Origin of the sequence: Streptomyces sp. NPDC048192, assembly GCF_043202415.1 — a bacterium.
In the GTDB taxonomy this organism is placed as follows: domain Bacteria; phylum Actinomycetota; class Actinomycetes; order Streptomycetales; family Streptomycetaceae; genus Streptomyces.
In genome coordinates this window covers 112,917-169,127 of record NZ_JBIDAL010000016.1, presented here as the reverse complement: position 1 = coordinate 169,127, position 56,211 = coordinate 112,917, and the positions used below count along the sequence as shown (strand labels likewise).

Annotated in this window: 51 protein-coding genes (1 of these 51 cut by a window edge); 27 read left to right on the top strand and 24 right to left on the bottom strand. The window is 72.6% G+C overall.

Annotated elements, in window-relative coordinates:
* The first annotated feature begins 31 nt into the window (after positions 1-31).
* The 6 genes from ACGFZN_RS30905 (at position 32) to ACGFZN_RS30880 (ending at position 6,249) form a co-directional block, all read left to right on the top strand.
* On the top strand, positions 32-1,264 hold the full coding sequence (locus ACGFZN_RS30905; protein ID WP_393861751.1) for a PucR family transcriptional regulator: 1,233 nt from the start codon (positions 32-34) through the stop codon (positions 1,262-1,264).
* A gap of 615 nt (positions 1,265-1,879) precedes the next feature.
* Positions 1,880-2,977, top strand: coding sequence for an IS110 family transposase (locus ACGFZN_RS30900; RefSeq protein ID WP_393861750.1), 1,098 nt, complete (start codon positions 1,880-1,882; stop codon positions 2,975-2,977).
* Between the two features lie 32 nt (positions 2,978-3,009).
* Positions 3,010-4,299, top strand: a complete 1,290-nt coding sequence (pcaC, locus tag ACGFZN_RS30895; protein ID WP_393861749.1) for a 4-carboxymuconolactone decarboxylase — start codon at positions 3,010-3,012, stop codon at positions 4,297-4,299.
* A 63-nt stretch (positions 4,300-4,362) separates the two neighbouring features.
* A complete protein-coding gene (locus ACGFZN_RS30890; RefSeq protein ID WP_393861748.1) occupies positions 4,363-4,998 on the top strand; it encodes an MBL fold metallo-hydrolase in 636 nt (211 codons plus the stop codon).
* Positions 4,999-5,033: 35 nt separating this feature from the next.
* Positions 5,034-5,813, top strand: coding sequence for an exodeoxyribonuclease III (locus ACGFZN_RS30885; RefSeq protein ID WP_393861747.1), 780 nt, complete (start codon positions 5,034-5,036; stop codon positions 5,811-5,813).
* A 16-nt stretch (positions 5,814-5,829) separates the two neighbouring features.
* The gene (locus tag ACGFZN_RS30880) at positions 5,830-6,249 is read left to right on the top strand and encodes a DUF6278 family protein (RefSeq protein WP_393861746.1); all 420 of its coding nucleotides are present in this window, start codon (positions 5,830-5,832) and stop codon (positions 6,247-6,249) included.
* A 197-nt stretch (positions 6,250-6,446) separates the two neighbouring features.
* Here the strand turns inward: ACGFZN_RS30880 and ACGFZN_RS30875 are convergent, their stop codons facing one another.
* Positions 6,447-8,012, bottom strand: coding sequence for a CocE/NonD family hydrolase (locus ACGFZN_RS30875; protein ID WP_393861745.1), 1,566 nt, complete (start codon positions 8,010-8,012; stop codon positions 6,447-6,449).
* Between the two features lie 110 nt (positions 8,013-8,122).
* Positions 8,123-8,872 carry a hypothetical protein gene (locus ACGFZN_RS30870; protein WP_393861744.1) on the bottom strand — a complete coding sequence of 250 codons (750 nt, stop codon included), beginning with the start codon at positions 8,870-8,872 and terminating at the stop codon, positions 8,123-8,125.
* Positions 8,873-9,016: 144 nt separating this feature from the next.
* Here ACGFZN_RS30870 and ggt point away from each other — a divergent pair, with 144 nt between their 5' ends.
* Complete coding sequence (gene ggt, locus ACGFZN_RS30865; protein WP_393861743.1) at positions 9,017-10,819, top strand: gamma-glutamyltransferase; 1,803 nt, start codon at positions 9,017-9,019, stop codon at positions 10,817-10,819.
* Positions 10,820-10,874: 55 nt separating this feature from the next.
* Here the strand turns inward: ggt and ACGFZN_RS30860 are convergent, their stop codons facing one another.
* Both ACGFZN_RS30860 and map read right to left on the bottom strand, forming a co-directional pair.
* Positions 10,875-13,424: an ATP-dependent Clp protease ATP-binding subunit gene (locus tag ACGFZN_RS30860; RefSeq protein ID WP_393861742.1), complete on the bottom strand. Its 2,550-nt coding sequence runs from the start codon at positions 13,422-13,424 to the stop codon at positions 10,875-10,877.
* Positions 13,425-13,631: 207 nt separating this feature from the next.
* The gene (map, locus tag ACGFZN_RS30855) at positions 13,632-14,408 is read right to left on the bottom strand and encodes a type I methionyl aminopeptidase (protein ID WP_393861741.1); all 777 of its coding nucleotides are present in this window, start codon (positions 14,406-14,408) and stop codon (positions 13,632-13,634) included.
* 63 nt (positions 14,409-14,471) lie between these two features.
* Here map and ACGFZN_RS30850 point away from each other — a divergent pair, with 63 nt between their 5' ends.
* From ACGFZN_RS30850 to ACGFZN_RS30810, 9 genes are all read left to right on the top strand, one after another.
* Complete coding sequence (locus ACGFZN_RS30850) at positions 14,472-14,723, top strand: helix-turn-helix domain-containing protein (protein ID WP_393861740.1); 252 nt, start codon at positions 14,472-14,474, stop codon at positions 14,721-14,723.
* A 143-nt stretch (positions 14,724-14,866) separates the two neighbouring features.
* On the top strand, positions 14,867-17,068 hold the full coding sequence (locus ACGFZN_RS30845) for a hypothetical protein (protein WP_393861739.1): 2,202 nt from the start codon (positions 14,867-14,869) through the stop codon (positions 17,066-17,068).
* A gap of 205 nt (positions 17,069-17,273) precedes the next feature.
* On the top strand, positions 17,274-18,116 hold the full coding sequence (locus ACGFZN_RS30840) for a nitrilase-related carbon-nitrogen hydrolase (protein WP_393861738.1): 843 nt from the start codon (positions 17,274-17,276) through the stop codon (positions 18,114-18,116).
* Complete coding sequence (locus ACGFZN_RS30835; protein ID WP_393861737.1) at positions 18,113-19,396, top strand: aspartate aminotransferase family protein; 1,284 nt, start codon at positions 18,113-18,115, stop codon at positions 19,394-19,396. The genes ACGFZN_RS30840 and ACGFZN_RS30835 overlap by 4 nt, the downstream gene beginning before the upstream one ends.
* A 17-nt stretch (positions 19,397-19,413) precedes the next feature.
* Complete coding sequence (locus ACGFZN_RS30830) at positions 19,414-20,979, top strand: PucR family transcriptional regulator (protein WP_393861736.1); 1,566 nt, start codon at positions 19,414-19,416, stop codon at positions 20,977-20,979.
* Positions 20,980-21,311: 332 nt separating this feature from the next.
* Positions 21,312-22,154 (top strand): nitrilase-related carbon-nitrogen hydrolase, encoded by an 843-nt coding sequence (locus tag ACGFZN_RS30825; protein ID WP_393861735.1) that lies wholly within the window; start codon positions 21,312-21,314, stop codon positions 22,152-22,154.
* Between the two features lie 28 nt (positions 22,155-22,182).
* Positions 22,183-23,586, top strand: a complete 1,404-nt coding sequence (gene hydA / locus ACGFZN_RS30820; protein ID WP_393861734.1) for a dihydropyrimidinase — start codon at positions 22,183-22,185, stop codon at positions 23,584-23,586.
* Positions 23,587-23,597: 11 nt separating this feature from the next.
* Positions 23,598-24,620 (top strand): TIGR03842 family LLM class F420-dependent oxidoreductase, encoded by a 1,023-nt coding sequence (locus ACGFZN_RS30815; RefSeq protein WP_393861733.1) that lies wholly within the window; start codon positions 23,598-23,600, stop codon positions 24,618-24,620.
* A gap of 121 nt (positions 24,621-24,741) precedes the next feature.
* Entirely contained in the window at positions 24,742-26,268 is a 1,527-nt protein-coding gene (locus tag ACGFZN_RS30810) for an NCS1 family nucleobase:cation symporter-1 (RefSeq protein ID WP_393861732.1), read from the top strand.
* An 18-nt stretch (positions 26,269-26,286) separates the two neighbouring features.
* Here ACGFZN_RS30810 and ACGFZN_RS30805 read toward each other — a convergent pair whose 3' ends face one another.
* The 6 genes from ACGFZN_RS30805 to ACGFZN_RS30780 form a co-directional block, all read right to left on the bottom strand.
* Complete coding sequence (locus ACGFZN_RS30805) at positions 26,287-26,976, bottom strand: hypothetical protein (RefSeq protein WP_393861731.1); 690 nt, start codon at positions 26,974-26,976, stop codon at positions 26,287-26,289.
* Positions 26,977-27,106: 130 nt separating this feature from the next.
* Positions 27,107-27,652: a hypothetical protein gene (locus tag ACGFZN_RS30800; protein WP_393861730.1), complete on the bottom strand. Its 546-nt coding sequence runs from the start codon at positions 27,650-27,652 to the stop codon at positions 27,107-27,109.
* On the bottom strand, positions 27,630-28,925 hold the full coding sequence (locus ACGFZN_RS30795) for a WXG100 family type VII secretion target (RefSeq protein ID WP_393861729.1): 1,296 nt from the start codon (positions 28,923-28,925) through the stop codon (positions 27,630-27,632). The genes ACGFZN_RS30800 and ACGFZN_RS30795 overlap by 23 nt, the downstream gene beginning before the upstream one ends.
* 6 nt (positions 28,926-28,931) lie before the next feature.
* The gene (locus tag ACGFZN_RS30790) at positions 28,932-29,222 is read right to left on the bottom strand and encodes a DUF6317 family protein (RefSeq protein WP_393861728.1); all 291 of its coding nucleotides are present in this window, start codon (positions 29,220-29,222) and stop codon (positions 28,932-28,934) included.
* A complete protein-coding gene (locus tag ACGFZN_RS30785) occupies positions 29,219-29,722 on the bottom strand; it encodes an SAV_915 family protein (RefSeq protein ID WP_393861727.1) in 504 nt (167 codons plus the stop codon). Before ACGFZN_RS30785 ends, ACGFZN_RS30790 begins: the two co-directional genes overlap by 4 nt.
* 183 nt (positions 29,723-29,905) lie before the next feature.
* Complete coding sequence (locus ACGFZN_RS30780; protein ID WP_393861726.1) at positions 29,906-30,490, bottom strand: helix-turn-helix domain-containing protein; 585 nt, start codon at positions 30,488-30,490, stop codon at positions 29,906-29,908.
* A 129-nt stretch (positions 30,491-30,619) separates the two neighbouring features.
* On the opposite strand from ACGFZN_RS30780, the gene ACGFZN_RS30775 reads away from it, so the two are divergent.
* The 7 genes from ACGFZN_RS30775 (at position 30,620) to ACGFZN_RS30745 (ending at position 37,818) form a co-directional block, all read left to right on the top strand.
* Entirely contained in the window at positions 30,620-31,456 is an 837-nt protein-coding gene (locus ACGFZN_RS30775; protein WP_393861725.1) for an EamA family transporter, read from the top strand.
* 27 nt (positions 31,457-31,483) lie between these two features.
* Positions 31,484-32,131 (top strand): FMN-binding negative transcriptional regulator, encoded by a 648-nt coding sequence (locus ACGFZN_RS30770; protein ID WP_393861724.1) that lies wholly within the window; start codon positions 31,484-31,486, stop codon positions 32,129-32,131.
* A gap of 31 nt (positions 32,132-32,162) precedes the next feature.
* On the top strand, positions 32,163-32,870 hold the full coding sequence (locus tag ACGFZN_RS30765) for a B3/4 domain-containing protein (RefSeq protein ID WP_393861723.1): 708 nt from the start codon (positions 32,163-32,165) through the stop codon (positions 32,868-32,870).
* A gap of 125 nt (positions 32,871-32,995) precedes the next feature.
* The gene (locus ACGFZN_RS30760; protein WP_393861722.1) at positions 32,996-34,813 is read left to right on the top strand and encodes a gamma-glutamyltransferase family protein; all 1,818 of its coding nucleotides are present in this window, start codon (positions 32,996-32,998) and stop codon (positions 34,811-34,813) included.
* 90 nt (positions 34,814-34,903) lie between these two features.
* Positions 34,904-35,752: an inositol monophosphatase family protein gene (locus tag ACGFZN_RS30755; protein ID WP_393861721.1), complete on the top strand. Its 849-nt coding sequence runs from the start codon at positions 34,904-34,906 to the stop codon at positions 35,750-35,752.
* Positions 35,753-35,887: 135 nt separating this feature from the next.
* Positions 35,888-37,306, top strand: coding sequence for a phytoene desaturase family protein (locus tag ACGFZN_RS30750; protein WP_393861720.1), 1,419 nt, complete (start codon positions 35,888-35,890; stop codon positions 37,304-37,306).
* Entirely contained in the window at positions 37,303-37,818 is a 516-nt protein-coding gene (locus ACGFZN_RS30745) for an O-acetyl-ADP-ribose deacetylase (protein ID WP_393861719.1), read from the top strand. The genes ACGFZN_RS30750 and ACGFZN_RS30745 overlap by 4 nt, the downstream gene beginning before the upstream one ends.
* Before the next feature lie 449 nt (positions 37,819-38,267).
* Here the strand turns inward: ACGFZN_RS30745 and ACGFZN_RS30740 are convergent, their stop codons facing one another.
* Together ACGFZN_RS30740 and ACGFZN_RS30735 are read right to left on the bottom strand one after the other, a co-directional pair.
* The gene (locus ACGFZN_RS30740; protein ID WP_393861718.1) at positions 38,268-40,109 is read right to left on the bottom strand and encodes a chloride channel protein; all 1,842 of its coding nucleotides are present in this window, start codon (positions 40,107-40,109) and stop codon (positions 38,268-38,270) included.
* A gap of 209 nt (positions 40,110-40,318) precedes the next feature.
* Positions 40,319-40,567, bottom strand: coding sequence for a hypothetical protein (locus ACGFZN_RS30735; RefSeq protein WP_393861717.1), 249 nt, complete (start codon positions 40,565-40,567; stop codon positions 40,319-40,321).
* Positions 40,568-40,758: 191 nt separating this feature from the next.
* On the opposite strand from ACGFZN_RS30735, the gene ACGFZN_RS30730 reads away from it, so the two are divergent.
* The 3 genes from ACGFZN_RS30730 to ACGFZN_RS30720 all read left to right on the top strand — a co-directional run bounded on the left by ACGFZN_RS30730 (position 40,759) and on the right by ACGFZN_RS30720 (position 43,738).
* Positions 40,759-41,391 carry a MarR family winged helix-turn-helix transcriptional regulator gene (locus ACGFZN_RS30730; RefSeq protein ID WP_393861716.1) on the top strand — a complete coding sequence of 211 codons (633 nt, stop codon included), beginning with the start codon at positions 40,759-40,761 and terminating at the stop codon, positions 41,389-41,391.
* Between the two features lie 292 nt (positions 41,392-41,683).
* Positions 41,684-43,162, top strand: a complete 1,479-nt coding sequence (locus tag ACGFZN_RS30725) for an AlkA N-terminal domain-containing protein (RefSeq protein ID WP_393861715.1) — start codon at positions 41,684-41,686, stop codon at positions 43,160-43,162.
* Positions 43,163-43,240: 78 nt separating this feature from the next.
* On the top strand, positions 43,241-43,738 hold the full coding sequence (locus ACGFZN_RS30720) for a methylated-DNA--[protein]-cysteine S-methyltransferase (RefSeq protein ID WP_393861779.1): 498 nt from the start codon (positions 43,241-43,243) through the stop codon (positions 43,736-43,738).
* 43 nt (positions 43,739-43,781) lie between these two features.
* On the opposite strand, the gene ACGFZN_RS30715 is transcribed toward ACGFZN_RS30720, so the two are convergent.
* The 5 genes from ACGFZN_RS30715 to ACGFZN_RS30695 form a co-directional block, all read right to left on the bottom strand.
* Positions 43,782-44,921 (bottom strand): WD40 repeat domain-containing protein, encoded by a 1,140-nt coding sequence (locus ACGFZN_RS30715; protein ID WP_393861714.1) that lies wholly within the window; start codon positions 44,919-44,921, stop codon positions 43,782-43,784.
* Between the two features lie 80 nt (positions 44,922-45,001).
* A complete protein-coding gene (locus ACGFZN_RS30710; protein WP_393861713.1) occupies positions 45,002-45,487 on the bottom strand; it encodes a hypothetical protein in 486 nt (161 codons plus the stop codon).
* Between the two features lie 157 nt (positions 45,488-45,644).
* Positions 45,645-46,391, bottom strand: coding sequence for an NAD-dependent deacetylase (locus ACGFZN_RS30705; RefSeq protein WP_393861712.1), 747 nt, complete (start codon positions 46,389-46,391; stop codon positions 45,645-45,647).
* Between the two features lie 72 nt (positions 46,392-46,463).
* The gene (locus ACGFZN_RS30700) at positions 46,464-46,958 is read right to left on the bottom strand and encodes an NUDIX domain-containing protein (RefSeq protein WP_393861711.1); all 495 of its coding nucleotides are present in this window, start codon (positions 46,956-46,958) and stop codon (positions 46,464-46,466) included.
* Positions 46,959-46,993: 35 nt separating this feature from the next.
* The gene (locus ACGFZN_RS30695; protein ID WP_393861710.1) at positions 46,994-48,055 is read right to left on the bottom strand and encodes an ADP-ribosylglycohydrolase family protein; all 1,062 of its coding nucleotides are present in this window, start codon (positions 48,053-48,055) and stop codon (positions 46,994-46,996) included.
* A 182-nt stretch (positions 48,056-48,237) separates the two neighbouring features.
* Here ACGFZN_RS30695 and ACGFZN_RS30690 point away from each other — a divergent pair, with 182 nt between their 5' ends.
* Positions 48,238-49,356 carry a glycerate kinase gene (locus ACGFZN_RS30690; RefSeq protein ID WP_393861778.1) on the top strand — a complete coding sequence of 373 codons (1,119 nt, stop codon included), beginning with the start codon at positions 48,238-48,240 and terminating at the stop codon, positions 49,354-49,356.
* A 74-nt stretch (positions 49,357-49,430) separates the two neighbouring features.
* On the opposite strand, the gene ACGFZN_RS30685 is transcribed toward ACGFZN_RS30690, so the two are convergent.
* The 7 genes from ACGFZN_RS30685 to ACGFZN_RS30655 form a co-directional block, all read right to left on the bottom strand.
* A complete protein-coding gene (locus ACGFZN_RS30685; protein ID WP_393861709.1) occupies positions 49,431-50,666 on the bottom strand; it encodes an alpha/beta fold hydrolase in 1,236 nt (411 codons plus the stop codon).
* Between the two features lie 232 nt (positions 50,667-50,898).
* Entirely contained in the window at positions 50,899-51,720 is an 822-nt protein-coding gene (gene pssA, locus ACGFZN_RS30680) for a CDP-diacylglycerol--serine O-phosphatidyltransferase (protein ID WP_330342756.1), read from the bottom strand.
* A 22-nt stretch (positions 51,721-51,742) separates the two neighbouring features.
* A complete protein-coding gene (locus tag ACGFZN_RS30675; RefSeq protein ID WP_063750615.1) occupies positions 51,743-52,399 on the bottom strand; it encodes a phosphatidylserine decarboxylase in 657 nt (218 codons plus the stop codon).
* Between the two features lie 179 nt (positions 52,400-52,578).
* On the bottom strand, positions 52,579-53,784 hold the full coding sequence (locus ACGFZN_RS30670) for an acyl-CoA dehydrogenase family protein (RefSeq protein ID WP_393861708.1): 1,206 nt from the start codon (positions 53,782-53,784) through the stop codon (positions 52,579-52,581).
* Positions 53,785-53,787: 3 nt separating this feature from the next.
* Positions 53,788-54,300 carry a MaoC family dehydratase gene (locus tag ACGFZN_RS30665; RefSeq protein WP_393861707.1) on the bottom strand — a complete coding sequence of 171 codons (513 nt, stop codon included), beginning with the start codon at positions 54,298-54,300 and terminating at the stop codon, positions 53,788-53,790.
* 5 nt (positions 54,301-54,305) lie between these two features.
* Complete coding sequence (locus ACGFZN_RS30660) at positions 54,306-55,325, bottom strand: HpcH/HpaI aldolase/citrate lyase family protein (protein WP_393861706.1); 1,020 nt, start codon at positions 55,323-55,325, stop codon at positions 54,306-54,308.
* Positions 55,322-56,211: the end of a protein meaA gene (locus tag ACGFZN_RS30655; RefSeq protein WP_393861705.1), read on the bottom strand. It continues 1,159 nt past the right edge of the window; 890 of the gene's 2,049 nt are visible here — the last part of the coding sequence; its start codon lies beyond the right edge, outside the window — the gene reads right to left on this strand; it ends in the stop codon at positions 55,322-55,324. The genes ACGFZN_RS30660 and ACGFZN_RS30655 overlap by 4 nt, the downstream gene beginning before the upstream one ends.

The window sequence follows — 56,211 nt, the reverse complement described above, 5'->3', positions numbered from 1 at the left end:
CGTTCCGCGCCTACGATGGCGGTGCATAAAGATGTTGTGGCCGAACCCGTCCGAACGGGTGTGTGAGCTGATCCGACACATCGCCGAAAGCCAGCTGCCGGTGCCGGACGAGGTCGCCGACCAGCTGTGGCGGGCCTCGCAACGAGAGACACGGCAGCGCGAGTACGTCGACGATCCCGTGCTGTCGGAAGCGGACCGGCGCCTCAACAAGGCCAACATGACCCACTGGCTGGTGTCCAACCTGCGGGAACCGGGGCGCCGGGTACCTCCGCCCAAGAGCAGCGAGATGCTGATCTTCGCCCGGGACCTTGTGCTGCGCGGGATGGACGTGAATGAGCTTGGGTCCTGGCGTGCCGCGCAGCGGGTCGGGTGGGGGTTGTGGGTGGAGCAGTGCTTCGCCGCCACCGCGGACCGCGACGAGCTGCGCGAGCTGATCGAGGTGTCCGCCAACTCGCTGACGACCTACATCGACGACTCCATCGCCGCAGTCGGAACCTATGTCGACGAAGTTCGCGGGGAGATGGGCCTCGGCGCCCAGGCGCAACGGCACACGACGGTGCAACTGCTGCTGCAGGGCGCGCGCATCAGCCGCCGCCGCGCGGAGGAGCAGCTCGGTTATCCGCTGGCCGGGCATCACGTCGCGGCGATCTTGTGGGTCGATTCCCCCGCCGATGTGCCTAAGCTCGAACGGGCCGCCGAGTACGTCATGCGGATGTGCGGTGCGACCCGCCGTCTGACCTTGCCGCCGAGCACATCCGCGCTCTGGCTCTGGGCCCCTGCGCACACGGCTCCGTCGACGGCCGCGGTTCTGCACGTCTTGGACAAGGCCCCCGGCGTACGCGTGGCGTTCGGCCGGCCCGGAGCCGGTCTCCCGGGTTTCCGGCAGAGTCATCTGGATGCTGCCGCCGCACAGCGCCTTCTGGCCCGGGTCGGATCGCCGTGGCAGGTCGTCCGCTACGAGGACGTGCACCTCGTCGACCTGCTCACGGCCGATCTGGGTCAGGCCGAGCGGTTCGTAGCCGGCACTCTCGGCGATCTGGCGACATCCGACCGGGTCCTGCAGCGCACGGTTCGCACCTACGTCGCCGCGGGATACAACGTTTCGAACACCGCCGACCGGTTGTTCGCCCACCGCAACACCATCGACCGGCGTCTCGCCAAGGCCCGCGCGATGCTGCCGAGGCCGCTCGACCACGATCCGACGAGCGTTTCGGTCGCGCTCATGCTGGTGGAGCTGCGACAGGACCTGCGGTCCGGTTGTTGATCGGCTGCGCGGTGCAGAACGGTGTGGTACGCACCTGCTCCCACGCACAAAATGGGTAGTCCTCACTGGTCCTGGGTGGTCAGGGCCAGTGGGCAATCCGATGCCCCGATAGCAGAGAGGTGCCGTTGGCCTGCAAGGGGGCGAGCCTCTTGGTCGTATCCGCTGCAGCCCATACCCCGCAGCGCAAGATCGCTGGGGAAGATCAACACACCAGCAAGGTCAGTAACCATGCCGAATCCGGCAAGGACCGGGCGGTCCATCATTGCCGGTCACGAATGGGCGGGGAGTCAACTCGTTCTCAGTCTGCTCCGGCCGCGTTGGGCACTGGTTCGGGCGAAGCCATCCGACTGTGGTCGGGAGGGGCCGAGGCGCCGGGGTCGATGGGACGGTTGCGCGAGCCGTCCCTAGACGGGGGTCTGACTCATGAGATCTATGACCGACGTGTCCAGTCACGGACCTGTCGACTGCCGTTGCGGGATGCTGCCTGCCGCCGAGCCACAGGGCGTGTCCCCATAGGGGCCTTGCCGATGATCAGGCGCCATCACGGTTCAGACCGCCCGAGCAGCCCGGTGCCATCCATCCAGCAGTACGTCACCACCTGGGAGGCGAATTATCATGCCGAGCCGACAGCGCAGCACCTCTTCGAGCACGGATCCTCCGGTTCGGCGTGAGGTCGTCCTGGGCGTGGACACGCACGGCGAGGTGCATGTCGCCGCCGTGGTCTCCCCGCTCGGGAAGATCTTGGGGACCGAGTCCTTTCCGGCGACGGCGGCCGGCTACCGGCAGCTGCTGGTGTGGGCCCGTAAGCGGGGGACGGTGCGTCGAGCGGGGGTGGAGGGCACCGGCACCTTCGGAGCGGGCCTGTCCCGCTACCTGCTGGCGCAGCAGGTCGAGGTATATGAGGTGAACCGGCCCGACCGCTCGGCCCGCCGGCTGCTGGGGAAGTCGGACCCCCTCGACGCACAGGCCGCCGCGCGGGCCGTGCTCAGTGGCCGGGCCCGAGCCCGGGCCAAGTCCGGCGACGGTCCGGTGCATAGTGCCCGGTTGTTCAAGCTCGCCAAGGACTCCGCGGTCAAGGCCCGCACCCAGGCGATCAACCAGCTCAAGGCCGTCCTGGTCATAGCCGATCCCGCCCTGCGGGAACGGCTGTCGAGCCTCGGCAACGCCGAGCTGTTCCGCACCTGCGCGCGCCTCGGCCTACCCGACGGTGGGGTAGACGAGGACCCGGTGGCCCAGGCCACCCACCTGACGTTGCGCATGCTCGCCGAGCGCATCGAGCAGCTCACCGCTCATATCGGCGAGCTGAACCAACGCCTGACCCGGCTCGTCGAACGCCACGCCCCCCAGCTGCTCGTACCGGTGGGCATCGGCCCGGACAGCGCCGTCACTCTCCTGATCACCATGGGAGACAACCCCGAGCGACTGAACACCGAGGCGTCCTTTGCTGCCCTTTGCGGAGTCAGTCCCATCGAGTACTCCTCGGGCCGGCGGAGCACGCGCCGGCTCAACTACGGCGGCGACCGTCAGGCGAACGCGGCCCTGCACCGCATCGTCTTCACCCGCCTGCGCCACGACCCGCGCACCCAGGCGTACTACGAACGCCGCACCCAGGAAGGCAAGACCCGACGCGAGATCATCCGGTGCCTCAAGCGATACGCCGCCCGCGAGGTCTTCAACCTGGTCAGACCGGTTTCCATCGCCCCCGCGTTATAGGGGCGTCCGTGAGACGTGAGAGGGTCTGGGGCGTGAGTGAGACACCCCCGAACACCCTGCAATACCGCTTTGACGGGCCAGAAGACGCTCCGGTCCTGATCTTGGGTCCCTCACTGGGTACCACATGGCACATGTGGGACCGCCAGGTGCCGGAGCTGACCAGGCAGTGGCGGGTCCTGCGGTTCGACCTGCCGGGGCATGGCGGCGCTCCGGCCCGGCCGGCCGGTTCCGTCGCCGAGCTGGCCGCCCGCCTGCTGGCCACCCTGGACGCGCTCGGCGTGCAGCGCTTCGGCTACGCGGGCTGCGCGCTGGGCGGCGCGGTCGGCATCGAGCTGGCCCTGCGCCACCCCGAGCGGCTCGCCTCCCTGGCGCTGGTCGCGGCCTCGCCCCGGTTCGGGACCGCGGACGAGTTCCGCCAGCGCGGGGTGATCGTCCGCACCAACGGGCTCGACCCGATCGCCCGGACCTCGCCGGACCGCTGGTTCACCGGCGCCTTCGCCGCCGCCCAGCCCGCGATCACCGAGTGGGCGGTGCAGATGGTCCGCACCACCGACCCGGGCTGCTACATCGCCGCCTGCGAGGCGCTCGCCTCCTTCGACGTCCGCGGCGAGCTGAGCCGGGTCGGCGTGCCGACGCTGGTGCTCGTCGGCTCCGACGACCAGGTCACCGGGCCCGCCGAGGCCCGCGGTCTGGTCGCCGGCATCCCGGACGCCCGGCTCGCGGTGGTGCCCGGCGCCTCCCACCTGGTCCCGGTCGAGCAGCCGGCGGCCGTCACCGACCTGCTGGTGCACCACTTCTCCACCGCCTGGCAGCAGCCCTACGACACCGGGCAGACCGTTCTGCCGCCGGCGGCCGTCGTGCCGGCGCCGGCCCTGCCGCCGCAGCCCGTGCCGGTCGCCGAGATAGCCCCGGCCGCCGTACCGGAGCAGCCGGCCGCGCCGCCCGACCGGTACGAGACCGGGCTGAAGATCCGCCGGGAGGTGCTCGGCGACGCCCACGTGGACCGGGCGCTGGCCGAGGCCGACGACTTCTCCGGCGAGTTCCAGGAGTTCCTCACCCGCAGCACCTGGGGCGAGGTCTGGGGCCGGCCGGGCCTGGACCGCCGTACCCGCAGCTGCGTCACGCTGACCGCGCTGGTCGTGGGCGGTCACCTGGAGGAGCTGGCCGTCCACACCCGGGCCGCCCTGCGCAACGGGCTCACCCCGGACGAGATCAAGGAAGTGCTCCTGCAGACGGCCGTGTACTGCGGGATGCCGGCCGCGAACCGCGCGTTCCGGGTGGCCCGGCAGGTCATCCGGGAGGAGACCACGCCCGCCGAGTGAACCCCGCCCCGTGAGCCCCGCCGGTCGAGTCCCGTCACCTCGCGCAGGGCAGGATGGGGAGACATGAAGCTCACGAAGAAGTCGCACGCCTGTGTCCGCCTCGACAAGGACGGGCAGACCCTCGTCATCGACCCGGGCGGGTTCAGCGAGGAGGACGCCGCGCTCGGCGCCGACGCCATCCTGATCACGCACGAGCACCCGGACCACTTCGACGAGTTCCGGCTCCGGGCCGCCATGGAGAACAACCCCGCGGCCCGGGTCTGGACGCTGAAGTCCGTCGCGGAGCGGATCACGGCCGCCTTCCCGGGCCGGGTGCACACCGTCGGCCACGGCGACACCTTCACCGCGGCCGGCTTCGACGTGCAGGTCCACGGCGAACTCCACGCGGTGATCCACCCCGACATCCCGCGGATCACCAACGTCGGCTACCTCATCGACGGCGGCAGGGTCTTCCACCCCGGCGACGCCCTCACCGTCCCCGACCATCCGGTGCAGACGCTGATGCTGCCGGTGATGGCCCCCTGGAACAAGATCTCCGAGGTCATCGACTACGTCCGCGAGGTCAGGCCGCAGCGCGCCTACGACGTCCACGACGCCCTGCTCACCGACCTGGCCCGCCCGATCTACGACCGCCAGATCGGCGCCCTGGGCGGCACCGACCACCAGCGGCTGACGCCCGGGGCATCCACACAGGTCTGAGCCCGTTGTCAGTGGCTCCGGGTAGGTTGTCAGGCATGCGCATCGCCACCTGGAACGTGAACTCGATCACCGCCCGCCTTCCGAGGCTGCTGGCCTGGCTGGAGAGCAGCGGCACCGACGTGCTGTGCCTGCAGGAGGCCAAGGTCGCCGAGGAGCAGTTCCCCTACGGCCAGCTCCGCGAGCTGGGCTACGAGGCGGCGGTCCACGCCACCGGCCGGTGGAACGGCGTGGCGGTGCTCTCCCGGGTGGGCATCGAGGACGTCGTCAAGGGCCTGCCCGGCGACCCCGGCTTCGACGGCGCGGTCGAGCCGCGCGCCATCTCGGCGACCTGCGGCCCGGTCCGCGTCTGGTCGGTGTACGTGCCGAACGGCCGCGAGGTGGAGCACCCGCACTACGCCTACAAGCTCCAGTGGTTCGAGGCCCTGAAGGCGGCCGTGTACGGCGACGCGCAGGGCAGCCGCCCGTTCGCCGTGCTGGGCGACTACAACGTGGCGCCGACCGACGACGACGTCTACGACCCGGCCGCCTTCGAGGGCTCCACCCATGTCACCCCGGCCGAGCGCGCCGCCCTCGCCTCCCTGCGCGAGGCGGGCCTGAGCGACGTGGTGCCGCGCCCGCTGAAGTACGAGCACCCGTTCACCTACTGGGACTACCGCCAGCTCTGCTTCCCCAAGAACCGCGGCATGCGCATCGACCTGGTGTACGGCAACGCGCCCTTCGCGGAGGCCGTCAAGGACGCCTACGTCGACCGCGAGGAGCGCAAGGGCAAGGGCGCCTCCGATCACGCACCGGTGGTGGTCGACCTCGACGTCTGATGCCACGCTTGAGTCCATGAACCTTCCGTTCCTGGGCCACCGGCACAAGAAGCACGGAGAGGCGGCGCCCCCCGCGGATCCCGAGGGGATCGCCGCCCTGCTGTCCGAGTGCGAGCTGCTCCGCTCCCAGGCGGCCCGGGCGGGCGTCCGCCTCGACGACACCCCGGGCTCCCTGGAGGCCCTGGACCAGCTGGTCCCGCGCTGGCGCGACGACCCGGAGGTCCTGCCCTGGCTGGGCCATGACGCGGGACTGTATCTGGGCACGGTCGTGGTGCGCACCGTGCCCGGAGCCGCCTGGCTGATCCGCCCCGGGGGCGAGCCCGTGGTACGGCTGGCCTCGGGACGCGAGGTGGAGGCCGTGGCCGCCGGGCAGGCCTGGGCCGAGAGCGGCGTCCCCGAACTCTCCCAGCTGTACGCCGAGATCGCGGAGAACTGATGCCGCGCCCGTGAGCTGACGCCCCCTCACCCTCCGGCCGTACGAGGGCGGCGGGGACCAACCCGGCGGACCTCGACTACGATGTGCCGTTCATCCCTGTGGTGAAGGGGGAACCCCGCCGAGCCACACCGGGACGTGCACGCTGCTCTCGGGGGGCGGCAGTTCACGGGCCAGGCTCGTCCGGCGGCAGCCGGAGATCACTGCTCGCCGAGCGGGACGGACACGTACGACGGGTCGTCCGAGGGCGAGGAGAAGGTCAGCTGCGCGCCGGACGGGTTGTGCTCGATGTAGAGCGGGTCGACCGTGTCCACCACCAGCGCCAGGCGGTGCCCGGCGGGCACGTCGTACGCCGTGGAGAACAGGTCCAGGTCCACGCCGAACGGCTCGCCGGGTGTCCGCCCGTGCCAGGTGTACGGCGCGTGCGTGACCAGCTTGCCGAGGCCGAGCGGCCCCACGTCGTACAGATAGGCGATGAACGTGCCGCTCTCCGCGGTCGGGGTGAGCGTGGTGTGCAGGGTGGCCGTGCCGCGCACTTTCTGGGTGCCGCCGTACCGCTCCGACTGCCAGACGGCCGCCCAGCGGCGCGGCAGCAGCGGGATCGCGGCCATGGGCGGCAGACGGGCGACCTGGTCGAGGATGCTGGAGAGGAAGACCACCCCGCCGTCGGCGCCGGAGTCGACGTTCGTGTGGACGGTGGCGGAGCCGGCGAGCGCGAGCTTCCGGCGGGTCGCGGCGATCGACTTCCAGTCCGGGTAGCCCTCGTAGCCCCCGGCGCTGCGGGACTTCAGCTGGACCGGCTGCTCGTGGTCGATGCCGTTGGGGGCGCCCTTGAGGTAGTGGTCGAGCCAGCGCTCGGTGTCCGTCCAGACGTCGTTGGGCAGCCCGAACAGGCCGGTCAGCTCCGGGGTCGCGTGGTCGCCGGGACGCAGTTCCAGGCGCTTGGGCACCTTCAGCTTCTCGTAGAAGGCGGCGTACTGGTTCACCGGAAAGATCGTGTCGCCCCACGCGTTGGCGAGCATCAGGGCCGTGCCGTTCTTGTTCAGCTGGTCCGCATAGGTCGCAGGGGAACGTTTCTCCCCCCAGGCGATCATCTCCTGCTCCCGGGAGAGGTCGGAGGCGTAGAAGTGGTCGAAGACGTCCCGCACTTCGGGGCTCTCCCGGCCGGTGACGGTGGCCGTGCCGTCCAGCAGCGCCGCCGCCTCCACATGCTGGGTGCGGCCCGAGTAGATGGAGTCGATCAGGTCGGCCCAGCCGCTGAGCGCCGCCACCGCCTTGATGCGCTTGTCGTGCGCGGCGGCGAGCAGGCTGATCCCGGCGCCGTACGACACCCCCGCCATGCCGATGTGCCGCGGGTCGGCCGGGGTGTTGGCGAGGGCCCAGTCGATGACCTTGGAGGCGTCCGCCACGTCCGGCGGACCGGCCACTTCTATCCGGCCGCCGGACTGCCAGAACCCGCGCACGTTGTAGGTGAGCACCACATAGCCGGCGTCGGCGAGCTTCTGCGCCTGCGCGAGGTACTCCACCTGCGGCAGGGACCAGCTCGTGGGCAGCACGATGAGCGGATAGGCGTGCGCGCCGTCGGCGCCGGCGGGCGTGACGACGTTCGCCTTCAGCACGGTGCCGCCGTCGCCGGTGATGTCGACGAACCGGACGCCCGGCGTGCCGGCCTGGGCGACGGGGGCCAGGCCGGTGGCCGTGGCGAGCAGTGCCGCCGAGACGGCTCCGACGGCGGCGGTGCGCACGGAGGCGCGGTGATGTCCCATGGGCCACTCCTTCAACTGTTCCCGTCCAAAGTGACCCGACGGTAACCGCGACCGCTTACCGTAAGTAACCCGTCGGTAAGTTACGTGCGGGTAAAGGTTCTTGAAGGGCGCTAGGTGGCCGTGTCGGCGGCGGCCGGCTCGGGCAGGGGCGTGCGCGCCGGCCGTGTCACGTCCGCGACCAGCTCGACCACGTCCGGGCCGTACGCCTGGGAGTTGACCACCTTCAGCAGCAGCACGAAGGAGCCGGCGCCGTACTTGCGGTGCAGGCGTTCGTGGTGGCGGGCGAGATAGCGGGTGGCGGCCTGGTTGCCGACGGCCCGCTGCCCGCAGAACAGGAACACCGGGCGTGAGTCCTCCGGTCCGTCCGCGGTGAGCCGGGCCAGCACGACGTACTCGCTGCGGCCGCGCTCCATGCGGTACTCCTCCCCGCCGATCCGGAACAGGCCCCGGTCCGCCACGGGTTCGGTCTCCGTGTTGACCCACACGCCGGGCAGCAGCGAGGAGAGGTGGGCCGCCATCCGGCGGTTCGAGTAGGGGCCGCCGACGCAGAACTCCGTGCGCTCGCCGAAGCCCTGCTGGGTCGCGTCGTGCGCCACCACCTGGGCGCGCGCGTGGCAGTCCTTGATGAGGGCGGACAGCTCCAGCAGGGCGAACACGTCGTGACGCTTCACCGTCAGCTCCGGCCCGCCGGACGCGCGGTTGACCACGAGCAGCGACTCCGAGTGGTCCGGCAGCCCGAAGAACGCCTGCTTGCGCCGCAGTCTGCGGCGCCACAGATACGTGCGGGCCAGCCAGCCCAGCGAGGCGGAGATGCCCGTGGCCACCAGGCCGAGGACGATGTTGCGCACGTCGTCGTTCATGGCCGGGGATGGTAGCGGTCCGGGGAGAACCGGTGCGTACCCCTGTTCGATCTGTGACGTTCGTGTGGCGGGTGGCCGAGGCGTACTGTCGGTACTACGGCAATCTGGTTACGCTGCGCGGACTTGTCCCTACGGGAGGTACGGATGGGTCGTCCTGGCACGCGGAAACTGGCGGTTCTGGCGGTCTCGGCCGCCGTGGTGTCGGTGGGGGCGGCGGCGCCACCCGCCGCGACGACGAGCGGCACACCCGCCAAGGTCCCCGTGGCGGTGGGCTACGGCGGCGCGGTCGCCAGCGTCGACGCCGACGCATCCGCCGCCGGCATCGAGGTCCTCAGGCACGGCGGCAACGCGGTCGACGCGGCCGTCGCCACCGCCGCCGCGCTCGGCGTCACCGAGCCCTACTCGGCCGGCATCGGCGGAGGCGGCTACTTCGTCTACTACGACGCAAGGTCCCGCACGGTGCACACCATCGACGGCCGGGAGACGGCGCCGCTGAGCGCCGGCTCCGACCTGTTCCTGGAGAACGGCAAGCCGCTCGCCTTCGCCGACGCCGTCAGCAGCGGCCTGAGCGTCGGCACCCCGGGCACGCCCGCGACCTGGCAGAAGGCGCTGGACGAGTGGGGCAGCAAGCGGCTCGGCACGGTCCTGAAGCCGGCCGAGCGGATCGCCCGCGACGGCTTCACCGTCGACGACACCTTCCGCTCGCAGACCGCGTCCAACGAGACCCGGTTCCGCTACTTCCCGGACACCGCGAAGCTGTTCCTGCCGAACGGGCAGCTGCCGGTCGTCGGATCCAGGCTGAAGAACCCCGAACTGGCCCGCACCTACGAGGAACTGGGCCGCAAGGGCGTCGACGCGATCTACCGCGGGGACATCGGCGACGACATCGTCAAGACCGTCGAACACCCGCCCGTCGACCCCGCCTCCGGCTGGAACGCCCGCCCCGGCAAGCTGGAGGAGAAGGACCTGGCCGTCTACCGGGCCAAGCTCCAGGCGCCCACCAGGACCTCGTACCGCGGCCTGAACGTGTACTCCATCGCCCCCTCCTCCTCGGGCGGCACCACGGTCGGCGAGGCCCTCAACATCCTGGAGAACACCGACCTGTCGAAGGCGAGCGAGGTGCAGTACCTGCACCACTTCATCGAGGCGAGCCGGATCGCCTTCGCCGACCGCGGGCGCTGGGTGGGCGACCCCGCCTTCGAGGACGTGCCGACCAAGGAGCTGCTGTCCCAGCGGTACGCCGACTCGCGGGCCTGCCTGATCAAGGACGACGCGGTCCTCACCAGCCCCCTCGCCCCCGGCGACCCCCGCCACCCCGCGGCCTGCGGCCAGGGCGGTACGGCCGCCCCGACGACGTACGAGGGCGAGAACACCACGCACCTCACCGTGGCCGACAAGTGGGGCAACGTCGTCTCCTACACGCTCACCATCGAGCAGACCGGCGGCAGCGCCATGACCGTGCCCGGCCGGGGCTTCCTGCTCAACAACGAGCTGACCGACTTCTCCTTCGCCCCCGCCAACCCGGCCGTGCACGACCCGAACCTGCCGGGCCCGGGCAAGCGGCCGCGCTCGTCGATCTCGCCGACGGTCGTGCTGGACCGCAACAACCGGCCCGTGGTGGCGCTCGGTTCACCCGGCGGAGCCACCATCATCACGACCGTGCTGCAGACCCTCACCGAGTTCCTCGACCGGCACCTTCCGCTGGTCGACGCCATCGCCGCGCCGAGGGCCAGCCAGCGCAACGCGGGCAAGACCGAACTCGAACCCGCGCTCTACGACAGCGACCTGAGGAAGCAGCTCGAGGGCATCGGCCACTCCTTCTCCCTCAACCCCGAGATCGGCGCGGCGACCGGCGTGCAGCGGCTGCCGGACGGCAAGTGGCTGGCGGCCGCCGAGAAGGTACGGCGCGGCGGCGGCTCCGCGATGGTGGTGGACCCGGCGCCGTAGACGAGCGGGGACGGCCCCGGAGTGGAAGCCCCGGGGCCGGAAGCGGCGGCGGGCGTCACGACTGGGGTGCGGGCAACTCCGTCGCGGGCGGCCGGGTCTCCTGGGCGCGGAAGTCCAGCCGGCCGTCGCGGACGTCCACCGTCACCCGGCTGCCCTCGGAGATCGTGCCGTTCAGCAGCAGCCGGGACAGCTGGTTGTCCACCTCCCGCTGGATGGTGCGGCGCAGCGGCCGGGCGCCGTACTCCGGCTGGTAGCCGCGCTCGGCGATCCAGTCGACGGCGGCGTCCGTGAAGTCCACCGAGACGCCCTGCCCGTCCAGCAGCCGCCGGGTGCTCTCCAGCAACAGGTCGGTGATCTGCCGCAGTTGCGCGCCGGTGAGCTGCCGGAACACCACGATCTCGTCGATGCGGTTGAGGAACTCCGGCCGGAAGTGCTCGCGCAGCGGCCGCAGGATCTGCTCGCGGCGCGCCTCCTCGTCCGCGTCGGCGCCGCCCGGCCCGAATCCGATTCCGGCGCCGCGCCGGGTGATCGCCTCCGAGCCCAGGTTGCTCGTCATCACGATGACCGTGTTGGTGAAGTCCACCGTCCGGCCCTGGGAGTCGGTCAGCCGGCCGTCGTCCAGCACCTGCAGCAGGATGTTGAAGACGTCCGGGTGGGCCTTCTCCACCTCGTCCAGCAGGAGCAGCGAGTACGGGTGCCGGCGCACCACCTCGGTGAGCTGCCCGGCCTCCTCGTGGCCGACGTACCCGGGCGGGGCGCCGACCAGCCGGGAGACGGTGTGCCGCTCCTGGTACTCGCTCATGTCGAGCCGGACCATGCGGTCCTCGCTGCCGAACAGCGCCTCGGCGAGCGCCCGGGCCAGCTCGGTCTTGCCGACGCCGGTCGGGCCGAGGAACAGGAAGCTGCCGATCGGCCGGTTCGGGCTCGCGAGCCCCGCGCGGGAGCGCAGCACGGCCTCCGAGACCACGGCGACGGCCTCCTCCTGGCCGACCACCCGCTGGTGCAGATGCTCCTCCAGGCCCAGCAGCCGTTCCTTCTCCTCCTGGGTGAGCCTGCTGACCGGGATGCCGGTCTGCCGGGACACCACCTCGGCGATGGCCTCCGCCGTCACCTCCAGGTCCAGGCCCTCGTCGGCCTTGTCGTCGCCGCTCGCCTCGGCGATCCGCTGCTTCAGCTCGCCGATCCGGTCGCGCAGCTCCTTGGCCTTGTCGTAGTCCTCCCCGGCGACCGCCTGGTCCTTGTCCAGCACGAGCTGCTCGACCTCGCGCTCCATGGCGCGCACGTCCGTGCCCTTGGTCCGCGCGCCGAGCCGCACCCGGGCGCCCGCCTGGTCGATCAGGTCGATGGCCTTGTCCGGCAGCCGCCGGTCGGTGAGATAGCGGTCGGACAGCTCCACGGCGGCGACCAGCGCCTCGTCGGTGTAACGGACCTGGTGGTGGGCCTCGTACCGGTCGCGCAGCCCCCGCAGGATCTCGATGGTGTCCTCGGCCGTCGGCTCGGGCACCAGCACCGGCTGGAACCGGCGGGCCAGCGCCGCGTCCTTCTCGATCCGGCGGTACTCCTCCAGCGTGGTCGCGCCCACGATGTGCAGCTCGCCCCGGGCCAGGGCGGGCTTGAGGATGTTCCCGGCGTCCATCGCGCCGCCCTCGGCGCCGGAGCCCGCGCCCACGACGGTGTGCAGTTCGTCGATGAACACGATCAGCCGGTCGGAGTGGGCGCGGATCTCCTCCACGATGTTGTTCAGGCGCTCCTCGAAGTCGCCCCGGTAGCGGGTGCCGGCCACGACCCCGGTGAGGTCCAGCGCGACGACCCTGCGGCCCGACAGGATGTCCGGCACGTCCCCGTCGGCGATGCGCTGGGCCAGCCCCTCGACGATGGCCGTCTTGCCGACCCCGGCGTCGCCGATGAGGACCGGGTTGTTCTTGCCCCGGCGGGAGAGCACCTCGATGGTCTGCTCGATCTCGGTGTCCCGGCCGATCACCGGGTCGATCCGGCCCTGCCGGGCCAGGTCGGTCAGGTCGCGGCCGTACTTGTCCAGCGTGGGCGTGCCGGTGGCGCGCGGCCGCTCCGGGCGCGTCTGGGTGCTCTCCGGGGCCTCCGGCGGCAGGGAGCCGGCCGAGAACCGGGCCGCGTTCAGGATGTGCCCGGCGGCCGAGTCCGGGTTGGCGGCCAGCGCGCTCAGCACGTGCTCGGGGCCGATGTAGCCCGCGCCGCTCGCCCGCGCCAGATCGTGCGCGTCCAGCAGGGCGCGCTTGACGGCCGGGGTGAGCGACAGCGAGGTCGGCGGCGGCGCCTCGCCCGGCGGGTGCGCGACCGGGCCCGCCCGGTCGTCGATCTCCGAGGCCAGGGAGTCCGGGTCCGCGCCCGCGCGGCTCAGCAGGCTCCGGGTGGGCTCCGACTCCAGCGCGGCACGCAGCAGGTGCTGGGTGTCCAGATCCCGGCTGCCGTGCTCGACGGCGTACACGGCGGCCCCTCTGACCAGCTCACGGGCCGGCTGGCTGAGCAGGCGGCCGATGTCGATGTGGCGCTTGGCTCCGCTGGGGGGACCACCGAAAAAACGGGCCAGGAACTCGCCGAAGGGGTCAGGAGGGTAGCCGTTGGTCATGGCGATGCGCTTCCTTCGCTGACGACTGGCTCCGCCGGGTAACCGGATGGGGGCTGTTCATGCCCACGATGACATGAACCGAGGGGGGTGGCATGTCCGCCTGCGCGGGAGGGGCTTTCCGCTCGCCGGCGGCTGCGGGCCGGCCGCGGTTCGCTCCGGCCCGCGCGGCGGCGCCGCACCTCGGCACGGCCGCGCGCGCTCAGTGCGTCAGGGTGTCACGCGGGCGGTCAGGATCCGGGGACCGGACTCCGTGACGGCCACCGTGTGCTCCACGTGGGCCGCGCGGGAGCCGTCGGAGGTGCGCAGGGTCCAGCCGTCGGACGCCTCGTAGTAGGCGTCCTTTCCGCTCGCGACGAGCATGGGCTCGATGGCGAGGACCATGCCTGGGCGCAGCGGGAGCCCCCGCCCCGGGCGGCCCTCGTTGGGGACGTCGGGGTCCTCGTGCATACGGCGGCCGATGCCGTGGCCGCCGAAGCCGTGCGGGATGCCGTACCCCGCCTCGCGGCAGGCCCGGCCGACGGCGTGGGCGATGTCGCCGATGCGGTTGCCCGGGACGGCCGCCGCGATGCCCGCCGCCAGCGCCCGCTCGGCGGTGTCGATCAGACGCAGGTCCGCCGGGCGCGGGCGGCCCACGGTGAAGCTGATCGCCGAGTCCCCGGCCCAGCCGTCCAGGACCGCGCCGCAGTCGATCGAGACCAGGTCGCCGTCGCGCAGCCGGTAGCGGCCGGGGATGCCGTGCACGATCGCGTCGTTCACGGAGGCGCAGATCACCGCGGGGAAGGGGGTCGGCGCGAAGGACGGGCGGTAGCCGAGGAACGGCGAGGACGCTCCGGCCTCACGCAGCACCGCCCGTGCCACCTCGTCCAGCTCCAGCAGACTCACCCCTACGGCCGCGGCGTCCCGTACGGCCGTCAGGGCCCGTCCGACCACCTGGCCGGCGGCGTGCATCGCGTCGATCGACGTGTCCGTCTTCAGTTCCACCATGCCAATTACTATACCGGTATTTGAATAGGGTGCGGGCGGGCGCGCCGGTATTAGAATGGGGGCATGGTGCGCACCCCCCTGACCCCGGAAGAGCGTGAACGCGGCGAGCGGCTCGGGAGGTTGCTGCGCGAGGCGCGCGGGGACCGGAGCATGACCGAGGTCGCCGCGCGGGCGGGCGTCTCCGCCGAGACGCTCCGCAAGATCGAGACGGGCCGGGCGCCGACGCCGGCGTTCTTCACCGTCGCCGCGCTGGCCGGCGTCCTCGGGCTGTCGATGGACGACCTGATCGCACGGTGCCTGCTCGTACCCGCCTGACCGCCTGATCGGCCGGGCCGCACAGCGCGCCGGGCCGGATGATGATCCGCTCGCGCACTGCCGGAAAACCCTGTGTAGCAGCGCCGTAACACACCTGGTGTTGCCTACCGGCGGAGTACCGGCGGCCGGGCGGGAGCAGAGCGATGGCGGTGGAACGACTCCCAGGCGGAGCGGGGGAGTTCGCGGGCTACCTGGACGGCCTGCTGGCACGGCTGGACCAGGGCGGAGGCTGGAGCGGGGTCTTCTGGCGGCGCGACCCCGACGGCATGCGGGCCTGTCTGGACGGCCGCGAGGTGCCGCCGTGGGACGTGGTCGGGTCGCTGCTGGAGGACTTCGCCGCGGCATACGGCCCCGCCGCCGCTGCCGCCGAGCGGGAACGGGCCCGCGCCCTGTACCGGGCCGCGCTCACCGCGCACGACGCCCGCCCCGGCGCGCGCGAAACCCTGCTCGCCCGCCTCGACGCCATGCTCCGCGAACAGCACCGCGCCGCCGAACGCCGGGCCGAACTGACCCGCCGGCTGTCCGCACCGGCCGGCGCGGCGGAGGCCGACTCCCTCCGCCACGCCCTGTCCTGGGCCGCCGACGACCACACCCGCGCGACCGCCCGCTGCGAGGAACTCCGTTCACGCTTGACGGAGTTGGACCACCGGGAGACGGCGGGGCCTCGGGGGGAGCGGAGGGGTCCCGACTCCGCTCCGGCGTGCAACGGGGGCTCGCAGGCGGAGGGAGCCCGCGGGGCCGGCGTTCCGGGCGCGGTGTGGAACGAGGGTGCGCAGGGGGTGGGGACCGGCGTCCCGGCCGTGGTGTGGAACGGGGGTGCGCAGGCGGAGGGGACTGGTGTCTCGGCCGCGATGCGGAATGGGGGTGCGCAGGGGGTGGGGGCGCGCGGGGCCGGCGTCTCGGCCGCGGTGCGGAACGGGGGCTCGCAGGCGGAGGGAGCCCGCGGGGTCGGCGTTTCGGCCGGGGTGCGGAGCGGGGGTGCGCAGGCGGAGGGGACCGGCGTCCCGGCCGGGGTGTGGAACGGGGGTGCGCAGGCGGTGGGGGCGCCCGGGGCCGGCGTCTCGGCTGGGGGTGCGCAGGCCGCCGGGGAGGCGGTGCCGCCGCATTTCCGGCGCTCGGGGGAGCGGGAGTGGTCGGAAGCGGCAAGCGCTCCCGAGGGTGGGGAACAGGCGCCGACCGCCCGGGCCACCACGCCGGGCCACGACCTCGATGCCGCATCTCTCACCCCGCCGGTTGCCGCGCCGGTCCACGGGCCCGTTTCCGCTCGCGTGCCGCCCGCTGGCCCCGCCGGTGCCGCAGCTCCTGTCTCGCCGGTTGCCGCCGGCCACGCCTCCGCTCCGACTCGCGTGCCGCCCGCTCGCCCCGCCGGTGCCGCAGCTCCTGTCCCGCCGACCGCCACGCCCGCCCACGCCCCCGCTCCCACCCGCGTGCCGCCCGCTCGCCCCACCGGTGCCGTGTCCACCGCGCCGCCGTTCGCCCACCCCGCCACCACTCCACCCTCCGCCCCACAGCCCGACACCCCCGCGCCCTCCACGCCGCAGGCCCCCACCCCGTCCGTGCCGCCCGCGCCCTCCGCCCCCGCCCCGCTGCAGGCCGCCCGCACCCCGGAGTCCGGCAAGGTGCGGAAACGGCGTCGGGGGAGTGGCCGGTTCGCCGGGATGGGTGACGAGGAGGGTGCCGTCGTCGTACCCGTGGTGCCGTTGCCGGCCGGGGACGAGAGCCGTACCGGGGGCCGGGCACCGCGTGGGGCGCGGTTCGCCGGGGCCGGGGACGGGGGCGAGCCCGTCGTGGCGGCGCCGGGTGAGGTGGAGGACGCCGAGGGGGACGCAGCCGTGGCGGGGGTCGTGGAGCGGCTCGCCCGGCTGCGGGGCGAAGGGCGCGGCGGGGAGGCGCATGTGCTGCTGGTGGAGGTCGCGCAGTGGCCCGCCGTGCGGTTCCCGGCGCTCGCGGACGCCCTGCACCGGGCCGGGCTCGGCGCGGACTGGGCCACGCTGCTCTGGGAGACCGCCTCGCTGCCCCCCGAGCGGCTGGTCGCCGCCGCCGACGCGCTGGTCGCCGCCGGACGGGAGGAAGACGCCCGGCAGATGCTGCGGCAGGGCGTCGCCCGCCCGGCGGAGGAGGTCGGCGCGGCCGTGCTGCGGCTCGAGGAGGAGGGCCGGGGCAGGGAGGCGGCGGCGCTGCTCGACGCCCTGGTGCGGGGCCGTACGGCGCAGGAGGCGGCCCGCGGCGTCGCCCCCGACCCCCGCCGGCTCGTGCCGCCGCTGCTCGGCGCCGCGCGGGCCGTCTCCGCCGAGCGGCACTGGGACCTGGTGCACGCGCTGCGGGTCGCCGGACACGCCACGTGAGCGGCCATCCGGGAGTATCGTCCCGGTATGCTCCGGTTCACCCCCTGGAGCGGCCCGGTGCTCACCCGCAGGGGCGCCTCACCTGATCGACTCCGCGGGATGGCGACGATGGTCTTGGCAAGGGCCTCCCGGAGGCTTACTTTCGTCCCTCTACGGCCTGCTCTACGGGCGTAGAGGCTCTGACGGCCCGTCGAAGGAGCAGCTCATGGCCGACGTCGTACGCGCCGCACTGGTCCAGGCCACCTGGACCGGCGACACCGAGTCCATGGTGGCGAAGCACGAGGAGCACGCCCGCGAGGCGGCCCGCCGGGGCGCCCGGATCATCGGGTTCCAGGAGGTCTTCAACGCGCCCTACTTCTGCCAGGTCCAGGAGCCCGAGCACCACCGCTGGGCCGAACGGGTTCCGGACGGGCCGACGGTGCGGCGGATGCAGGACCTCGCGCGGGAGACCGGGATGGTCGTCGTGGTCCCCGTCTTCGAGGTCGAGCAGTCCGGCTTCTACTACAACACCGCCGCCGTGATCGACGCCGACGGCACCTACCTCGGCAAGTACCGCAAGCACCACATCCCGCAGGTCAAGGGGTTCTGGGAGAAGTACTACTTCAAGCCCGGCAATCTCGGGTGGCCCGTGTTCGACACCGCCGTGGGCAGGGTCGGCGTCTACATCTGCTACGACCGGCACTTCCCGGAGGGCTGGCGGCAACTGGGTCTCAACGGCGCCCAGTTGGTCTACAACCCGTCGGCCACCCACCGAGGCCTCTCCGCCCATCTGTGGCAGCTGGAGCAGCCCGCCGCCGCCGTCGCCAACGAGTACTTCGTCGCCGCCATCAACCGGGTCGGGCGGGAGGAGTACGGCGACAACGACTTCTACGGGACCAGTTACTTCGTCGACCCCCGCGGGCAGTTCGTCGGCGAGGTCGCGAGCGACACGTCCGAGGAACTCCTCGTCCGCGACCTCGATCTCGACCTGATCGAGGAAGTGCGGCAGCAGTGGGCCTTCTACCGAGACCGCCGCCCCGACGCCTACGAAGGACTGGTACAGCCGTGAACGACCTCTACTCCCGCCACCGCCAGGTCATGCCCGACTGGCTCGCCCTCTACTACGACGACCCGATCGAGATCACCCACGGCGAGGGCCGCCATGTCTGGGACTCCGCCGGCAACAAGTACCTGGACTTCTTCGGCGGCATCCTGACGACGATGACCGCGCACGCCCTGCCCGAGGTGACCAAGGCGCTCAGCGAGCAGGCCGGGCGGATCATCCACTCCTCCACCCTCTACCTCAACCGCCCCATGGTCGACCTCGCCGAGCGCATCGCCCAGGTGAGCGGCATCCCCGACGCCCGCGTCTTCTTCACCACCTCCGGCACCGAGGCCAACGACACCGCCCTGCTGCTCGCCACCTCCTACCGGCGCAGCAACACGATCCTGGCGATGCGCAACAGCTACCACGGGCGCTCCTTCAGCACGGTCGGCATCACCGGCAACCGCGGCTGGTCGCCGACGTCCCTGTCCCCGCTGCAGACCCTGTACGTGCACGGCGGCGTGCGCACCCGGGGCCCGTTCGCCGGCCTGGACGACCGCGACTTCATCGACGCCTGTGTCGCCGACCTGAAGGACGTCCTCGGGCACACCCGGCCGCCCGCCGCGCTGATCGCGGAGCCGATCCAGGGCGTCGGCGGCTTCACCTCGCCGCCCGATGGGCTCTACGCCGCCTTCAGGGAAGTCCTGAAGGAGCACGGCATCCTGTGGATCGCCGACGAGGTGCAGACCGGCTGGGGCCGCACCGGCGACCACTTCTGGGGCTGGCAGGCGCACGCCCGCAGCGGCCCGCCGGACATCGTCACCTTCGCCAAGGGCATCGGCAACGGCACCTCGATCGGCGGTGTGATCGCCCGCGCCGAGATCATGAACTGCCTGGACGCCAACAGCATTTCGACCTTCGGCGGCACCCAGCTCACCATGGCCGCCGGCCTCGCCAACCTCACGTACCTCCTGGAACACGATCTCCAGGGCAACGCCCGCCGGGTCGGCGGCCTGCTCATCGAGCGGCTGCGCGCCGTCGCCGCCCAGCTGCCGGGCGTGAAGGAAGTGCGCGGCCGTGGCCTGATGATCGGCATCGAGCTGGTCAAGCCCGGCACCGGCCAGGCCGACCCGCAGGCGGCCGCCGCCGTCCTGGAGGCGGCCCGCGAGGGCGGCCTGCTCATCGGCAAGGGCGGCGGCCACGACACCAGCGCCCTGCGCATCGCCCCGCCGCTGTCGCTCACGGTCGCGGAGGCGGAGGAGGGCGCGGCGATCCTGGAACGGGCGCTCAGGAGTACGTACTAGAGAACGGCGGTACGGCCATGACCACCACCCTGGAGTCCCGGCACGGCTGGGAACCCGCCCTCTCCGTCCGCCAGGTGCTCACCCTGGAACGGGTCCTCGCCGGGGAACCCGAGGTGGTGGCCGGCGCCGGGCAGCTCGACCGGCCGGTGCGCTGGGTGCACGTCGCCGAGGCCGCCGACGTCGGCGTGATGCTCAGCGGCGGCGAGATGGTGCTCACCACCGGTGTGCTGCTGGCCGGCGACGAGGCCAAGCAGGCCGAGTACATCCAGTCGCTGCACCGCGCCGAGGCCGCCGCCGTCGTGCTCGGCCTCGGCAGGGCCTTCCCGGCGCCGCCCGAGGTGATGCGCCGGGCCGCCGAGCGGTGCGGGCTGCCCATGGTCGTCCTGCACCGGCCCTTCCCGTTCGCCGAGCTGACCGAGGAGGTCCAGTGCCGGCTGGTGCGGCGGAAGTTCGCCGCCGTCAGCCTCTCGGAGACCGTACGCACCGAACTCACCGCCCTGATCACCGCCGGCGCCCCCCTGCAACGGCTGCTCGACGAGGTCGCCCGGCACGGCGGCTGCCCGGTCGTCCTCACCAACCTCGCCCACCGCGTCCTCGCCACGGCGGGGGAGCGGTCCGCCGTGGACGACGTGCTGCGCGACTGGGAGCGGGTCGCCCGGCAGGCCGCCGCCTGCGCCGACGACGGCTGGATCCGGGCCGAGCTGGGCGGGCGCGGGGAGCGCTGGGGCCGGCTGCTGCTGTGCGGCTACCGGGGCGAGGCGGCCACCGGCCGGCTGCTCGCCGACCGGGCCGCCGAGGCCCTGGTGCTGCACCGCATGCTCGGCGGCGGCTGCGCGCCCTCCTGGGAGGAGGAGTCCGCGCAGAGCCTGCTCACCGACCTGGTCTCCGGCGCCGTACCGGCCCGGCAGCTGCTGCCCCGGGCGCGGGCGGCCGGGCTGCCGGTGAACCGGCGCACCTTCGTCCCGCTGGTCGTCCTCGGCCGCGCCCCCGGCGAACTCGACCGTGTGCTGCGGCTGCTGGGGCTTGCCGGGCTGGTCGCCGAACTCGCCGACGGCCGCGCCGCCGTCCTGCTCAGCCTCCCGCGCGACCAGGACGCCGATACCCTCACCGCCCACTTCGCGGCCCGGCTGCGCGCCGGGTCACGGGCCGTGGTCGCGGCCAGCGCCGCCCGCACCGCCTGGGACGACGTGCCCGCCGGGCTGCGCGAGGCCCGGCACGTCGCCGACGCCGTCGCCGACTCCCCGGCCGCCCTCGACCTGCCGGCCGTGGTCCGCCTGAAGGACGTGCATCTGCGCGGACTGGTCCGGCTGCTGCGCGACGACCCGCACGTGCAGTCCTTCGCCGAACGGGAACTGGACGGGCTGCTCGGCGAGGCCGAGCCGGAACTGCTGAACGTCCTGCGCACCTACCTCGCCACCGGCCGCAACAAGTCCCGCACCGCCCAGCTCCACCACGTCTCCCGGCCCGCCCTCTACCGCCGCCTCGAGGCCATACAGGCCCGGCTCGGCGTCGACCTGGACGACTTCGAACAGGCGGCCTCCGTGCACATCGCGCTCCTCGCGCACGACGCGCAACTGCGGTGAAACATGCGACGACCTGGGAAAACGGCGGTGAAACATGGGACTGCGCACACGTGACACGGTGACACGCCGACGGCCCCCAGACGTGACACGCTGCCACTCAACCGGCCCGCGCGGGCTTTCTACGCTCCTGGGGCGGGCATCGGAGGTCCCGTCTGCCGGGCGACGCCCTGCACGCACTCTCGCCGCACCGGGCGCAAGCCCAAGTAGACCCAGTACGTGGGCTCGCGCCCGGCACGCCGAGAGCACGCACCGGACGCCGCCCGGCCCGCCCTGCGGGCGGACGACGCGACCTCCGACGCCCGCCCCAGCACACCGAGCTACCGGAGGTCCCGATGAGCCGAGTGATCCGAGCCGCCCTGTTCCAGACCGCGTGGACGGGCGACAAGGAATCCATGATCCAGGTCCACGAGCAGGCGGCCCGCGACGCGGCCGCGCAGGGCGCCCAGGTCCTCTGCTTCCAAGAGCTGTTCTACGGCCCCTACTTCTGCCAGGTCCAGGACAAGGCCTTCTACGAGTACGCCGAACGGATCCCCGAGGGCCCGACCGTCCAGCGCTTTGCGTCCCTCGCCCGCGAGCTGGGCATCGTCCTGATCCTGCCCATGTACGAGGAGGAGCAGCCGGGCGTCCTGTACAACACCGCCGCCGTGATCGACGCGGACGGCTCCTACCTCGGCAAGTACCGGAAGACCCACATCCCCCAAGTGCAGGGATTCTGGGAGAAGTTCTACTTCCGCCCCGGCAACAGCGGCTGGCCCGTCTTCGACACCGCCGCCGGCCGGATCGGCGTGTACATCTGCTACGACCGGCACTTCCCGGAGGGCTGGCGGGCCCTTGGCCTCGCCGGAGCCGAGATCGTCTTCAACCCCTCGGCCACCTCGCGCGGCCTGTCCCGCTACCTGTGGCAGCTGGAACAGCCCGCGGCGGCCGTCGCCAACGAGTACTTCGTCGGCGCGATCAACCGGGTCGGCGTGGAGGACCTCGGCGACAACGACTTCTACGGCACGACCTACTTCGTGGACCCCGAGGCCCAGTTCGTCGGCGAGGTCGCGAGCGACAAGGAGACCGAACTCGTCGTACGCGACCTGGACCTGGCCAAACTCCGCGAGGTCCGCGACCGCTGGCAGTTCTACCGCGACCGGGCGCCGGGGGCGTACGGACCGCTGACCGCGCCCTGACCGGAACCGAGCGACGCAAGGGAGCAGCATGAGCAGCCGTACCGTCATCCGCGGCGGTCTCGTCATCACCGCCTCGGACGAGATCCACGCCGACGTCCTGATCGAGGACGGCCGCGTCGCCGCCCTCGCCGCCTCCGGCACCCCGGCCGCCGAGGCGTTCACCGCCGAGAGGGCCATCGACGCCACCGGGAAGTACGTGATCCCGGGCGGGGTCGACGGCCACACGCACATGGAGATGCCGTTCGGCGGCACCACCGCCGCCGACACCTTCGAGACCGGCACCCGCGCCGCCGCCTGGGGCGGCACGACCACGATCGTGGACTTCGCCATCCAGAGCGTCGGCGGCACCCTGCGCGAGGGCCTGGACGCCTGGCACGCCAAGGCCGAGGGCAACTGCGCCGTCGACTACGGGTTCCACATGATCGTCTCCGATGTGAACCAGGAGACGCTGAAGGAGATGGACCTGCTGGTGGAGGAGGGCGTCACCTCCTTCAAGCAGTTCATGGCCTACCCCGGCGTCTTCTACAGCGACGACGGGCAGATCCTGCGCGCCATGCAGCGGGCCGCCGAGAACGGCGGACTGATCATGATGCACGCCGAGAACGGCATCGCCATCGACGTCCTGGTCGAACAGGCCCTCGCCCGGGGCGAGACCGACCCGCGCTACCACGGCGAGGTCCGCAAGGCCCTGCTGGAGGCCGAGGCCACCCACCGCGCCATCCGGCTCGCCCAGGTCGCCGGCGCCCCCCTGTACGTCGTCCACGTCTCGGCGATGGAAGCGGTGGCCGAGCTGGCGCGGGCCCGCGACGAGGGGCTGAACGTCTTCGGCGAGACCTGCCCGCAGTACCTGTTCCTGTCCACCGACAACCTCGCCGAGCCGGACTTCGAGGGCGCGAAGTACGTGTGCAGCACGCCCCTCAGGCCGCGCGAACACCAGGCCAGGCTGTGGCAGGGCCTGCGCACCAACGACCTCCAGGTCGTCTCCACCGATCACTGCCCCTTCTGCTTCACGGGCCAGAAGGAGCTGGGCCGCGGCGACTTCTCCAAGATCCCCAACGGCCTGCCCGGCGTGGAGAACCGCATGGACCTGCTCCATCAGGCCGTCGTCGACGGGCACATCTCCCGCCGCCGCTGGATCGAGATCGCCTGCGCCACCCCGGCCCGGATGTTCGGCATGTACCCCAAGAAGGGCACCATCGCGCCGGGCGCCGACGCCGACATCGTGATCTACGACCCGCACGCCGAGCAGGTCATGTCGGCGAAGACCCACCACATGAACGTCGACTACTCGGCCTACGAGGGCAGGCGCACCACCGGCCGGGTCGAGACCGTGCTGTCGCGGGGCGTGCCCGTCATCACCGAGCGGGAGTACACCGGGCACGCCGGCCACGGCGTCTTCACCCCGCGCTCCACCTGTCAGTACCTCGCCTAGGAGCAGCGCCCATGGACTTCGGACTCGTCCTGCAGACCGACCCGCCGGCCTCCCGCGTCATCAGCCTGATGCAACGGGCCGAGCGCAACGGGTTCACGTACGGCTGGACGTTCGACTCCGCCGTGCTCTGGCAGGAGCCGTTCGTGATCTACAGCCAGATCCTCGCGAACACGACGAAGCTGAAGGTCGGCCCGATGGTGACCAACCCGGGCACCCGCACCTGGGAGGTCACCGCCTCCACCTTCGCCACCCTCAACGACATGTTCGGCGACCGCACCGTCTGCGGCATCGGGCGCGGCGACTCCGCGATGCGGGTCGCGGGCCGCAAACCCAACACCCTCGCCCGCATCAGCGAGGCGATGAAGGTCATCCGGGCGCTCGCCGCCGGCGAGTCCGCCGACCTCGGCGGCGGCGCGGTCGTGAAGATCCCGTGGGTCAGGCCGGGTGCCCGCCTGCCCGTCTGGATGGCCGCGTACGGCCCCAAGGCCCTGAAGATGACCGGCGAGGAGGCCGACGGGTTCATCCTCCAGCTGTCCGACCTGTATCTGACCGAGTACATGGTGAAGGCCGTCAAGGACGCGGCGGCCGCCGCCGGCCGCGACCCCGCGGAGGTGACGATCTGCGTGGCGGCCCCGGCGTACGTCACCGACGACGACTCGCCCGAGGCCCTCGCCCACGCCCGCGAGCAGTGCCGCTGGTTCGGCGGCATGGTCGGCAACCACGTCGCCGACCTCGTCGCCCGGTACGGCGAGCACTCCGCGCAGGTCCCCGACGCCCTCACCGACTACATCAAGGCGCGCCAGGGCTACGACTACGCCCACCACGGGCGCAGCGGCAACCCCGACACCCGGTTCGTGCCCGACGAGATCGTCGACCGGTTCTGCGTCATCGGACCGGCCGAGAAGCACATCGAGAAGCTGACCGCGCTCCGCGCGCTGGGCGTCGACCAGTTCGCGGTGTACGACATGCACGACGCGCAGGAGGCCACCATCGACGCCTATGGCGCGACGGTGATCCCGGCCGTCAACGCCTGAGCCCCCGCCCGACGTACGAGCCCCCCACGCCCCCTCTTGGTCTCCCCTCCCCGCCGCCGGCGGGGAGGGGGCTGGTGCCCGCACGGCAACTCCCGGTCCCTCTCACCCGATTGGCCAGCCCATGACCGACACCGCTCCCACGGCCATACCCCCGTCCGGCCAAGTCACCCGGCCCGGCGGGCGCGTGGAACTCGCACCCGGCACCCCGCCGCCCAGCGGTCCGTACGCCAACGAGGACCTCCTCCCCGTCCCGGTGGAACGGCGCACCTGGACCACGTACAACTTCTCCGCCCTGTGGGTCGGCATGGCCCACAACACGGCCTCCTGGACGCTGGCCTCCGGCCTGATCGCCGTCGGCATGGACTGGAAACAGGCCGTGTTCACCATCGCCCTGGCCAACCTGATCGTGCTGGTGCCGATGCTGCTGACCGGGCACGCCGGCCCCAAGTACGGCATCCCCTTCCCCGTCTTCGCCCGCGCCTCCTTCGGGGTGCGCGGCGCCAACCTGCCCGCCGTCGTACGGGCGTTGGTGGCGTGCGGCTGGTTCGGCATCCAGACCTGGATCGGCGGCGAGGCCATCTACTTCCTCGCCGGGAAACTGATCGGCGACAGCTGGTCGAACGCGGCGCACATCGGCGGCTACGCCTGGACCATGTGGCTGTCGTTCGCGATCTTCTGGGCGATCCAGGTCGCGATCATCTACCGGGGCATGGACACCATCCGCCGCTTCGAGAACTGGGCCGCGCCGTTCGTGCTCGTCGGCGCGTTCGTGATGCTGTGGTGGATGAGCAGCAAGGCGGGCGGCGTCGGCCCGCTGTTCGACCAGCCCTCGAAGCTCGGCTGGGGCGGCGCATTCTGGAAACTGTTCTGGCCGTCCCTGATGGGCATGATCGGCTTCTGGTCCACGCTGTCGCTGAACATCCCCGACTTCACCCGCTACGGCCGGAGCCAGAAGGCGCAGACCTGGGGCCAGGCCCTCGGCCTGCCCACCACGATGACCCTGTTCGCCTTCCTGTCCGTCCTCGTCACCTCCGGCTCCCAGGCCGTCTACGGCAAGCCGGTCTGGGACCCGGTGCAGCTCGCCGCGAAGACGGACAACGTGGTGGGCCTGCTCTACGCGCTCGTCACCGTCCTCGTCGCCACGCTGTCCGTGAACATCGCCGCCAACCTGGTCTCCCCGGCGTTCGACTTCTCCAACGTGGCGCCCAGAAAGGTCAGTTTCCGCGCGGGCGCCCTGATCACCGCCGTCCTCGCGGTGCTGATCTTCCCGTGGAAGCTGTACTCCGACCCGCAGGGCTACATCTTCACCTGGCTGGGCCTGGTCGGCGGGCTGCTCGGCACGGTCGCGGGCATCCTCGTCGCCGACTACTGGCTGCTGCGCCGCACCCGGCTGCACCTCGCCGACCTGTACCGCACCGGCGGCCGCTACTGGTACGCGGCCGGCTGGAACTGGCGGGCGGTCGTGGCCTTCCTGGCGGGCGGCGTCCTCGCGATCGGCGGCGCCAGCTTCAAGCCCCTGATCGACGGCCGCCCCATCCCCGCGCTCGCCTCCCTCGCCGACTACGGCTGGGCGGTGGGCCTCGGCACCTCCCTGGTGCTGTACCTGGCGCTCACCGCGCTGACAGGCGCCCGCCGGGCCGAGGTCTGAGGGCCTCGGGGCGGGCGGTCAGCCGGACTGCGACTGCCCGCCCCCGAGCGCGCCCACCGCGGCGCGGGCCGCCTGGATGGCACCCTTGTTGATCTCGTCCGTGCCGGGCGCCTTCTTGGTGTCGAAGTCGCTTCCGTTGTACGTGACGACGACGAGGGCGTTGGACACCCGCACCACGACGACGCCCTCGCGGGTCTGCTGCTTGTCCTCGGTGGTGAGGTTGACGACGGAGTACGCGCTGTTTCCGAGCCCCGGCACGTCCCCGCCGCCGCTCTTCTCCTTCACCCGCTGCTGGTACTCCTGCGTCGCCTGCTGCTCCGAGGCGCTGATCTCGAACGACACGTCGAGCCAGCGGTAGCTGTAGCCCTGCAGCGCGTTCCAGGAGCAGGTGCGGCGCAGCTTGGCGTCCGTGGACGGGATCTCCTTGCCGTCCGTCTTCGCCCCGGGCACGAGGGACTTCACGGTCGACGCGGGCACGCTGGTGCAGGGCGACGGCGCGGTGCTGTACGCCTTCGCCGCGGCCGCGGCCGTGGACGACGGATCGGCGGACGAGGAGGAGGACTGGGCCGACGACGTCTGCACCGTCCGGTGCCCGGCGGAGGTGTGCGGCGCGGCCGGGCCGGACGTCAGCGCCCAGCCGGCACAGGCGAGGACCGCGACCGGCGAGATCCGCGCGGTGAGGGCGAGCGGCAGGGGAAAGGTTCGCACGGCGCACTTCTCGTGGGGGAGGGGGTGCGGAAGGGGGCCCGCAGGTGGACGTGGGACGCCAGTGTCACACGACTCCCTGTGGGGCGGAAGCGGAAACTCGCAGCGTGCCCGGGCGGTTACGGCGGCACGGTCACGACGTACGGTTCCGCCCGTTTTGCTCCTCGAGCCAACGGCGGGCGCCGACCTCGCTGGGGTACTCGCGGACGGTGAGCATGGCCACGCTCCAGCCCACGACCCACGCGGCCAGCGCCGGGACGACGGGCGCCGCGACCACCCACAGCACGCGGCCGGCGACGACGAGGCCGGGCGTACGGCGGCTCTGGTCCCGTTTGGCGGCGCGGAACTCGTCGGGGGCGGGCGGGTCGAGGAGCTTTCTGCGATGGTCCCGGCGCTGCACCAGCCATCCCCACACCAGCGCCCCGGCGGACGCGACGGCCTGCGCCCAGTCCCACACCGTACGGACGCCCGACGGCAGTTCGGTGCGGAAGCTGCCGTACAGGGCGAGCGCGATGTAGCAGCAGAAGGCCAGCGCCGCGAGCCACGCCAGGGCGGTCAGGCACCGGCGCAGCCAGTAGCGCGGGCCGCGCTCGTACCACGTGGTGCCGAGCCCCTGCACCGCGGGGACCCGGACGGGGGCCGGCGAGGCCGCGCCCTCAGAAGATGCTCTTGATGCCATGCCACACGTCGTCTTTCAGCCGTACGAAGTCGTCCCCGGTCTCGGACAGGACGTGACCCGAGCCGTGCAGGATGCCGCCGACCACTCCGTGGTCGTGGATGTCCTCGCTCCAGTGCTCGTGGAAGGAGTGGTCGATGATGCCGGTCGCACCGATCACGATGCCACCGCCGACCCCGGCCACCACGGCGACCGGCACATCGACGGGCGCGAGCGCGACGAGACCCGCCGTGACGGCGGTGCCGGCCGCCAGGCCCGCGAGGTTCGCGCCGCCGTCCACCGCGATGGAGTGCTGCCAGGACCAGCCCTTGTCATGGTCGTCGGACGCCTCCAGCAGCCCGCAGGCACCGGCGGCGGCGACGTCCAGCACCGGAATCTCCTTCAGGAAGTCCGGGACCTTCTCCAGGCCTTCGCCCACGCGCAACGCCTCGGCCGCGTCGGCCAGTTTCACGTTGAGCGCGCGGTCGTACGGCAGCGCGGTGCTGCCGTGGTCGGCCCGCACGAGATCCTGCTCCAGCGCGTCCACCTTGGTGACCGCGTCACGGTAGGCGCTCTTGGCGGGCAGGTCCTTGGGCAGCGCCTTGCCCGCCTTCTGGTAGGCCTTGCGCTCCGCCCGCAGCTCCTTCTTGGCGGCCTGCGCCTCGGCCTTGGCCGCGTCGAGGTGCTTGCGGGCCTCGATGCCGCCCGCCCGGGCGTCCTCGGCGTCGTACGCGTACAGGCCGCGCAGGTAGTCGGCGAGGGTCACCTTGTCCCCGGGGGACGTCGCGTCGCCCTTCGTCACCTGGTCGCACAGGCTCTGCAGATCCTTCGCCGCCACCAGCCGCGCGTGCTGCGCGGTGTGCAGGATCTCGTCGCGCGCCTTGGCGTAGTCGTTCATCGCGGAGATGGCCTTCTGGTCCTCCGCGCTCGGGGGATTCGCCGTCATCATCGGCAGCGGCGCCCCCTTGGCGTCCGTGGAGACCCCCTTGCCGGCCGCGATGTGCTGCGCGTTCTGCAGGGACTTCTCGCACGTGGACAGCGCGTTCGCGAGGGTCTCGAGGATCTCGCCCGCCGAGTGCACCAGTTCGGCGAAGCCGCCGGCCGTCAGCGCGTCCTCGCTCCACTTGGCGCGGAAGCTCTCGGCCGCCTCGCCCTTCCAGCCCGCGTCGCCGACCAGCTTGTCGACCGCCGTGCTGAGCGGCTTGACCACGCCGTCGAGCTTGTCCTTGGCGTTCTTGTACGTCTCGGCCATCGTGCGCAGTCCGCCGATGTCGCCGCCGACCCAGCTGTCACCCATCGGCTCTCATCCCATCAGGTCTTCGAAGACGCCGTGGACGTCCACGTCGTGGCGGTGGAAGGAGTCCCGCGCGTACGCGACCTTGTCCCCGTGGTCGTCCAGCCGGTCCGCCATGCCGGTGTGCAGGCCGATGATGAGGTCCGCGATCTCCCTGATGGCCGAGTCCAGGCCCGGGTCGCCGCCGCTGACCACGGGGGGAGCCACGTCGGGGTGCAGCTTGCGGTAGTCGTCGGCCTGGGTGTGGAACGTCTTGGCCATGGCGGCGAGGTCGTCGTACACCGCCTTGAAGTCGCTCACCGGCGCACCTCCCGTGCGTACGCGGCCAGGTCCTCGGGCCGCCAGTTGGGTTCCCCGGGGGCCACCTGCGGGTCCAGCAGGACGGTGACGCCCTGGTCGCGCACGCCCTCCGCGAGAGCGCCCAGGGAGGCGGCGACCCACGGCTGGGCCTCGCCGAGCGCCGCCGCGAGCCGGGCCGGCGAGGTGAACGCGAACGCCACGGTGCCGTGTGCCGGGTGCCGGAAGAGTTCGAGGACGATGAAGGGCACGCGCGCGGGGCGGCCGTGCGAGCCGGTGCCGGCGACGGACCGCGGATGCGCGGGCACGCACACCGGGGTGTGGTAGGCGGGGATTCCGGGCTTCGGCGCGGGCCGGCCGTCCGTGTCGGCTCGCGGCGGCGCGGCCTCCGCGAAGTCGCGCAGCGCCGAGCGGGGCGGCTGCGGAGTCTGCTGCGGGAGGCTGGTCCCGGGCGGATCCGGCTCAGCGAAATCGAGCAGGCGTGATCGAGTCGGCGCCCCCATCGCCGTCACCTTCTTCCCCGTGCGTTCGTGGCCGATCGGGCCCGACCACGGTAGCCACCGGGCCAGAGGGCAAATCCAGCCATGTCGGGACCTGCCGCCGGGCGTACACCGAACCCATACACCCGCTTGGCGGACGGCAGAGCAACCCTTGACCCGTTGCTGAACCGGGGCGTCCGACCGGGCTCACACCGCCGTCGTGGGGCCGGGAGGCAGGTGCACCGTCATGATCAGTTCGCACGGCCCGGTGCCGGAGCCGCGGTAGGTGTGCGCGGTGTCCCCCTCGAACGTGGCGGTGTGGCCCGCGTCCAGCGGGTGCTCGGTGCCGTCGACGACCAGGGTCATCCGGCCGGAGACGACGCTGATCGTCTCCACGACCCCGGCCTGGTGGGGATGGCTCGGATACTCCTCGCCCGGCTCCAGGCGCCAGCGCCAGACCTCCACCGGCGACGGCCCCGAGGTCGTCAGCATCAGGCGGGCCTCGCTGCCGCGCTCGCCGGTCCACAGCGGGGCCACGGCGTCGGCGGCGACGATCCGGACCCGCTCCTCGTGCGGTCCCTGCATCAGCGCGGACACGGAGATGCCGAGGGTGTCGGCGAGCCGGACCAGGGTGGCCAGGTTGGGGTTGCCCTGTGCCTTCTCCAGCGCCACCAGGGCGCCCTTGCTGACCTGGGCGCGCCGGCCGAGCTCTTCCAGGGACAGGCCCGCGCGCACGCGAGCCGCCCGGACGTTGTGCGCGACCGTCCGCAGTGCCGTGGCTGTCTCGGCCACCTGATCACCGTCCCCTTGCGCAGACCGTTGCACAGACCGGCTTGATGTACCGCGCGGTCGTTTGGTTGACGCCCCTCGGTCGTTCCGTTGTACCGTGGAGCCGTTCCATTGAATGGTAAGGGATGTGCTGTGATCGCTCTGCTGCTGGCCCTGGGCAGCTCACTCGCCTACGGCTGCGCCGACTTCCTCGGCGGTCTCGGCGCCCGCAAGGCCCATGTGCTGCGGACCGTCCTGGTCGCGGCCCCGGCCAGCCTCGTGGTCGACCTGCTGGTGTGGCCCGTGCTCGGCGCCGCCTTCACCCCCTCGGCCCTCGGCTGGGGCGCCGCCTCCGGAGTCGCCTCGGCCGCCGCCTTCGCCCTGCTCTACCGCACCCTCGCCATCGGCCCGATGAACGTGCTGTCGCCGGTGACCGCCCTGGTGTCCGCCGCGCTGCCGGTCGCCGTCGGACTGCTCCAGGGCGAGCGCCTGGGCGCCGCCGGACTGACCGGTCTGCCCCTCGCGCTGCTGGCGGTCGTCCTGGTCAGCGCCGGGTCCGGCGAAGGCACGGGCCGCCCCTCCCGGACGGCGCTGCTGCTCGCCCTCGGCGCGGGCGCCGTCATCGCCCTGCAACTCGTCTTCCTGCACCAGGCGCCGTCCGGCAGCGGCGTGGCCCCGCTGATCACCGGCCGGGCCGTGTCCTCCGCCGTCACCCTCGCCGCCGCCGGAGCCATGGGTCGCAGACTGGGCCCGGAGCGGCCGGCGTACGCGGTGTCGGCGGCCGCGGGCGGGCTGGACGCCGTGGCGAACCTGCTGTTCCTGCTCGCCGCCCGCAGCGGCGACCTCACCGTCGTTGCCGTGATCACCGCGCTCTACCCGGCGGGCACGGTCCTGCTGGCCCGCGGTGTGCTCGCCGAGCGCATCCACCGCGGCCAGCTCGTCGGCCTCGGCACCGCCGCCGTCGCCGTCGGTCTCCTCGCTCTGACCTGAACCACCCCTGCCCGCACGGAGACACACATGCTCATCCACCCCTGGGACGCCGCCCTGGACGACGCCGAATGGCAGACGTGGCTCGCCGAAGGGCGCGACTTCGGCATCCTCAGCGTCAACGGCCTGCCCGGTCACTCCCCGATGACGGTCCCCACCCACTTCACCGGCGACGGCGACCAGCTCCTGATCCACCTCGCCCGCCCCAACCCGGTGTGGCACGCCGTCGAGCGCGACCCGAACGTCACCTTCACCGTCTTCGGCGACTACGCCTTCATCCCCGGCCCCTGGCGCGCCGGCCCCGGCGTCCCGCCCACCGACGGCGTGCCCACCAGCTACTACGCGGCCGTGCAGTTCACCTGCCGGGCCCACATCGTCGACGGCCCCGAGGCCAAGGCGGAGCTGCTGCGCCGCCAGATGGCGCACTTCCAGCCCGACGGAGACCACGCCCCCGTCGCCGCCGGCCGGCCGCCCTACGGCCGCATGCTGTCCGGCATCCGCGGCCTGCGCCTCGAAGTGACCGACGTGCGAGCCAAGTTAAAGTACGACGACCACAAGCCCGTCGAGCACCGCGCCTCGGTCGCCGTGAACCTCGCCGCACGCGGACAGGGCCTCGACGTGCCCACCGCACGCCAACAGCTGCGCCGACTGGACCGCACAGGCCCCTGGAAGCCCTGACCCGCCCCCTCGCCGGAACGGAACCCGAACCATGCCCTCCTTCCGTATCGCACCCGCCGTCGCCGACGCCTTCCCCGGCACTCTCATCGCCGTCGTCACCGCCACCGGCCTGCGCGGCCGCGAGCCCTGGCCGCGCACCGCCGCCGCGCTTCAGGAGCTCGAGCAGCAGCTCGCCGACGGCACCTGGCAGCCGGCGGACGAGACCGACCCGCGGATCGAGGCCTGGCACACCGCGTACCGGTCCTTCGGCACCAACCCCCGCCGTATCCGCTCCAGCGTCGACGCGCTCGGCCGCCGCCTCGCCAAGAAGGGCACGCTGCCCCGTATCAACCCGGCCGTCGACTCCTACAACGCCGTCTCCGTCCGCCACGGCCTGCCCGCCGGCGCCTTCGACCTGGACCAGGTCACCGGCGACGTCGACATCCGGTACGCCGACGGCACGGAGACGTTCACCCCGCTCGGCGAACCGGACACCGTCGAGAACCCCCGGCCCGGCGAGATCGTCTACACGGACGCCACCGACGTTCTCACCCGTCACTGGAACCACCGCGACGCCCATCGCACCCGCGTCACCGAGGACTCCTCGCGCGTCGCCTTCGTCCTCGAGACCCTCCACGCCGACCGCGACGGCGACCTCCTCAAGGTCGCGGCCGACGAACTCCTGGCCCTCCTCGCCCCGCACGCCGGCCAGACCGCCGTGCACTACCTCGGCCCGGCACAGCCGCACGTCGCCGCCTGACCACCCGGGGTGCACGCGCGCACCGAACGCCTCCGCGGGAAGACAGCGCTCGATAGCCTTCCAGAGACCGGTCCGCGCGCCCGGCGGCCGGGTGGAAGCACGCTGACAGCGAGGTGAGAGTCCCTGTGTTCACGACCCGTCCCACCCTTCAGGGCACGTTCGGCATGGTGTCCTCCACCCACTGGCTGGCCTCCCAGTCGGCGATGGCGGTCCTGGAGGACGGCGGCAACGCCTTCGACGCCGCCGTGGCCGGCGCCTTCGTGCTGCACGTGGTGGAGCCCCACCTGAACGGGCCGGCCGGCGAGGTGCCGATCCTGCTCGCCCCGGCGGGCGGCGCGGTGCAGGTGCTGTGCGGACAGGGCGTGGCCCCGGCCGGCGCCACGGTCGCCCACTACCGCGGCCTCGGACTGGACCTCGTACCCGGCACCGGACCGCTCGCGGCCGCCGTGCCCGGCGCCTTCGACGCCTGGCTGCTGCTCCTGCGCGACCACGGCACCAAGTCCCTGGACGACGTCCTGAAGTACGCCATCGGATACGCCGAGCACGGGCACGCGCCCGTGGAGAGGCTCGGGGCGACCGTGGAGACCGTACGGGAGCTGTTCGAGACCGAGTGGACCTCGTCGGCGGAGGTCTATCTGCCCGGCGGCCGGGCGCCCCGGCCCGGCCGGCTCTTCCGCAACCCCGCGCTCGCCGCCACCTGGAAGCGGCTGCTGGCCGAGACCGCAGGCGCCGCCGGCCGGGAGGCGCGCATCGACGCCGCGCGCGAGGTGTGGCGCTGCGGATTCATCGCCGAGGCCCTGGTACGGCAGTCCCGGCGGCCCACGAAGGACACCAGCGGTGAACGGCACACCGGCACGCTCACCGAGGCCGACCTCGCCGGCTGGTCGGCGGGCTACGAGACGCCGGTGACGTACGACTGGAACGGCTGGACCGTGTGCAAGGCCGGCCCCTGGAGCCAGGGCCCCGTCCTCCTCCAGCAGCTCGCCCTGCTCCCGCCCGAACTGCCCGCCCACGGCTCCGCCGACTACGTCCACCTGCTCGTCGAGGGCTGCAAGCTCGCCATGGCCGACCGCGAGGCCTGGTACGGCGACGCCGCCGAGGTGCCCCTCGCCGAGCTGCTCTCGGACGACTACAACGCCGGGCGGCGGGCCCTGATCGGCGCCAAGGCCTCCTGGGAGCTGCGGCCCGGCAGTCCCGGCGGACGCGCCCCGCGGCTGCCCGCGCAGGCGTACGCGCGCGTGGAGAGCGGCGACGACCGCGGCTTCGACCCGATGGGAGCGGGTGAACCGACCGTCGCCCCGCTCCTGGGGGAGCCGCATGTGGCCGGCGACGGCACGACCCGCGGCGACACCTGCCATCTGGACGTCGCCGACCGCTGGGGCAACATGATCGCGGCCACGCCCAGCGGCGGCTGGCTGCAGTCCAACCCGGTCGTGCCCGAGCTGGGCTTCCCGCTGGGCACCCGGCTGCAGATGACCTGGCTGGAGGAGGGCCTGCCGAACTCGCTCACCCCGGGCCGCCGCCCGCGCACCACCCTCACCCCGTCCCTCGCGCTGCGCGGCGGCGTGCCGGTCCTGGCGTTCGGCACGCCCGGCGGCGACCAGCAGGACCAGTGGCAGCTGCACTTCTTCCTCGCCGCCGCCCTGCGCGCCCCGGTCCGCGGGGGCCTGGACCTGCAGGGCGCGATCGACGTCCCGAACTGGCACAACGACAGCTTCCCCAGCTCCTTCCACCCCCGCGGCCGCCGCCCCGGCAGCGTCACCGTGGAGTCCCGCACGGACCCCGGGGTCATCGAGGAGCTGCGGCGGCGCGGGCACGACGTCACCGTGGGCCCCGCCTGGTCCGAGGGGCGGCTGTGCGCGGTGGCGCGGGATCCGCGGACCGGTGTGCTGTCGGCCGCGGCGAACCCGCGCGGCATGCAGGGCTACGCGGTTGGCCGCTGACCGATCTTCGGCACCCGTTCTTCATGCCGATTCCACCCGGTGTGCACCGGGCGGGCGGGGATTGTCAGCGGGGCGTGCTCTCATAGGGGCATGATCGACGCAACGACGGAAACCATCGACGAGTTTCTCACCCGCTGCTCGGCCCACGTGGAGGACGCGGTCCGCCGGGCCGCCGCGGCCGAGATCCTGCCCCGCTTCCGCCGCCTCGCCGCGCACGAGGTGGACCAGAAGAACGGCCCGCACGACCTGGTGACGGACGCCGACCGGCTCGCCGAGCTGCGGCTCACCGAGGACCTCGGCACCCTGCTGCCCGGCTCGGTCGTGGTCGGCGAGGAGGCGGTGCACGCCGACCCGGCGACCTACCTGGCGCTCCAGGGCGAGGCGCCCGTGTGGATCGTGGACCCGGTCGACGGGACCCGGCAGTTCGTGCACGGCGACGACGGGTTCTGCACCCTGGTCGCGCTCGCCCACCGGGGCGTCGTGCTCGCCTCCTGGACGTATGCGGCGGCGCGCGGCCAGTGCGCCACCGCGATCCGCGGCCGGGGCGCCTTCCTCGACGGCGAGCGGCTGGTCGCGGGCTCGCCCGAGCCCGGCCGGGACCTCGCCGTCGCCACGTCCCACCCGGACTACACCACCGACGAGGAGAAGCGCGCGCTGAGCGCCCTGTGGACCGACGGCCTCGCCCCGCGGCCCTGCGGCTCGGCGGGCCTGGAGTATCTGGCCGTCGCCCGGGGCGAGCTGGACGCGGTCGCGTTCTCCTGGGAGGCGGCCTGGGATCACGCGGCCGGCCTGCTCCTCGTCGAGGAGGCAGGCGGCACGCACCTCACCGGCACCGGCGAGCCGTTCCGCGTGACCGGCGGTAACACCCTGCCGTTCACCGCGGCCCGGGACACCGCGACGGCCCGCCGCGTGGCCGGCCTGCTGGGTGCGGCGGCCTGACGGCCGAGTCCGGCGGGGTCCGGCCTGCGCCGCCGCCCCCGGCCGCCGGTTCCCCGGCGACCCGGCCCGGGGGAGTGTCGGTCCTGCGGCATATCCTTGGCCCGAGTGGCCATCGGCTGACGAAGGGGTCCGAAGGTGCCGTCGATGCTCGATGCGGTCGTGGTGGGTGCGGGGCCGAACGGACTGACCGCTGCCGTGGAGCTGGCCCGCCGCGGCTTCTCCGTGGCGGTGTTCGAGGCGAAGCCCACCGCCGGCGGCGGCGCCCGCACCGAGGAGCTGACCCTGCCCGGCTTCCGGCACGACACGTGCTCGGCCGCCCACCCCCTCGGCATCAACTCACCGGCGTTCCGCGCCCTCCCCCTCGACCGCTACGGCCTGCGGTGGCTGCACTCCGAGCTGCCGATGGCGCACCCTTTCCCCGACGGCACCGCGGCCGTGCTGGCCCGGTCGGTGGCGCAGACGGCCGCCTCCTTCGGCCCGCGCGACGCGGGCCCGTACCGCAGGCTGGTCGAGCCGTTCCTCGCCCACTGGGACACCCTCGTACGGGACTTCATGTCCCTGCCGCTGACCGCGCTGCCGCGTGACCCCGTCACCCTGGCCCGGTTCGGCCTGGCCGGGCTGCCGCCGTCCACCTGGCTGCTGCGCCGCTTCCGGGACGAACGCGCCAAGGCCCTGTTCGCCGGTCTGGTCGCCCATGTCATGGCGCCGCTCGGCGGCCTGGCCACCGGCGCCATCGGCCTGGTCTTCGCCCTGTCCGCGCACGCCCGCGGCTGGCCGGTGCCCCTCGGCGGCTCCCAGGCGATCTCCGACGCCCTCGCCGCGTACCTGAAGGACCTCGGCGGCGCCGTGCACACCGACTACGAGGTCAAGCGCCTGGACGACCTGCCGCCCGCGCGGGCGTACGTCTTCGACACCTCGCCCACCGCGCTCGCCCGCATCGCCGGGTTCGGCGACACCTACGCGCACTACCGCTACGGCCCCAGCGCCTTCAAGATCGACTACGCGCTGGACGGCCCCGTGCCCTGGACCGCGCCCGAGGCCCGCGTCGCCACCACCGTGCAGATCGGCGCGAGCAAGGCCGAGATCGCCACCGCCCTGCGCGCCGCCTCCCGCGAGGGCCGCGCTCCCGACAGACCGTTCCTGATCACCGTGCAGCCCAGCATCGTCGACCCCACCCGCGCCCCCGAGGGCAAGCAGGTCTTCTGGGCGTACGGCCACGTCCCGAACGGCTGGTCAGGCGACCTGACCGACGCCATGGAACGCCAGCTGGAGCGCTTCGCCCCCGGCTTCCGCGACCGCGTCCTCGCCCGCGCCGTCGCCGGCCCCGCCGAACTGGCCGCCCGCAACGCCAACTACGTCGGCGGGGACATCGCCTGCGGCGCGGCGTCCGGACTCCAGCTGCTGCTGCGTCCCAGACTGTCCCTGTTCCCGTACCGCACCCCGCATCCAGCCGTCTTCATCTGCTCCTCGGCCACCCCGCCGGGCCCCGGCGTGCACGGCATGTCGGGGCACAACGCGGCCAAGGCCGTCTGGCGGAGACTGAGGCAGACATGACCGCCATCACCCTCGTCCAGGGAGACATCACGCGGGAGAGCGCCGACGCGATCGTCAACGCGGCCAACTCCTCCCTGCTCGGCGGCGGTGGCGTCGACGGCGCGATCCACCGGCGCGGCGGCCCCGCCATCCTCGAGGAGTGCCGCGCCCTGCGCGCCTCCCGGTACGGCAAGGGCCTGCCCACCGGACAGGCGGTGGCCACGACGGCGGGCCAACTCGACGCCCGCTGGGTCATCCACACGGTGGGCCCGGTCTTCAGCAGCAGCGAGGACCGCTCCGGCCTGCTCGCCTCCTGCTACCGCGAGTCCCTGAAGGTCGCCGACGAACTCGGCGCCCGCACGGTCGCGTTCCCGGCCGTCTCCACCGGCGTGTACCGCTGGCCGATGGACGACGCGGCCCGGATCGCCGTGGAGACGGCGCGCGGCGCGGACACGGCGGTCGAAGAGGTGCGCTTCGTCCTCTTCGACCAGCGGGCCTACGACGCGTTCGCCCGCCAAGTCGGCCGACAGTAGACGCAGTCCGCCTTCCCGGACGGTCAGGCCGACTCGCGCAGACGGTGGGCCGGCGTGAGCAGCACCGCGCGGGCGCCGGTCGCCCGTAGCGCGGACGCGGCGCGTGTGACCGGTCCGGTCCATGACCGGCCGGCGACGCGTGCGGACAGCGTGCGGCTCGTGCTCGGGTCGGTCCACGCCTCCCGAGCACGAGCCGGTGCGGTTCACGCCGTGCGCGAAGCAACACGATCGTGTCGTGCGCCGGGCGCCCCGGCAGGGCCTGCCGTTGGGCCCCGGCCGGTGCGGCGGACGGCGCTGCCGCCGGGCGGCGAGCCGTCCCCCGCTCATCCAGCTTGGGGTCCGGCCGTGTTCTTCACGCGGAAGACCATGGGCTGTTGATCGTGCTTAGACGTGAGCTTTTCCACCTCTTTGCGATGATCATCCCTGTTTGTGTGGGCCATGTCCGCCCCTCAGCTCGTGGCGGGGGCCGGGGCGCGCCTGGCCCACAGGGTGAGGACGCGCTCGGCGTGGTGTTCCTCGTGCAGGTCGATCCGGCGTGCCGTCAGCAGATGGCGCAGGCTGATGATGCCCTCGACGCGGGGCCGCGGGTCGCGGGTGACCACCAGCAGCCGGGTGACCTCGTGCTGCGCCATCCGGTTGGCCAGCGCCCGCAGGGTCTCGTCGGGGTGCGCGACGACCGCGGTGCGGGCCAGCTCCCCGAGCGGAGTCACGTCGGCGGGGTCGGCGTGGATCAGCGCGCCGCGCGTCACCACGCCGGCCAGGCCGCCGTCCGCGTCCAGCACCGGGTACAGCCGCTGGGCGAGCAGCCCCTCGGGGTCGCCCGCGTCGTGCGCGGCGCGCAGCAGGGCGGTGACCTCGCAGGCGGGCCGGCCGGCGGCGAAGGTGACTCCGGCGGGCGTCTCCAACTGCCGTACCAGATGGACTTCCAGGGGGTCGACGGAGTACTCGCGGGTGAGGTGCAGGCCGCGCCGGGCCAGCTTCTCGGTGAGCACCGAGCGCTTGAGCAGCACCACCGACAGCAGATAGGCGGCCGACGCGGTGATCACCATCGGGATCAGGGCGTTGATCTCATGGGTGAGTTCCAGGCAGAAGACGATGCCGGTGAGCGGGGAGCGCATCACCCCGCCGAGCACCCCGGCGAGCGACACAAGGGCCCAGAATCCCGGGCTGACGTGCGGGAAGACCAGCGCTTCGGCCGCACCCAGCGCGCCACCGACCATGAACATCGGCGCGAGTACGCCGCCGGAGGTGCCCGAGCCCAGCGACAGGCCCCAGATCAGGGTCTTCACCACGAGGATGCCGACGATCAGCCCGACGGTGGCGTGCCCGGTCAGCAGCGCGTCGATGACGCCGTACCCGACGCCGAGGGCGCGCGGCTCCACGAGGCCGCCCAGCCCGATGATCGCGCCGCCGATCGCGGGCCACCACATCCAGTGGACGCGCAGCCGGGAGAACAGGTCCTCGGAGAAGTAGACGAGGGCGGTGGCGCCCAGCGCGAGCAGTCCGGCCGCGGCGCCCGCAACCACGCACAGGCCGTACGCCGGCAGCCCGATGCGGTCGGGCACGTGGGCTCCGCCGAAGAGGGGGGCGGTGCCGAGCAGCGGGCCGCGCACCAGGGTGGCGGTCACGGCGGCGACGGACACCGGGAGGTAGGAGCGGGGCCGCCATTCGAAGAGCAGCAGTTCGACCGCGAGCAGGATGGAGGCGAGCGGTGCGTTGAAGGTCGCGGCCATGCCGGCGGCGGAGCCCGCGACCAGCAGGGCCTTGCGCTCGTCGGTGGTGACCCGGAGGAACTGGGCCAGCAGGGAGCCGACGGCGCCGCCGGTCATGATGATCGGGCCCTCCGCGCCGAACGGCCCGCCGGTGCCGATGGATATCGCGGCCGACGCGGGCTTCAGCACGGCGACGCGGGGCTGCACCCGGCTGCCGCCGACGAGGATCGACTCGATGGCCTCGGGCATGCCGTGGCCGCGTATCTTCTCCGAGCCGTAGCGGGCCATCAGGCCGATGAGCAGGCCGCCCGCCACCGGCATGACGGCGAGCAGCCAGCGGTGCGGGGTGTCCGCGGGCACGGCGGAGCCGGAGCCGAGACGGCCGAGGAAGGCGAGGTTGGTGATCAGCGCGATCAGCTTCAGCAGCCCGGCGGCCACGACCGCGGCGACGGCGCCGACCGGAACGGCCAGCGCCGTGATCAGGACGACGCGCGGCGGCACGTGGAAGTCGCCCAGGTGCGGGATCTTGAGGGCGGGACGATGGTGGCCGGGGGCTGGGGAACCGGCGGACGTGGGCATGGATGCTCCGGGTCGCGTAGGGCGGCAGGGGGCAGGGCGCCGCCGGGCGGTCGGGGTGCGCAGGCCGAGGCATGCGGGGGCGACCGGCCCCGGCGGCGGTTGGGTCACGGGCGACGCTGCCCGTGGGACAGGGACAAGGACAGGGACAGGCGGAGGGAAGGCGGGCCGGACGGTGCGGCCGGCCCTGCCGGGGGTACGGCGCGGCCTGCCTACCGGGGTACGGCGCGGGCCGAGGCGACGCGTCCCGGACGCAGGATGCGCACCCGGTGTCCGCCGCACACCCGGCAGGTGCTCGCCGTGAGCGGGGACGGCACCCTGAGGCCGCCGCGCACGTGGTACTCGGCACGCAGGCACCCTCGGGCGTCCCGCACGTGCCGGATCTCGTAGTCACCCTCCCAGGCGTGCCCGCAGCGCAGGCACACGAAGGAATAGGCTTCGCGTATCGGCTCGGAACTCATCGACATCACCTTCGGTACCGGAACCGTCGCGCCCGCTCGGTCCGGTGGACGGCAGCTTATCATTGCACTCTGCAATGGTCACCTTGGGTGAGGGAATGTGTCCGAATCGTGGACAGGCCGGAAGGGGCCGGAAGGACAGAGCAACGGCACGGGAAGGCAGGGCAAGGCAGGGGATGGGGAACGAGGAACCCATGGCGAACGAGGAGGCCATGGTGAGCGGGGAGCCCATGGCTGACGAGCAGCCCACGGCGAACGGGGAACCCATGGCGAACGGGGAGCGTCTGGCGGACGGGGACAAGGCGTCGGAGGCAGCCCTGGACCGGGAGGCCGAGCGGATCACCGTGGCCGTGATGGCCGCCTCCCGGCTGATCGTCGCCCTCTCCGCCCGCGCCCTCGCCTCCGTGGACGCGCCCCTCACCCTGCCCCAGCTGCGCTCGCTGGTCGCCCTGCACACCTGCGGCCCGATCAAGCTCGCCGCGATGGCCGCGACGCTCGGCGTCACGTCGTCCACCGCGCTGCGCATGGCCGAGCGCCTGGAGGCCCAGGGCCTCACCGACCGGCGGGTCAACCCGGACAACCGGCGCGAGGTCGTCCTCCGGCTCACCCCAGCCGGCGAGGAACTGGTGGAGCGGGTGCTGAGCCACCGCCGCGCCGAGATCCGGGCCCTGGTGGAACGCCTGCCCGCACCCGAGCGCGCAGGCCTGGTCCCGGCCCTGACCGCCCTGACGACCGCCGCCGGCCAGCTGGACCCCGCCCTCGCCGCGACCACCGAGGCGGACCGCCTGACGGGCATGATCGACGATCCCCTGAACCCGACCCCGTAGCCTCCGGCGGCGACGCCGGGACCCGCGTCCGGCCGGAGCGGCGGCCTCCTTCCCGACGCCCCACCGCCAGAGCGCGCCGGCCGCCCCCCCGCATCGGCGTGCCCGGCCCCGCGGGGGTGCGCCGGCTGCCCGGCATGGTGACGACCGGCCCCGACCGCTTCCTGCACGCGCCGGCCCAGCGCTGCGCCCCCGGCGGTACGGAGCCGCCCGAGACGTAAGCGCGGCAGGCCCACGGACGCTGATGTCGGATTTCCGCCAGCGCAGGAGGGGCCGCCGGGCCGATGCTGGACACATGCAGACAGCGACGCACCTCGACCGGGAGCACTGCGTACGGGCCGTGCAGTCCAAGGACGCCCGGTTCGACGGATGGTTCTTCACGGCCGTCCTGACCACCCGGATCTACTGCCGCCCCAGCTGTCCCGTCGTCCCGCCCAAGCCGGAGAACATGACGTTCTACCCGAGCGCGGCCGCCTGCCAGCAGGCCGGGTTCCGCGCCTGCAAGCGCTGCCGCCCGGACACCAGCCCCGGCTCCCCGGAGTGGAACCACCGCGCCGACCTGGTCGCCCGCGCCATGCGGCTGATCGCCGACGGGGTCGTGGACCGCGAGGGCGTGCCCGGACTCGCCTCCCGGCTCGGCTACAGCGCCCGCCAGGTCGAGCGGCAGCTGCTCGCCGAACTCGGCGCCGGCCCGCTCGCCCTCGCCCGCGCCCAGCGCGCCCAGACGGCGAGGCTGCTCATCGAGACCACGGCCCTGCCGATGGCGGAGATCGCCTTCGCGGCCGGGTTCGCCTCCGTCCGCGCCTTCAACGACACCGTCCGCGAGGTCTTCGCCCTGACCCCGAGCGAACTGCGCGCCCGCGCGCCCCGGTCCGGGGCCGGCACCCCGGCCGGGATCGGCCTGAGGCTGCCCTTCCGCGCCCCGCTCAACCCGTCCAACCTCTTCGGTCACCTCGCCGCCACGGCCGTACCCGGCGTCGAGGAATGGCGGGACGGCGCCTACCGGCGCACGCTGCGCCTGCCGTACGGCCACGGGATCGCCTCCCTCACGCCGCGCCCCGATCACATCGCCTGCCGCCTCACCCTCAGCGATCTGCGGGACCTGCCGGTGGCCATCAGCCGGTGCCGCCGCATGCTCGACCTGGACGCCGATCCGGTCGCGGTGGACGACCGTCTGCGCACCGACCCGCTGCTCGCGCCGCTGGTGGACAAGGCGCCCGGCCGCCGGGTGCCGCGCACGGTCGACGAGGCCGAGTTCGCCGTCCGCGCCGTCCTCGGTCAGCAGGTGTCCACGGCCGCCGCCCGCACCCACGCCGCCCGCCTGGTCACGGCGCACGGCAAGCCCCTCGACGACCCCGAGGGCGGCCTCACCCACCTGTTCCCGTCCCCGGAGGCGCTCGCCGCGGTCGATCCGGAGACCCTGGCGATGCCCCGCAGCCGGCGGACCACCTTCACCACGCTCGTCCGCGAACTGGCCGAAGGCACCCTGCGGTTGGGCGTCGAGTCCGACTGGGCCGAGACCCGGGCCCGGCTGCTCTCCCTGCCCGGCTTCGGTCCCTGGACCGCCGACGTGATCGCGATGCGCGCCCTCGGCGACCCCGACGCCTTCCTCCCCACCGACCTCGGCATCCGGCGGGCGGCGGCTGAGCTGGGCCTGCCCGCCACCCCGGCCGCGCTCACCGCCCGCGCCGAGGCATGGCGGCCCTGGCGGGCCTACGCCGTGCAGTACCTGTGGGCGACCGACGGCCACCCCATCAACTTCCTTCCGGTGTAAAGGACTACCCCGATCATGAATGTGAACATGGACGCGATGAACGCGATGAACGCGACGGACGCGACCACGGACGAGAGCATGGATGTCTCGAAGAAGTGGCACACCGTCATCGACAGCCCCTACGGCCCGTTGACCCTCGTCGCGGACGACGACGGCGTCCTGTGCGGCCTGTACATGACCGACCAGCGCCACCGGCCGCCCGAGGAGACCTTCAGCAGCCGTGACGACACGCCCTTCGCCGAGGCCGAGGAGCAGCTGTCGGCCTACTTCGCAGGCGAGTTGACACAGTTCACCCTGCAACTCCGCCTGCACGGAACGCCGTTCCAGCGCCGCGTCTGGGACCAGCTGAGCCGCATCCCCTACGGCGAGACCCGCAGCTACGGCGAACTCGCCGACGCCCTGGGCAACCCCAAGGCGTCCCGCGCGGTCGGCCTCGCCAACGGCCGCAACCCGATCGGCATCATCATCCCCTGCCACCGCGTTGTCGGCGCGAACGGCGACCTCACGGGCTACGGCGGCGGCCTGGACCGCAAACGCCGCCTACTGGACTTCGAACGAAAGGCGTCCCTGTTCTAGCCCCGCCCTCCCGGGCGGCAACGGCCGTTGCCGCCCGCCCCCTTCACCGGCGGGACGCCGGGGGAGCGATCCAGAGGCGGACGGTCCTGTCGACGCTCCCCGTGGCGAGCACGCGGTCGTCGGACGAGAACGCCACCGAGACGACCGGCTTGGTGTGGCCGGTCAGTGCGGGGCCCGCCTGCTTGTGCTGTGCGACGTCCCAGAGGAGCACCCTCTTGTCGTTGCCGCCACTGGCCAGGAGGCGCCCGTTCGGTGAGAACGCCACGGCGTTGACCCCCCGGCGGTGACCGGTCAGGGGGTCGGCGATCTGTTCGCGCCGCTCGACGTCCCACAGCCGTACGGTTCTGTCCCCGCCGCAGGTGGCGGCGATCCGGCCGTCGGGGGAGAACGCCAGTGCCTCGAATTTCAGGGGGCGCTCTCCGAAGAGGAAGGATGTCACGGCGTTGCTGTGCTGGGCGGTGCCCACCAGGGGTGGACCCACCGCTTTGCCGGTGACGAAGTCGAGGAAGACGACGCCGGTGCCACTTCGGTTCGTCGTGGCCACCAGTCTCCCGTCCGGCGAGAAGGCCACCAGCTGACGCCCTCCCGAGGAAGGGGTGCCGCCGTCCTGCTCGGGCCCCAGGGTTCTGAGGCGTTTTCCCGTCAGAGGACTCACCAGGTGCACCCGCGCGCCTCCCGCCGACCGCACCGCCACCGTGCGTCCGTCCGGCGCGTAGGCCAGCGCCTGCACGGATCCGGGCACCGGGACCGCCCTGATCGGCTGCCAGACCTCGACATCCCAGAACACCACGCTCCACTCCCCGGAACCGCGGGTGCTGCCGACGGCGAGGATCCTCTCCGTCGGTGACAGCGCCATGGCCTGCCCGGCAGCGTCGATGGAACCGCCCGACTGGCGCAGGCCGGCGGACTCCCAGAGCCGTACCGTCCCTGACGCGCTGCAGCTCGCGAGACGGGTGTCGTCGTGGAGGAATCCCAGCGACACGATCGGTGCGGTGTTCCGCTTGGACGACACGAGCGGAAAGGAACTGCCTTCCTCCCAGATCCTCCTGAGCACGCTCCGGGCCAGCGCCCCCTCCGCGCGCCGCCGATCCCCGGAGGAACCCGGCTCGGCATCCTTCCTCTCCTTGTCCGGGGAGTTCCCGGGCAAGGTGATGTTCGTGTTGTTGATGGTAAAGCTGTGCAAGCGATCGACGAGGCCTCCGGCGCCGGCCGTGCCGGCGCCGTTGCCTGCGGTGGAGGCTGGGCTTGTCCGTGCCGGTCCGCTCAGCCCTGGGGCGGATCCGGCAGTCGAGGGACCTGGAAGATGAAGCCTCCGTAGTTCAGGCCGGTGGCCACACCGTCGCGCGCCTCGGCTCGGTTGGTGACGTCCCTGTTCGCGGCCACCCCGCCCGGTGCGGACGCCCCGCCCGCAGGCTCGGCGTACGTCTGCAGGAGCGCCCGGAGACCGGCCGCCGCCTGCCCGCGCCGAGCGTCGTCCAGCGATTCCAGCAGGGACTCGAACCGCCCCTGCCAGACTCCGCTCTGCTCCACCTGCCGCAGCATCCGGGCCTCGTCGTCGCCCTGCTCGGCCGCGAGAAGGGCCGCGGTCCGCTCCAGTTGCCGCGTCGCGTCCTGTTCCCGCTCGGGGTCGCCCTGCCCGATCAGCCGCGCCATTCCCTGCCGGAACCCGGACCACGCGTCCGTGCCCGCCGCCTGCGCCACGGCAGCACCACCGGCCGCTGCCAGGGCCGTCAACGTCTCAGCAAGCATCCCCCACCGTTCCCTCCGACGGCTGCCCGATGACCGGACGATACCCGTAGGCATGCTCCCCCAGTGTGCCTTTCACCAACCCGTACCGGCGGCCCGGTTCCGTACTGCCGCCTGCGAACTGCGGTTGCCCACAGCCGAGTTGCCGATCCGGGCCGCGTCACGCCTCTCGGGCGCCGACGCCCTCGCTCAGGCTGCGCAGCAGTGCCGGCAGGGCGGTGCCGATGGGGTCTCGGACGAGCTGGTCGGCCCGGTCGTCGTACGGTGTGGGCTCGGCGTTGACGATGACCAGGCGGGCGCCGTGGTCGGCGGCGACGCCGACCAGGCCGGCGGCGGGGTGGACCTGGAGGCTGCTGCCGACGGCGATGAAGAGGGTGCAGGCCTTGGAGATCGCCGCGGCCTGGGCGAGGACGACCGGGTCCAGCGGTTCGCCGAACATCACGGTGGCGGACTTGAGGATGCCTCCGCACGTCCGGCACGGCGGATCGTCCTCACCGGCCTCCACGCGGGCGAGGGCGTCCTCCATGGTTCCGCGCGCATGGCACCGGGTGCACACGACACCGTGCGCGCTGCCGTGCAGTTCGAGGACCTTGCGGGCGGGCAGGCCGGCCGACTGGTGCAGCCCGTCCACGTTCTGGGTGATCACCCGCACCGGGACGCCGGACCTTTCCAGCTCGGCGACCGCCCGGTGCGCGGCGTTCGGCTCGGCCCTCAGCGTGCGCTGCTCGCGCCGCATCTGCCAGGACCGCCGCCGGATCTCCGGGTCGGCCATGTAGTACTCGTACGTGACGAGTTTCTCCGCCTCCGGATCCCGCCGCCACAGTCCGTTCGGGCCGCGGTAGTCGGGGATCCCCGAGTCGGTCGAGATGCCGGCGCCGCTGAGAATGGCTACGAGAGGCCTGTCCATGGGGCCGAGGGTAGGACGCCGGTACCGGCGGAGCGAGCGGATATCGCCCGCCGGGCCCCGGCGGGCGGCCGGTCACGCCACCCGGTGGCCGTTCTCCAGTTCCGCCGTGCCGGAGCCGTCCGCGAGCACGTCGAGGGCGGTCAGGACGCGGCGGCCGAGGGCGTCGGGAAGGTGGGCGGGGAGATCCTCGCGGGGGACCAGGCGCCAGGAGAGGAGTTCCTCCTCCTGCAGCCGGATCGCCTTCAGCGCGGCCTCGTCGAGGACACCGCCGTCGTACAGATACGCCACCAGAGGCGGGCGGCCCGCGCCGTGCACCCAGTCCACGGCCAGCAGCCGGCCCGGTTCCACGTCGAGGCCGATCTCCTCCAGCGTCTCCCGGCGCGCGCCCTGACGCGGGGTCTCCCCGTCGTCCGACTCGATCGTGCCGCCCGGCAGTGCCCAGCCCTCGCGGTAGTTGGGCTCGACCAGCAGCACGCGCCCCTCGGCGTCCCGGAAGAGCATCGCGGCGCCGGCGAGGACCCGGGGCAGGCTCGCGATGTACGTGGCGAAGTCAGCAGTGGTGGCCATGGGGGGAAGGGTAACCAGCGGCGGCGCGGCCACGCTCAGGTCGTCGCCAGGCGCAGGGTGCGTTCGGCCAGCGCACTGATCCGTACGCCGTCGAAGCCGAACACCGCGCTCCTGACCGTGTCCTCCAGCGGGTCCTTCCACCGGGCCGGGATCGCCTCGGCCCCGGTGAGGACCCCGGCCACCGAGCCCGCCGTCGCCCCGTTGGAGTCGGTGTCCAGGCCGCCGCGCACGGTCAGCGCGAGGGTCCGGGTGAAGTCGCCGTCGCCGTACAGCAGCCCGGCGGTCAGCACGGCGGCGTTCGGGACGGTGTGGATCCAGCCGAGCCCGGCGGTCTCGGCGGCCAGCGTGGCCAGGGTCTCCTCCCAGGGCAGCCGGGTCCCGTGCAGGCCGATCACCCGCCGTACGGTACGGGCGAGCCTGCTGCTCGCCGGGATCACACCGAGGGCCGCGTCGAGCGCGTGGCGCACGGAGGGCGCGGTGAAGGCCGCGGCGATCAGCGCGGCGGCCCACATGGCGCCGTACACGCCGTTGCCGGTGTGGGACAGCACGGCGTCCCTGCGGGCCAGGGCGGCGGCTCCGGCCGGGTCGCCCGGACGGGTCCAGCCGTGGACGTCGGCGCGGATCAGGGCCCCGATCCACTCCTGGTACGGGTTGTCGTACGTCGCCGTCAGCGGCGGCTTCAGCCCGTTGGCGAGATTCCGGTACGCCGCCCGTTCCGCCGTGAAGGTCTGCAGGTACGGCAGCCTGAGCAGCCACAGATCGCCGACCTGCTCGGTGCTGAAGCCGAAGCCGTGCGTCTCCAGCAGGTGCAGGCCGAGGATCGCGTAGTCGACGTCGTCGTCGCGCACGCTGCCGTGGATCCGGCCGCGCACGCAGCCGCGCCACTCCGGGCGCAGCACGGCGGTCTCGGCCGGGTCGGCGGGCTCGGGCAGATAGTCGGTGAGCGGCAGCGCCCCGGCCCCGCGCAGATAGCGGTCGATGCGCTCGCGGGTCCACACCTCGCCCTGCTCGACCGGCTTGCCGAGCATGTTGCCCGCGACACGGCCGAGCCAGCCGCCGTGGACGCGGTCGGCGAGGTCCGGTCCTGTGCTGGTCATGGCTGGGGTGTACCCGTTTTTCCAGACGGCTCCCAGGTGCTTCCCAGCCTTCGGTCGGGGCATGACGGCGAGGGCGTCCTCCGGTTAAGGTCGCAGCGGCGCGACTGGCCCTGACGTGCGCGGGGCCCGGAGAGCAAGGGGAAAGCAAGGTGGCGGACGCTGCAGTGAACGAGACCCGTCGGGTGCTCATCGCCGCGGACAAGTTCAAGGGCTCGCTGACGGCCGTACAGGTCGCCGGGCGGGTGACGGCCGGGCTGCGCCGGGTCGTGCCGGACCTCCGGGTCGAGGCGCTGCCCGTGGCCGACGGCGGCGACGGGACCGTGGACGCCGCGGTGGCGGCCGGTTTCGAGCGGCGGGAGGTACGGGTCGCCGGCCCGCTGGGCCAGGAGGTGACCGCCGCGTTCGCGCTGCGCGGCGACACCGCCGTGGTGGAGATGGCCGAGGCCAGCGGCCTGCAGCGCCTTCCCGCGGGCGTCTTCGCGCCGCTGACGGCGTCCACGTACGGCTCCGGCGAGCTGCTGCGGGCCGCGCTCGACGCGGGCGCGCGGACGATCGTGTTCGGCGTCGGCGGCAGCGCCACGACCGACGGCGGCGCGGGGATGCTGTCGGCGCTGGGCGCGCGCTTCCTGAACGACAGCGGTGAGCCGGTTCCGCCGGGCGGCGGCGGGCTGGCCGACCTGGCCCGGGCCGACCTGTCCGGCCTGGACCCCCGGCTGTCCTCCGTCGAGCTGGTCCTCGCCAGCGACGTGGACAACCCGCTGACCGGGCCGAAGGGCGCGCCGGCGGTGTACGGCCCGCAGAAGGGCGCCTCGCCGGACGACGTGGACACCCTCGACGCGGCGCTGGCCCACTTCGCCAAGGTGCTGGAGGCCGAGGCCGGACCGGACGCGGCGCGGTACGCGGCGTCGCCGGGCGCGGGCGCGGCGGGCGGCATCGGCTACGGCGCGCTGCTCCTCGGCGCGCGTTTCCGGCCCGGCATCGAGGTGATGCTGGACGTCCTGGGCTTCGCGCCCGCGCTGGAGCGGGCCTCGCTGGTGATCACCGGTGAGGGGTCGCTGGACGAGCAGACGCTGCACGGGAAGGCGCCGGCGGGGGTCGCCGCCGCGGCGCGGGCCGCGGGCAAGGAGGTCGTCGCGGTCTGCGGCCGGCTCGCCCTGTCCGCGGAGGCGCTGGAGCGGGCCGGGATCCGGCAGGCGTACCCGCTCACCTCGGTCGAGCCGGACGTGGCCCGGTGCATCGCCGAGGCGGGTCCGATCCTGGAGGACGTGGCGGAGCGGATCGCCCGGGACCGGCTGGTCTGAGCGGGCGGGCCGTCCGATGGGCCGCCCGCCCGTCGGGCGGCCCCGGGGCGCGTGCGTCTGCCGCGGACGGGTGATCACAGAGGTGTGATGCCGCCGTCCACGTCCCGCTGGTAGCTGCCGGACGTCAGCCCGTGCACCCCGCCGGTGTCGAGCCACTGCCTCGAGAAGTCGTGCAGGGCCTCGGCCCGGCGTTCCCAGACCATGGAGTGGCCGGCCGCCGCGAAGCGGAACATGAGCTTGTCGTCTCCCGCGATGGCCTCGTAGAGCGCCGGGACCGAGAAGTACAGGACGGCGGGCTGCGAGGGGGAGGTGTTGGCCTGCTTGTCCTGCTCCCCGTAGACGATGAGCACCGGCACCCGGTCACCGAGAATGAGTCTGCCCGCGGCGTCCTCGAGCGGTGCGGTCTGGCTGTTCCACCCCCACCAGTACGTGTTCCGGTAGCGCAGCACGCCCTCGGGCGTGCCGTCCGGCAGCAGGCGTCCCCACTTGGCCCCCTCGGGGTCCTCGGCCATGCAGGCCTCCCACACCGCGTCGACCATGCCGGGCTCCCGCTGCTCCGGGCTGGACTGCTCGGCGTCCCATCCGGTCGCGAAGCCGGTCCTGCTGCCGACGTTCATCGGGAAGCCGAAGGTGACGGCCGGCGTGGAGACGGGCAGCGTCCGGGCTTCGGGCGGGCGTCCGAAGGGATCCGAGGGAACCGTGGACCAGCGGCCGTTCGGCGGGAAGATCGGGGCCAGCAGGGTCAGCGTCCTGACGTTGCCGGGGTGCTTCAGGGTGTACGGGCCCATGACGAACGCGCCGGCGGACCAGCCGATGAAGTCGATCGGCTTGTTCCGCTCGGGCAGGCCCCGGATGAAGCCGACCACGGTGTCCAGCTCCGCCCACTCGCTCTCGGAGTTGCCCAGCTGGTGCGGGTAGGGCGGCGGCGAGGGGCACGGCTGGGCCAGCGGGTTGGGTACCAGGACCGGTTGCTGCTGGGCGGGGTTGGCGTTGCAGGGGTCGTCCATCCTGGGCCGGGGGGAGCGGCCGTTGCCCTGCAGGTCCATGAGGAAGACGTCGTAACCGTGGTGCGCCAGCTCCTGGGCCCAGCTGTAGCGGATGTCGGGGCCGTCGGGGCTGGGCGGAAGCACGAGGTCGAAACCGGCGACCGCCGGGACGCTTCTGCCGTGGAGCATCAGCACCGGCTTCGGCTCCTGGTGCCCGCGGGTGCCGTTGTACTCGCGGACGAACAGTTCTACCGGCTCTCCCGAGTTCGCCGGGATCGTCGAGGTGTGGCGGACGCGGTAGTCGGCGGTGGAGTACGAGGACATGGCCGCCCTCCGAATGCGAGAGAGAGAAGGGGTGGGGAATCCCCCGAGGCGGGCACATGCCACGGGCAAGCCCGCTACCTCCACCGTCCTCCCCGCCGTTCCCTGCCGCAACTCGGCTTCAGACGCTGGTAGTTGACAGGTCAACGGGGAATCGGGGCAGACCTTGAACACACAACGGGTGTGGCCCGGGCCGCGAGGGCCCGGGCCACACCCGTCGGTGCCGGGGCGAGAGTCAGGGCAGCTGCGCCGCCCGCGCCTCCCGCCGGTTGTCGCGGAAGTTGTTCACCCGGCGAGCCGTGGCGAACAGCGGGATCACCGCGCCCATGACCAGCTGCAGGGCGCAGCCCGTCTGGAGCAGCAGCTGGCCGCTCGGGGCGTCGAAGGCCCAGGCCGCCAGCAGGCCCATGGACAAAACGATCCAGGAGAGCATCGCGCCGGCGAGGCGTCCCCTCGGCTTCGGGTACTCCACCCGGCTCACCATCAGCCACGCCGTGCCGAGGATCGCCAGCAGGGTCGCCACGAAGGGCAGCTCCAGCAGCACGATCGAGACCACCGTCAGCGCGCCGAACGGCGAGGGCATGCCCTGGAACATGCCGTCCTTCATCGTCACGCAGGAGAAGCGCGCGAGTCTCAGCACCACCGCCAGCAGCACCACGATCGCGCCCAGCGCCGCCACCCGCTGGTGCGCGTCGTCCGCGACCATGCCGTAGACCAGGACGAAGTACGCGGGCGCCAGCCCGAAGCTGATCAGGTCGGACAGGTTGTCCAGCTCGGCGCCCATCGGCGAGGAGCGCAGCTTGCGCGCGACCAGGCCGTCGAACAGGTCGAAGACGGCCGCGCAGAGCATCAGGATGACGGCCGTGGCGGCGCTGTGCCGCGCCATGCCCGCGGACTCGTCGTTCCCGGTCAGGTGCGGGATCAGGATGCCGGTGGTGGTGAAGTACACCGCCATGAACCCGCAGGTGGCATTGCCCAGGGTGAGGGTGTCCGCTATCGACAGGCGGAGCGAGAGGGGCATCTCCTCCTCGTCGTCCACGTCGTCGGCCTCGGGCACCCAGCCCGCCTGGGTCTCCGGATCAATCACGGTCAATGCGAGTCACCCCAGCCACGGTCTTCTGTCCGACCTCGACCGCGACCTCCACGCCTTCGGGCAGGTAGAGGTCGACACGCGAGCCGAAGCGGATCAGACCGATTCGGTCGCCCTGCTCGACCTTCGTGCCCCGGGGGATGTAGGGGACGATGCGGCGGGCCACCGCGCCGGCGATCTGGATCATCTCGATGTCGCCGAGTTCGGTGTCGAAATGCCAGACTACGCGCTCGTTGTTCTCGCTCTCCTTGTTGAACGCCGGAACGAAGCCGCCGGGGATGTGCTCGACGGACGTCACCGTGCCCGCCAGGGGCGCGCGGTTGACGTGGACGTTCAGCGGGCTCATGAAGATCGCGACGCGGGTGCGGCCGTCCTTCCACGGCATGATGCTCTGCACCACGCCGTCGGCGGGCGAGATCACCCGGCCGGAGCCGATCTCGCGCTCGGGGTCGCGGAAGAACCACAGCATGCCCGCCGCGAGCGCGGTGGCGGGCACGGCCACGGCCTTGGCCGCGCCGGAGCGGCGGGCGCGGGCCAGGCTGAGGGCTGCGGTGGCGACGGTCGGGAGAAGCCACGGCGATGCTCCGCGCGCCAGACGGACGCCGGCTCGGCTGTCGCGAGGTGCAGAGGTTTGGCTGTGGGGCATGGATGACCTTCGTAGCGGATGATGCCGCACAAGACGGGGGACGGCGGCTTTCCGGGATCGTACCGGTCGCGGGCCGCAACTGGGCAAGCTGGGAAGCCGAGTCGGCGGCCGAAGACCGGCGGAACGACGCATACGGGGTGTGATCTTCTTCTCGAAGAAAACACCCCGTACTAGGACATTCAGCCCTGGAATCGATACTCTTCGAGCAGTCGGCGCCCGATGATCATTTTCTGGATCTCGGCGGTACCTTCACCGATGAGCAGCATCGGGGCCTCGCGGTACAGGCGCTCGATCTCGTACTCCTTGGAGAAGCCGTAGCCGCCGTGGATCCGGAAGGCGTCCTCCACGACCTCCTTGCAGTACTCGGAGGCCAGGTACTTCGCCATGCCGGCTTCCAGGTCGTTGCGCTCGCCGGAGTCCTTCTTGCGGGCCGCGTTGACCATCATCGCATGGGCCGCCTCGACCTTGGTCGCCATCTCCGCCAGCTTGAACTGGATGGCCTGGTGCTGGGCGATCGGCTTGCCGAAGGTGTGCCGCTGCTGGGCGTACCGGACGCCGAGCTCGAAGGCGCGCTGGGCGACGCCGCAGCCGCGCGCGGCGACGTTGACCCGGCCGACCTCGACGCCGTCCATCATTTGGTAAAAACCTCGGCCGGTGACGCCGCCGAGCACCCGATCGGCCGGTACCCGCAGGCCGTCCATGATCAGCTCGGTGGTGTCGACGCCCTTGTAGCCCATCTTGTCGATCTTGCCGGGGATGGTCAGGCCCGGGCGGACCTCGCCGAAGCCCGGCTCCTTCTCGACCAGGAAGGTCGTCATGGACTTGTGCGGGGCCGTGCCCTCGGGGTGACCCTCGTCACTGCGGACGAGGACGGCCACCAGGGACGAGGTGCCGCCGTTGGTCAGCCACATCTTCTGGCCGTTCAGGACGTACTCGTCGCCGTCCCTGACCGCCTTGGAGGTGATCGCCGACACGTCGGAGCCCAGACCCGGCTCCGACATCGAGAAGGCGCCCCGGATGTCGCCGGCGGCCATCTTCGGCAGGAAGTGGTCCTTCTGCTCCTGCGTGCCGTGCTGCTTGAGCATGTACGCGACGATGAAGTGGGTGTTGATGATCCCGGACACCGACATCCAGCCGCGGGCGATCTCCTCCACGCACAGCGCGTAGGTGAGGAGCGACTCGCCCAGCCCGCCGTACTCCTCGGGGATCATCAGACCGAACAGGCCGAGTTCCTTCAGGCCGTCCACGATCGCTTGCGGGTACTCGTCGCGGTGCTCCAGCTCGGTCGCGACGGGAATGATCTCTTTGTCGACAAAGTCCCGGACGGTGGAGAGGATCTCCTGCTGGACGTCGGTCAGACCGGCGGTCTGGGCGAGACGGGCCATGGCCTACTTCTCCTGCTGCTTCAGTTCCGGGCGGCCCGGCTGCTCGCCGCCGCGCTCCTTGATGTACGTCTCGGTGGGCACCATGACCTTGCGGCGGAAGACGCAGACGAGCGTGCCGTCCTGCTTGTAGCCCTTGGTCTCGACGTAGACGATGCCGCGGTCGTTCTTCGACTTCGACGGCCACTTGTCGAGGACGGTCGTCTCGCCGTAGATCGTGTCGCCGTGGAAGGTCGGCGCCACGTGCTTGAGCGACTCGATCTCCAGGTTGGCGATCGCCTTGCCGGAGATGTCCGGCACGCTCATGCCCAGCAGCAGCGAGTAGATGTAGTTCCCGACGACGACGTTCTTGCCGAAGTCCGTCGTCTTCTCCGCATAGTTGACGTCCATGTGGAGCGGGTGGTGGTTCATGGTGAGGAGACAGAACAGGTGGTCGTCGTACTCCGTGACCGTCTTGCCCGGCCAGTGCTTGTAGACCGCACCGACCTCGAACTCCTCGTAGGTCCGTCCGAACTGCATCGCGCTCAGCCCTCCGGGATCTCGAACTTGCTGGTGCGCTGCATGCCGGCGGCGCGTCCCTTGCCCGCGACGACCAGCGCCATCTTGCGGCTGGCCTCGTCGATCATCTCGTCACCGAGCATCGCGGAGCCCTTCTTGCCGCCGGCCTCGGACGTGTAGTACTCGTAGGCGTCCAGGATCAGCTCGGCGTGGTCGTAGTCCTCCTGCGAGGGCGAGAAGACCTCGTTGGCGGCGTCCACCTGGCCGGGGTGCAGCACCCACTTGCCGTCGAAGCCGAGGGCGGCGGCGCGGCCGGCCACCTCGCGGAAGCCGTCGACGTTGCGGATCTGCAGGTAGGGGCCGTCGATCGCCTGGAGGTCGTTGGCGCGGGCGGCCATCAGGATCTTCATCAGGATGTAGTGGTAGGCGTCCGCCGGGTAGCCGGGCGGCTGCTCGCCCACGACGAGGGACTTCATGTTGATGGACGCCATGAAGTCGGCCGGGCCGAAGATGATCGTCTCGATGCGCGGCGAGGCCTGCGCGATCTCGTTGACGTTGTTCAGGCCCTGTGCGTTCTCGATCTGCGCCTCGATGCCGATCCGGCCGACCTCGAAGCCCATGGTCTTCTCGATCTGGGTGAGCAGCAGGTCCAGCGCGACGATCTGCTGGGCGTTCTGCACCTTCGGCAGCATGATGCAGTCGAGGTTCGGGCCGGCGCCCTCGACGACCGTCACGACGTCGCGGTACGTCCACTCGGTCGTCCAGTCGTTGACGCGCACCACCCGCGTCTTGCCCGTCCAGTCGCCCTCGTTGAGGAACTTGACGATGGTGTGCCGCGCCTCGGGCTTGGCGAGCGGCGCACAGGCGTCCTCCAGGTCGAGGAAGACCTGGTCCGCCGGGAGGCCCTGCGCCTTCTCCAGGAAGCGCGGGTTGCTGCCCGGTACGGCCAGGCAGGAGCGCCGCGGGCGAAGGCGGTTGACAGTCGATAGGGGCGCGGCGGAGCCGCTCGTCAGAGGGGTGGTGGCGGGAGACGGGCGGGCGGTCATGCGGGGACCTCCAGAGGGTCGAGCTTGTTCGCTTTCCGGATCTCGTCGACGATGCGGCCGATGATCCCGGTGATGTCGAAGTCCTTCGGGGTGAAGACGGCGGCCACTCCGGCGTCCTTCAGCTGCTCGGCGTCACCATTCGGGATGATGCCACCGGCGATCACCGGTATATCTGTGGCACCGGCCACACGCAGCCGCTGGAGTACGTCCGGGACCAGCTGGGCGTGCGATCCGGACAGGATCGACAGGCCGACCGCGTGCACGTCCTCGGCGAGGGCGGCGTCCACGATCTGCTCGGGGGTGAGCCGGATGCCCTGGTAGACCACCTCGAAGCCGGCGTCGCGCGCGCGCACGGCGATCTGCTCGGCGCCGTTGGAGTGCCCGTCCAGGCCCGGCTTGCCGACCAGGAAGCGCAGCTTGCCGACGCCCAGCTCGCGGGCGGTGGCGTCCACCCTGGCCCGCACGTCGGCGAGCGCGGAGCCCGGCTCGGCGGCGACGGCCACCGGCGCGGAGGACACCCCGGTGGGCGCCCGGTACTCCCCGAACACCTCGCGCAGGGCCGCTGCCCACTCGCCGGTGGTGACGCCGGCGCGGGCGCACTCCAGCGTGGCCTCCATCAGGTTCTCGGTGCCCTTGGCGGCCTCCTTCAGCCGCTCCAGCGCCTTGCAGGGGCGCGGGTGGTTGAAGGGCGGCTGGTAGCGGGTGTCGCGCCAGTTCTGCAGCGAGGCGATGACCCGGGCCTCGACCGCCGGGTCGACGGTCTGGATCGCGGTGTCCAGGTCGGCCGTGAGCGGGTTCGGCTCGGTGCCCTCGAAGATGTTGACGCCGACGATCTTCTCCTCGCCGGACTCGATCCGGGCCCGGCGCTCGGCGTGCGAGGCGACCA

Excerpts from the sequence above, each read along its gene's own strand:
- ACGFZN_RS30685 (WP_393861709.1), bottom strand. The coding sequence starts at position 50,666 with ATGTCCTCGTACTCCACCGCCGACTACCGCGTCCGCCACACCTCGACG.
- ACGFZN_RS30825 (WP_393861735.1), top strand. The coding sequence starts at position 21,312 with ATGAGCCGAGTGATCCGAGCCGCCCTGTTCCAGACCGCGTGGACGGGC.
- ACGFZN_RS30740 (WP_393861718.1), bottom strand. The coding sequence starts at position 40,109 with ATGCCCACGTCCGCCGGTTCCCCAGCCCCCGGCCACCATCGTCCCGCC.
- ACGFZN_RS30810 (WP_393861732.1), top strand. The coding sequence starts at position 24,742 with ATGACCGACACCGCTCCCACGGCCATACCCCCGTCCGGCCAAGTCACC.
- ACGFZN_RS30695 (WP_393861710.1), bottom strand. The coding sequence starts at position 48,055 with ATGACCAGCACAGGACCGGACCTCGCCGACCGCGTCCACGGCGGCTGG.
- ACGFZN_RS30710 (WP_393861713.1), bottom strand. The coding sequence starts at position 45,487 with ATGCTTGCTGAGACGTTGACGGCCCTGGCAGCGGCCGGTGGTGCTGCC.
- ACGFZN_RS30840 (WP_393861738.1), top strand. The coding sequence starts at position 17,274 with ATGGCCGACGTCGTACGCGCCGCACTGGTCCAGGCCACCTGGACCGGC.
- ACGFZN_RS30870 (WP_393861744.1), bottom strand. The coding sequence starts at position 8,872 with ATGAACGACGACGTGCGCAACATCGTCCTCGGCCTGGTGGCCACGGGC.
- ACGFZN_RS30745 (WP_393861719.1), top strand. The coding sequence starts at position 37,303 with ATGACCGCCATCACCCTCGTCCAGGGAGACATCACGCGGGAGAGCGCC.
- ACGFZN_RS30845 (WP_393861739.1), top strand. The coding sequence starts at position 14,867 with ATGGCGGTGGAACGACTCCCAGGCGGAGCGGGGGAGTTCGCGGGCTAC.
- ACGFZN_RS30815 (WP_393861733.1), top strand. The coding sequence starts at position 23,598 with ATGGACTTCGGACTCGTCCTGCAGACCGACCCGCCGGCCTCCCGCGTC.
- map (WP_393861741.1), bottom strand. The coding sequence starts at position 14,408 with ATGGTGGAACTGAAGACGGACACGTCGATCGACGCGATGCACGCCGCC.
- ACGFZN_RS30735 (WP_393861717.1), bottom strand. The coding sequence starts at position 40,567 with ATGAGTTCCGAGCCGATACGCGAAGCCTATTCCTTCGTGTGCCTGCGC.
- ACGFZN_RS30830 (WP_393861736.1), top strand. The coding sequence starts at position 19,414 with ATGACCACCACCCTGGAGTCCCGGCACGGCTGGGAACCCGCCCTCTCC.
- ACGFZN_RS30880 (WP_393861746.1), top strand. The coding sequence starts at position 5,830 with ATGAACCTTCCGTTCCTGGGCCACCGGCACAAGAAGCACGGAGAGGCG.
- ACGFZN_RS30665 (WP_393861707.1), bottom strand. The coding sequence starts at position 54,300 with ATGCAGTTCGGACGGACCTACGAGGAGTTCGAGGTCGGTGCGGTCTAC.
- ACGFZN_RS30785 (WP_393861727.1), bottom strand. The coding sequence starts at position 29,722 with ATGGGGGCGCCGACTCGATCACGCCTGCTCGATTTCGCTGAGCCGGAT.
- ACGFZN_RS30890 (WP_393861748.1), top strand. The coding sequence starts at position 4,363 with ATGAAGCTCACGAAGAAGTCGCACGCCTGTGTCCGCCTCGACAAGGAC.
- ACGFZN_RS30770 (WP_393861724.1), top strand. The coding sequence starts at position 31,484 with ATGCTCATCCACCCCTGGGACGCCGCCCTGGACGACGCCGAATGGCAG.
- ACGFZN_RS30700 (WP_393861711.1), bottom strand. The coding sequence starts at position 46,958 with ATGGCCACCACTGCTGACTTCGCCACGTACATCGCGAGCCTGCCCCGG.
- ACGFZN_RS30900 (WP_393861750.1), top strand. The coding sequence starts at position 1,880 with ATGCCGAGCCGACAGCGCAGCACCTCTTCGAGCACGGATCCTCCGGTT.
- ACGFZN_RS30675 (WP_063750615.1), bottom strand. The coding sequence starts at position 52,399 with ATGCCCCACAGCCAAACCTCTGCACCTCGCGACAGCCGAGCCGGCGTC.
- ACGFZN_RS30860 (WP_393861742.1), bottom strand. The coding sequence starts at position 13,424 with ATGACCAACGGCTACCCTCCTGACCCCTTCGGCGAGTTCCTGGCCCGT.
- ACGFZN_RS30755 (WP_393861721.1), top strand. The coding sequence starts at position 34,904 with ATGATCGACGCAACGACGGAAACCATCGACGAGTTTCTCACCCGCTGC.
- ACGFZN_RS30660 (WP_393861706.1), bottom strand. The coding sequence starts at position 55,325 with ATGACCGCCCGCCCGTCTCCCGCCACCACCCCTCTGACGAGCGGCTCC.
- ACGFZN_RS30670 (WP_393861708.1), bottom strand. The coding sequence starts at position 53,784 with ATGGCCCGTCTCGCCCAGACCGCCGGTCTGACCGACGTCCAGCAGGAG.
- ACGFZN_RS30730 (WP_393861716.1), top strand. The coding sequence starts at position 40,759 with ATGGCGAACGAGGAGGCCATGGTGAGCGGGGAGCCCATGGCTGACGAG.
- ACGFZN_RS30720 (WP_393861779.1), top strand. The coding sequence starts at position 43,241 with ATGGATGTCTCGAAGAAGTGGCACACCGTCATCGACAGCCCCTACGGC.
- ACGFZN_RS30885 (WP_393861747.1), top strand. The coding sequence starts at position 5,034 with ATGCGCATCGCCACCTGGAACGTGAACTCGATCACCGCCCGCCTTCCG.
- ACGFZN_RS30765 (WP_393861723.1), top strand. The coding sequence starts at position 32,163 with ATGCCCTCCTTCCGTATCGCACCCGCCGTCGCCGACGCCTTCCCCGGC.
- hydA (WP_393861734.1), top strand. The coding sequence starts at position 22,183 with ATGAGCAGCCGTACCGTCATCCGCGGCGGTCTCGTCATCACCGCCTCG.
- ACGFZN_RS30725 (WP_393861715.1), top strand. The coding sequence starts at position 41,684 with ATGCAGACAGCGACGCACCTCGACCGGGAGCACTGCGTACGGGCCGTG.
- ACGFZN_RS30850 (WP_393861740.1), top strand. The coding sequence starts at position 14,472 with ATGGTGCGCACCCCCCTGACCCCGGAAGAGCGTGAACGCGGCGAGCGG.
- ACGFZN_RS30800 (WP_393861730.1), bottom strand. The coding sequence starts at position 27,652 with ATGGCATCAAGAGCATCTTCTGAGGGCGCGGCCTCGCCGGCCCCCGTC.
- ACGFZN_RS30795 (WP_393861729.1), bottom strand. The coding sequence starts at position 28,925 with ATGGGTGACAGCTGGGTCGGCGGCGACATCGGCGGACTGCGCACGATG.
- ACGFZN_RS30905 (WP_393861751.1), top strand. The coding sequence starts at position 32 with ATGTTGTGGCCGAACCCGTCCGAACGGGTGTGTGAGCTGATCCGACAC.
- ACGFZN_RS30705 (WP_393861712.1), bottom strand. The coding sequence starts at position 46,391 with ATGGACAGGCCTCTCGTAGCCATTCTCAGCGGCGCCGGCATCTCGACC.
- ACGFZN_RS30875 (WP_393861745.1), bottom strand. The coding sequence starts at position 8,012 with ATGGGACATCACCGCGCCTCCGTGCGCACCGCCGCCGTCGGAGCCGTC.
- ggt (WP_393861743.1), top strand. The coding sequence starts at position 9,017 with ATGGGTCGTCCTGGCACGCGGAAACTGGCGGTTCTGGCGGTCTCGGCC.